This is a genomic window from Pedosphaera parvula Ellin514 (genome assembly GCF_000172555.1).
GTDB lineage: Bacteria > Verrucomicrobiota > Verrucomicrobiia > Limisphaerales > Pedosphaeraceae > Pedosphaera.
The window spans coordinates 1-56,491 of the sequence record NZ_ABOX02000004.1; the positions used below are offsets into that span (position 1 = coordinate 1).

57 protein-coding genes and 1 pseudogene (1 of these 58 cut by a window edge) are annotated in these 56,491 nt (G+C 51.7%); 33 read left to right on the top strand and 25 right to left on the bottom strand.

All coding sequences use genetic code 11. The annotated features are described in order from the left end of the window. Nucleotides 1-315: 315 nt before the first annotated feature. The gene (locus tag CFLAV_RS03725) at nt 316-1,386 is read right to left on the bottom strand and encodes an alcohol dehydrogenase catalytic domain-containing protein (RefSeq protein WP_007413284.1); all 1,071 of its coding nucleotides are present in this window, start codon (nt 1,384-1,386) and stop codon (nt 316-318) included. A 159-nt stretch (nt 1,387-1,545) separates the two neighbouring features. Here CFLAV_RS03725 and CFLAV_RS31775 point away from each other — a divergent pair, with 159 nt between their 5' ends. After that, a complete protein-coding gene (locus CFLAV_RS31775) occupies nt 1,546-3,615 on the top strand; it encodes a tetratricopeptide repeat protein (protein ID WP_007413285.1) in 2,070 nt (689 codons plus the stop codon). Nucleotides 3,616-3,636: 21 nt separating this feature from the next. Here the strand turns inward: CFLAV_RS31775 and CFLAV_RS03735 are convergent, their stop codons facing one another. Next, nucleotides 3,637-4,356: an RluA family pseudouridine synthase gene (locus CFLAV_RS03735; RefSeq protein ID WP_040546864.1), complete on the bottom strand. Its 720-nt coding sequence runs from the start codon at nt 4,354-4,356 to the stop codon at nt 3,637-3,639. 136 nt (nt 4,357-4,492) lie between these two features. Between CFLAV_RS03735 and CFLAV_RS03740 the strand changes: the two genes are divergently transcribed. Both CFLAV_RS03740 and CFLAV_RS03745 read left to right on the top strand, forming a co-directional pair. Continuing rightward, nucleotides 4,493-5,131: a DUF6580 family putative transport protein gene (locus tag CFLAV_RS03740; protein WP_007413287.1), complete on the top strand. Its 639-nt coding sequence runs from the start codon at nt 4,493-4,495 to the stop codon at nt 5,129-5,131. A gap of 7 nt (nt 5,132-5,138) precedes the next feature. Further along, nucleotides 5,139-5,600 (top strand): metallophosphoesterase family protein, encoded by a 462-nt coding sequence (locus CFLAV_RS03745; RefSeq protein ID WP_007413288.1) that lies wholly within the window; start codon nt 5,139-5,141, stop codon nt 5,598-5,600. Between the two features lie 197 nt (nt 5,601-5,797). Here CFLAV_RS03745 and CFLAV_RS03750 read toward each other — a convergent pair whose 3' ends face one another. From CFLAV_RS03750 to CFLAV_RS03790, 7 genes are all read right to left on the bottom strand, one after another. Then, entirely contained in the window at nt 5,798-6,415 is a 618-nt protein-coding gene (locus CFLAV_RS03750) for a hypothetical protein (RefSeq protein WP_150107261.1), read from the bottom strand. Between the two features lie 24 nt (nt 6,416-6,439). Further along, a complete protein-coding gene (locus tag CFLAV_RS03755) occupies nt 6,440-7,027 on the bottom strand; it encodes a hypothetical protein (RefSeq protein ID WP_007413290.1) in 588 nt (195 codons plus the stop codon). Nucleotides 7,028-7,241: 214 nt separating this feature from the next. Further along, a complete protein-coding gene (locus CFLAV_RS03760; RefSeq protein WP_007413292.1) occupies nt 7,242-7,838 on the bottom strand; it encodes a hypothetical protein in 597 nt (198 codons plus the stop codon). Nucleotides 7,839-7,919: 81 nt separating this feature from the next. Beyond that, a complete protein-coding gene (locus CFLAV_RS03765; RefSeq protein WP_007413293.1) occupies nt 7,920-9,182 on the bottom strand; it encodes a spinster family MFS transporter in 1,263 nt (420 codons plus the stop codon). Beyond that, nucleotides 9,179-9,883, bottom strand: coding sequence for a prolipoprotein diacylglyceryl transferase (locus CFLAV_RS03770; protein ID WP_007413294.1), 705 nt, complete (start codon nt 9,881-9,883; stop codon nt 9,179-9,181). Before CFLAV_RS03770 ends, CFLAV_RS03765 begins: the two co-directional genes overlap by 4 nt. Beyond that, nucleotides 9,883-11,328, bottom strand: coding sequence for a radical SAM protein (locus CFLAV_RS03775; protein WP_007413295.1), 1,446 nt, complete (start codon nt 11,326-11,328; stop codon nt 9,883-9,885). Before CFLAV_RS03775 ends, CFLAV_RS03770 begins: the two co-directional genes overlap by 1 nt. An 832-nt stretch (nt 11,329-12,160) precedes the next feature. Next, a complete protein-coding gene (locus CFLAV_RS03790) occupies nt 12,161-12,466 on the bottom strand; it encodes a hypothetical protein (RefSeq protein ID WP_007413298.1) in 306 nt (101 codons plus the stop codon). A 610-nt stretch (nt 12,467-13,076) separates the two neighbouring features. Between CFLAV_RS03790 and CFLAV_RS03800 the strand changes: the two genes are divergently transcribed. The 6 genes from CFLAV_RS03800 to CFLAV_RS03830 all read left to right on the top strand — a co-directional run bounded on the left by CFLAV_RS03800 (nt 13,077) and on the right by CFLAV_RS03830 (nt 19,217). Beyond that, complete coding sequence (locus CFLAV_RS03800) at nt 13,077-13,955, top strand: LysR family transcriptional regulator (protein ID WP_007413300.1); 879 nt, start codon at nt 13,077-13,079, stop codon at nt 13,953-13,955. An 80-nt stretch (nt 13,956-14,035) separates the two neighbouring features. After that, nucleotides 14,036-15,106 (top strand): pilus assembly protein PilM, encoded by a 1,071-nt coding sequence (gene pilM / locus CFLAV_RS03805; protein ID WP_007413301.1) that lies wholly within the window; start codon nt 14,036-14,038, stop codon nt 15,104-15,106. 5 nt (nt 15,107-15,111) lie between these two features. Next, nucleotides 15,112-15,777 (top strand): hypothetical protein, encoded by a 666-nt coding sequence (locus tag CFLAV_RS03810; RefSeq protein ID WP_007413302.1) that lies wholly within the window; start codon nt 15,112-15,114, stop codon nt 15,775-15,777. Between the two features lies 1 nt (nt 15,778). Continuing rightward, nucleotides 15,779-16,351 carry a hypothetical protein gene (locus CFLAV_RS03815; protein WP_007413303.1) on the top strand — a complete coding sequence of 191 codons (573 nt, stop codon included), beginning with the start codon at nt 15,779-15,781 and terminating at the stop codon, nt 16,349-16,351. A 21-nt stretch (nt 16,352-16,372) separates the two neighbouring features. Beyond that, the gene (locus tag CFLAV_RS03820; RefSeq protein ID WP_007413304.1) at nt 16,373-16,861 is read left to right on the top strand and encodes a hypothetical protein; all 489 of its coding nucleotides are present in this window, start codon (nt 16,373-16,375) and stop codon (nt 16,859-16,861) included. A gap of 517 nt (nt 16,862-17,378) precedes the next feature. Beyond that, nucleotides 17,379-19,217: a type II secretion system protein GspD gene (locus CFLAV_RS03830; protein WP_007413306.1), complete on the top strand. Its 1,839-nt coding sequence runs from the start codon at nt 17,379-17,381 to the stop codon at nt 19,215-19,217. 105 nt (nt 19,218-19,322) lie between these two features. On the opposite strand, the gene CFLAV_RS03835 is transcribed toward CFLAV_RS03830, so the two are convergent. Then, entirely contained in the window at nt 19,323-19,625 is a 303-nt protein-coding gene (locus CFLAV_RS03835) for a DUF971 domain-containing protein (protein WP_007413307.1), read from the bottom strand. A gap of 222 nt (nt 19,626-19,847) precedes the next feature. Here CFLAV_RS03835 and CFLAV_RS03840 point away from each other — a divergent pair, with 222 nt between their 5' ends. Together CFLAV_RS03840 and CFLAV_RS03845 are read left to right on the top strand one after the other, a co-directional pair. Further along, nucleotides 19,848-21,227: an Nramp family divalent metal transporter gene (locus tag CFLAV_RS03840; protein WP_040546949.1), complete on the top strand. Its 1,380-nt coding sequence runs from the start codon at nt 19,848-19,850 to the stop codon at nt 21,225-21,227. A gap of 9 nt (nt 21,228-21,236) precedes the next feature. Then, complete coding sequence (locus tag CFLAV_RS03845) at nt 21,237-21,671, top strand: universal stress protein (protein WP_007413309.1); 435 nt, start codon at nt 21,237-21,239, stop codon at nt 21,669-21,671. A 35-nt stretch (nt 21,672-21,706) separates the two neighbouring features. Here the strand turns inward: CFLAV_RS03845 and CFLAV_RS03850 are convergent, their stop codons facing one another. From CFLAV_RS03850 to CFLAV_RS03870, 5 genes are all read right to left on the bottom strand, one after another. Continuing rightward, nucleotides 21,707-22,858 carry an aminotransferase class V-fold PLP-dependent enzyme gene (locus CFLAV_RS03850; protein WP_007413310.1) on the bottom strand — a complete coding sequence of 384 codons (1,152 nt, stop codon included), beginning with the start codon at nt 22,856-22,858 and terminating at the stop codon, nt 21,707-21,709. Nucleotides 22,859-22,928: 70 nt separating this feature from the next. Continuing rightward, nucleotides 22,929-23,933, bottom strand: coding sequence for a type II secretion system F family protein (locus CFLAV_RS03855; protein ID WP_007413311.1), 1,005 nt, complete (start codon nt 23,931-23,933; stop codon nt 22,929-22,931). 22 nt (nt 23,934-23,955) lie between these two features. Continuing rightward, nucleotides 23,956-24,288: a thioredoxin gene (gene trxA / locus CFLAV_RS03860; RefSeq protein WP_007413312.1), complete on the bottom strand. Its 333-nt coding sequence runs from the start codon at nt 24,286-24,288 to the stop codon at nt 23,956-23,958. A gap of 47 nt (nt 24,289-24,335) precedes the next feature. Continuing rightward, nucleotides 24,336-24,746, bottom strand: coding sequence for a hypothetical protein (locus CFLAV_RS35925; protein WP_007413313.1), 411 nt, complete (start codon nt 24,744-24,746; stop codon nt 24,336-24,338). Between the two features lie 78 nt (nt 24,747-24,824). Beyond that, nucleotides 24,825-27,071, bottom strand: coding sequence for a hybrid sensor histidine kinase/response regulator (locus CFLAV_RS03870; RefSeq protein ID WP_007413314.1), 2,247 nt, complete (start codon nt 27,069-27,071; stop codon nt 24,825-24,827). A 170-nt stretch (nt 27,072-27,241) separates the two neighbouring features. Between CFLAV_RS03870 and CFLAV_RS03875 the strand changes: the two genes are divergently transcribed. After that, entirely contained in the window at nt 27,242-28,018 is a 777-nt protein-coding gene (locus CFLAV_RS03875) for a formylglycine-generating enzyme family protein (protein WP_007413315.1), read from the top strand. 356 nt (nt 28,019-28,374) lie between these two features. Here CFLAV_RS03875 and CFLAV_RS03880 read toward each other — a convergent pair whose 3' ends face one another. Continuing rightward, nucleotides 28,375-29,160 (bottom strand): hypothetical protein, encoded by a 786-nt coding sequence (locus CFLAV_RS03880; protein WP_007413317.1) that lies wholly within the window; start codon nt 29,158-29,160, stop codon nt 28,375-28,377. Nucleotides 29,161-29,392: 232 nt separating this feature from the next. Between CFLAV_RS03880 and CFLAV_RS03885 the strand changes: the two genes are divergently transcribed. The 3 genes from CFLAV_RS03885 (at nt 29,393) to CFLAV_RS03895 (ending at nt 31,171) form a co-directional block, all read left to right on the top strand. Continuing rightward, the gene (locus CFLAV_RS03885; RefSeq protein ID WP_007413318.1) at nt 29,393-29,653 is read left to right on the top strand and encodes a hypothetical protein; all 261 of its coding nucleotides are present in this window, start codon (nt 29,393-29,395) and stop codon (nt 29,651-29,653) included. A gap of 7 nt (nt 29,654-29,660) precedes the next feature. Next, on the top strand, nt 29,661-30,440 hold the full coding sequence (locus CFLAV_RS03890) for a prepilin-type N-terminal cleavage/methylation domain-containing protein (RefSeq protein ID WP_007413319.1): 780 nt from the start codon (nt 29,661-29,663) through the stop codon (nt 30,438-30,440). A 143-nt stretch (nt 30,441-30,583) separates the two neighbouring features. Beyond that, complete coding sequence (locus CFLAV_RS03895; protein ID WP_007413320.1) at nt 30,584-31,171, top strand: hypothetical protein; 588 nt, start codon at nt 30,584-30,586, stop codon at nt 31,169-31,171. A 124-nt stretch (nt 31,172-31,295) separates the two neighbouring features. Here CFLAV_RS03895 and accC read toward each other — a convergent pair whose 3' ends face one another. The 5 genes from accC to CFLAV_RS31780 all read right to left on the bottom strand — a co-directional run bounded on the left by accC (nt 31,296) and on the right by CFLAV_RS31780 (nt 36,301). Continuing rightward, complete coding sequence (accC, locus tag CFLAV_RS03900; RefSeq protein WP_007413321.1) at nt 31,296-32,678, bottom strand: acetyl-CoA carboxylase biotin carboxylase subunit; 1,383 nt, start codon at nt 32,676-32,678, stop codon at nt 31,296-31,298. 60 nt (nt 32,679-32,738) lie between these two features. Next, entirely contained in the window at nt 32,739-33,206 is a 468-nt protein-coding gene (gene accB, locus CFLAV_RS03905; protein WP_040546878.1) for an acetyl-CoA carboxylase biotin carboxyl carrier protein, read from the bottom strand. A gap of 212 nt (nt 33,207-33,418) precedes the next feature. Next, nucleotides 33,419-33,853, bottom strand: coding sequence for a type II 3-dehydroquinate dehydratase (aroQ, locus tag CFLAV_RS03910; protein ID WP_007413323.1), 435 nt, complete (start codon nt 33,851-33,853; stop codon nt 33,419-33,421). 15 nt (nt 33,854-33,868) lie between these two features. Next, nucleotides 33,869-35,227 carry an O-antigen ligase family protein gene (locus CFLAV_RS03915; RefSeq protein ID WP_007413324.1) on the bottom strand — a complete coding sequence of 453 codons (1,359 nt, stop codon included), beginning with the start codon at nt 35,225-35,227 and terminating at the stop codon, nt 33,869-33,871. 39 nt (nt 35,228-35,266) lie between these two features. Further along, nucleotides 35,267-36,301, bottom strand: a complete 1,035-nt coding sequence (locus CFLAV_RS31780) for a DNA polymerase III subunit (protein WP_007413325.1) — start codon at nt 36,299-36,301, stop codon at nt 35,267-35,269. 185 nt (nt 36,302-36,486) lie between these two features. Between CFLAV_RS31780 and ada the strand changes: the two genes are divergently transcribed. Together ada and CFLAV_RS03930 are read left to right on the top strand one after the other, a co-directional pair. Then, entirely contained in the window at nt 36,487-37,608 is a 1,122-nt protein-coding gene (gene ada, locus CFLAV_RS03925) for a bifunctional DNA-binding transcriptional regulator/O6-methylguanine-DNA methyltransferase Ada (protein WP_150107262.1), read from the top strand. Between the two features lie 126 nt (nt 37,609-37,734). Then, on the top strand, nt 37,735-38,619 hold the full coding sequence (locus CFLAV_RS03930) for a DNA-3-methyladenine glycosylase family protein (protein ID WP_007413328.1): 885 nt from the start codon (nt 37,735-37,737) through the stop codon (nt 38,617-38,619). Between the two features lie 302 nt (nt 38,620-38,921). On the opposite strand, the gene CFLAV_RS03935 is transcribed toward CFLAV_RS03930, so the two are convergent. Beyond that, nucleotides 38,922-39,101 carry a hypothetical protein gene (locus CFLAV_RS03935; RefSeq protein ID WP_007413329.1) on the bottom strand — a complete coding sequence of 60 codons (180 nt, stop codon included), beginning with the start codon at nt 39,099-39,101 and terminating at the stop codon, nt 38,922-38,924. A gap of 308 nt (nt 39,102-39,409) precedes the next feature. Here CFLAV_RS03935 and CFLAV_RS31785 point away from each other — a divergent pair, with 308 nt between their 5' ends. From CFLAV_RS31785 to CFLAV_RS33900, 10 genes and pseudogenes are all read left to right on the top strand, one after another. Then, nucleotides 39,410-39,877 carry a cupin domain-containing protein gene (locus tag CFLAV_RS31785; RefSeq protein ID WP_007413331.1) on the top strand — a complete coding sequence of 156 codons (468 nt, stop codon included), beginning with the start codon at nt 39,410-39,412 and terminating at the stop codon, nt 39,875-39,877. A gap of 88 nt (nt 39,878-39,965) precedes the next feature. Beyond that, nucleotides 39,966-40,337: a hypothetical protein gene (locus CFLAV_RS31790; RefSeq protein WP_007413332.1), complete on the top strand. Its 372-nt coding sequence runs from the start codon at nt 39,966-39,968 to the stop codon at nt 40,335-40,337. Next, a complete protein-coding gene (locus CFLAV_RS03950) occupies nt 40,334-41,251 on the top strand; it encodes an NADP-dependent oxidoreductase (protein WP_007413333.1) in 918 nt (305 codons plus the stop codon). Before CFLAV_RS31790 ends, CFLAV_RS03950 begins: the two co-directional genes overlap by 4 nt. A gap of 60 nt (nt 41,252-41,311) precedes the next feature. Beyond that, the gene (locus tag CFLAV_RS03955; protein ID WP_007413335.1) at nt 41,312-42,205 is read left to right on the top strand and encodes an alpha/beta fold hydrolase; all 894 of its coding nucleotides are present in this window, start codon (nt 41,312-41,314) and stop codon (nt 42,203-42,205) included. A 262-nt stretch (nt 42,206-42,467) separates the two neighbouring features. Beyond that, nucleotides 42,468-42,893 carry a cupin domain-containing protein gene (locus tag CFLAV_RS03960; RefSeq protein ID WP_040546960.1) on the top strand — a complete coding sequence of 142 codons (426 nt, stop codon included), beginning with the start codon at nt 42,468-42,470 and terminating at the stop codon, nt 42,891-42,893. 39 nt (nt 42,894-42,932) lie between these two features. Then, nucleotides 42,933-43,460: a DoxX family protein gene (locus CFLAV_RS03965; RefSeq protein ID WP_040546880.1), complete on the top strand. Its 528-nt coding sequence runs from the start codon at nt 42,933-42,935 to the stop codon at nt 43,458-43,460. Further along, nucleotides 43,461-44,063 (top strand): molybdopterin-dependent oxidoreductase, encoded by a 603-nt coding sequence (locus tag CFLAV_RS03970; protein WP_007413338.1) that lies wholly within the window; start codon nt 43,461-43,463, stop codon nt 44,061-44,063. Then, entirely contained in the window at nt 44,063-44,794 is a 732-nt protein-coding gene (locus CFLAV_RS03975; RefSeq protein ID WP_007413339.1) for a ferredoxin reductase, read from the top strand. Before CFLAV_RS03970 ends, CFLAV_RS03975 begins: the two co-directional genes overlap by 1 nt. Beyond that, nucleotides 44,791-45,090, top strand: a complete 300-nt coding sequence (locus CFLAV_RS37545) for a DUF6510 family protein (protein WP_007413340.1) — start codon at nt 44,791-44,793, stop codon at nt 45,088-45,090. Before CFLAV_RS03975 ends, CFLAV_RS37545 begins: the two co-directional genes overlap by 4 nt. Nucleotides 45,091-45,144: 54 nt before the next feature. After that, nucleotides 45,145-45,291, top strand: a pseudogene (locus CFLAV_RS33900) (transposase); the annotation flags it as partial. Between the two features lie 102 nt (nt 45,292-45,393). Here the strand turns inward: CFLAV_RS33900 and CFLAV_RS31795 are convergent. Next, the gene (locus CFLAV_RS31795; RefSeq protein WP_007413342.1) at nt 45,394-46,200 is read right to left on the bottom strand and encodes a holo-ACP synthase; all 807 of its coding nucleotides are present in this window, start codon (nt 46,198-46,200) and stop codon (nt 45,394-45,396) included. 525 nt (nt 46,201-46,725) lie between these two features. Next, nucleotides 46,726-46,986, bottom strand: a complete 261-nt coding sequence (locus CFLAV_RS03990; RefSeq protein ID WP_007413344.1) for a hypothetical protein — start codon at nt 46,984-46,986, stop codon at nt 46,726-46,728. 106 nt (nt 46,987-47,092) lie between these two features. Between CFLAV_RS03990 and CFLAV_RS03995 the strand changes: the two genes are divergently transcribed. Next, nucleotides 47,093-47,458 carry a hypothetical protein gene (locus tag CFLAV_RS03995; protein ID WP_007413345.1) on the top strand — a complete coding sequence of 122 codons (366 nt, stop codon included), beginning with the start codon at nt 47,093-47,095 and terminating at the stop codon, nt 47,456-47,458. A gap of 446 nt (nt 47,459-47,904) precedes the next feature. On the opposite strand, the gene CFLAV_RS04005 is transcribed toward CFLAV_RS03995, so the two are convergent. Continuing rightward, nucleotides 47,905-51,114 (bottom strand): CsgG/HfaB family protein, encoded by a 3,210-nt coding sequence (locus CFLAV_RS04005; RefSeq protein ID WP_007413346.1) that lies wholly within the window; start codon nt 51,112-51,114, stop codon nt 47,905-47,907. A 160-nt stretch (nt 51,115-51,274) separates the two neighbouring features. Between CFLAV_RS04005 and CFLAV_RS04010 the strand changes: the two genes are divergently transcribed. From CFLAV_RS04010 to CFLAV_RS04030, 5 genes are all read left to right on the top strand, one after another. Continuing rightward, nucleotides 51,275-52,231 (top strand): ankyrin repeat domain-containing protein, encoded by a 957-nt coding sequence (locus CFLAV_RS04010; protein ID WP_007413347.1) that lies wholly within the window; start codon nt 51,275-51,277, stop codon nt 52,229-52,231. 295 nt (nt 52,232-52,526) lie between these two features. Next, entirely contained in the window at nt 52,527-53,012 is a 486-nt protein-coding gene (locus CFLAV_RS04015; RefSeq protein WP_007413348.1) for a universal stress protein, read from the top strand. A 173-nt stretch (nt 53,013-53,185) separates the two neighbouring features. Next, nucleotides 53,186-53,863 (top strand): response regulator, encoded by a 678-nt coding sequence (locus CFLAV_RS04020; protein WP_007413349.1) that lies wholly within the window; start codon nt 53,186-53,188, stop codon nt 53,861-53,863. 161 nt (nt 53,864-54,024) lie between these two features. After that, a complete protein-coding gene (locus tag CFLAV_RS04025) occupies nt 54,025-54,507 on the top strand; it encodes a (2Fe-2S)-binding protein (protein WP_007413350.1) in 483 nt (160 codons plus the stop codon). Continuing rightward, a protein-coding gene (locus CFLAV_RS04030; protein WP_007413351.1) for a xanthine dehydrogenase family protein molybdopterin-binding subunit crosses the window boundary here: on the top strand, nt 54,500-56,491 show its 5' portion. It continues 162 nt past the right edge of the window; only the first 1,992 of its 2,154 coding nucleotides appear in the window; its start codon is at nt 54,500-54,502; the stop codon falls past the right edge of the window. Before CFLAV_RS04025 ends, CFLAV_RS04030 begins: the two co-directional genes overlap by 8 nt.

Sequence of the window (56,491 nt, forward strand, 5' to 3'; positions counted from 1 at the left end):
TGTAGCCCTGCCCGATGGGGACGTTGATATAACCAACAACGTTTAATGAATAAACGTTCGATTGTGCTGTCGCGGAGATAGCACCGACCGCGAGCAACGCAGCCGTAAGTAATGTTGTTTTTGTTCTCATTTTTTTGTTATGTTGTTCCGTGTGTAGCGGCACTATCTCTAAACGGGAAGCAAGTGTCAATAATTTTGTAAAAAATTTTGAACATTTATAAGAGGTCGTTTTTGGCACACGCAATTCCCAATCCTTTTTCATCCCTCAGCTTTCTTCATTCTTGTTGCGATCAGCATGATGATAAAGTTAGTGATCTAAGATGGCTGCACCACAACGACTTTCATGGAATCCGGTTTCGGATTGACGGCCAATTCTACAGCCTCCGCCGTTTTCTCCAAAGGATAGGTGTGCGTAATCAGTCTTCTCACGTCCAGTTTTCGAGAGAAAACCAACCGTGCAACCTCCTTTTGCAGTAGAAAATCTGATGAATAGCTGCCAATCAGGTCTTTCTCATCGACGCAAATCGCCGAAAGATCCATTCCTAACTGCTCCCCCCTCCTCGTGTGGGCAAAAAGCAACACTTGACCACCTCCCCGCAATTGCGCTTGAGCCTGAAGCACTGCTTGATTGGAAGGCACTGCAATCACAGCAGCATCCAAGCCTTTTCCCCGCGTCAGCTTACGAACCTGATCCTCATAATCACGGGCATCAGCTTTGAACGCCCAGCTTGCACCCCATTCCCTAGCCAACTGCAACCGTGATTCCAGCAAATCGCTCGCGACTACTTTAACTCCGCGCAAGGCCAGCAAGCGAGTGAACATGAGGCCAATGGGTCCCTGTCCGGCAACCAGGACAATATCACCTTTGAGCAGATTCAACCGTTTTACAGCCTTCAAGACCGTATTAACTGGCTCCTGCATTGCCCCCTCGACAAACGAATTGCGTTTGGGAATTTTTACCACGCCTGGTAGCACAAATGATTTTACCTGCACGTATTCGGCATATCCGCCGCCAGCGGGTTCAAATCCTGCAGTAATTCCAGTGCGCTTGTACTGTTCGCATTGTGCAAATGCGTGATGCCTGCAAGCATGGCATTTCAGACAGGGCACATGGTGATGCAAGGCCACCCGATCACCGACTCTAAATCCCTTTACCTTTGATCCGACCTTTACAACCACCCCAGCGGTTTCATGTCCAAAAACGCGTGGAGGTGGCACGGTGCCGTAATGAATTTTCTTAATGTCAGTCGGACACACGCCGCAGGCAGCCACTTTTACCAATAAATCTCCAGCACCAATGTGTGGAACCGGTAAAGATTCCAATTGCAAGTTTTTTACGCCTCGGTAGACAACTGCACGCATCGTTTTCGGAATTTCAACAGACATGAGTGGAAAGCTATTAAAGAAACAGGCTCGTCGGAAAGGCTGAAAATCCAGGTACCATCAATTTCTTTTTTGAAACTGGCAGATCCCTGCCAATAACCCCCCCTTGATTACCCCCAATTAGCATTGTCACCAGCTCAAATTTTCCACAAAAATATTACTATGCGTGTAGAGCGTTGGTGTTGCCTGTTGCTTGCCTTGGTCACTCTGGCCGTATATTCGCCGGTGATCCGAAACGACTTTATCAATTACGATGATCCGGATTACGTCACTCTGAACTACAACGTTCAAGGCGGACTGAATGCGACTAGTATTGCCTGGGCATTTACAACGGGCCATTCAACGAACTGGCACCCGCTGACCTGGTTGTCTCATATGTTGGATTGCCAGTTCTATGGGCTCAATCCTATTGGCCATCACCTCACAAACCTGCTGCTCCACCTTTGCAATACGATTCTGCTCTTCCTGGTGATGCGACTTTTTACGGGTGAACTTTGGCCCAGCGCTCTCGTTGCCGCCTTATTCGCCTGGCATCCTTTGCATGTCGAATCTGTAGCCTGGGTTTCAGAGCGAAAGGATGTTTTAAGCACGTTTTTTTGGCTGCTAACCCTGTTGGCTTACTGGTGGTACGCACGCTTTCCAACGATAAAACGTTACCTTGTGGTCCTGGCTTGTTTTCTTTTAGGCCTCTTGTCCAAACCAATGGTGGTAACCCTGCCATTTGTGCTCATGCTGATGGATTACTGGCCACTCAACCGCATCGCGGAGTTTCCTCCGAACCTTAAGCTCGCTGGAACCAGGCCGATCACGCCAGTGTCCTGGAAACAATTGGTGACCGAAAAAACGCCACTCCTTTTATTATCCACGGCCTCGAGCGTGGTAACCTTTTTGGTTCAGCGCGCGGGAGGAGCTGTAGCCCCTCTGGAAAATGTGACTTTAACCGCACGGGTGGAGAATGCCCTGGTTTCATACCTCCGGTACCTCGGAAAAATGTTCTTTCCACACAATCTGGCCGTTCCTTACCCAATGCCGGAAGAGTGGCCTGCACCTCTGGTGATTTTCGCGATTCTGGCATTATCTTTTCTGACGTTCCTGGCCTTAAAATGGCTTCGCCGTGCGCCCTATTTTTTCATGGGCTATTTCTTTTTCCTGGGCACTCTGGTTCCGGTGATCGGTTTAATTCAGGTTGGCAGGCAATCCATGGCCGACAGATACTCCTACATCCCTTTGATCGGGATATTTATTATTATCGCATGGGGGATACGCGAACTCATGGAGCGCTGGCCCAAATATCGTTTGTTGGCAGTCGGCAGCATTTGCTTGTTGGTCGGATCATGTTTGCCCCTCACGTATCTGCAGGCACGTTTCTGGAAAAGCTCCATTGCTCTTTTCTCTCATACTCTCGAAGCAAGCCCTGACGCGCAGGAAGCCCGGCTCTTGCTGGGGAAAGCTTTTTGCACAGCCGGTCAACCGGAAAAGGCAATGGAACAGTTCAGTCAGATTTTACGGAGCAACCCCAACTCCGCTGACGCGCTTTTTGCCATCGGTGTGTTGCGGACGGCGGAACACAAGTTGGACGAAGCGGTGGATTATTTGACCCAGGCGGTCAGGCTTTCTCCCGAAATGCCCAACTTCCACAGTCAATTGGGGGAAGTTCTCCTGGCCCGGGGAAATCTTGGAGAAGCCATGGCGCAGTTCGACCAAACCTTGCAGCTGGCGCCGCGAGATGCCATTGCTCACCGACAAAAGGGTTGTACCTTGGCCAGACTGGGTAAACTCGAGAACGCCATGGCTGAATTCGGGGAAGCTTCGCAACTGGCCCCACAGGATGCCGAATGCTTTTACGACCTCGCTCTGGCCTTGGCCCTCCAAAAAAACCATGGTGCCGCAATTGCACAATATCGCACAGCAATCCGGCTGAAGCCTGATTACGCCGTTGCGTTAAACGATCTTGCCTGGCTTCTGGCCACGGCTCCCGAATCAGAACTCCGCAATGGTAATGAAGCTGTTCCCCTGGCAGAGCGAGCCAGGAAGCTTTGCGGAGAAAAGGAACCGCAATATTTAGGGACTTTGGATGCAGCTTACGCTGAGGCAGGACGGTTCAAGGAAGCCATCACCCTCGCCGAAAAGGTCAGGCACATGGCCCTGGCGAGCGGTTCCAAGGATTTGGTTGAGGCAGCCGATAAAAGACTCGATGCTTATCGGCAGGGGAAACCCTATCACCAACCGTAGCACCTTGCCACGACAACTGTGTTAATCCTCACCGTAAAAAGCCGTAAACCACTTTTCAGCTGCCGAACAAAACTCGATCTTTAGCCCGCGCCACTCGTAACGTACAGCGCGTGCATGCAGCGCGTGATGTGGCAGAATCAGTTTTTTCCACTGTTCCTCTGTCAGGCGATCCTGCACCAGCGCCATATATAGATCTTCATCCCCGCCATACATCTTGTCTCCCACAATCGGATGGTCAATGTGGGCCAGGTGAATTCGAATCTGATGCTTGCGTCCGGTATGAGGCAGAACGCGTAACAGAGTAAAATCACCCTCTTCTCGGCTGAACCTTTTCTTTACCGTAAAGTCGGTCTGGGAAGCCGCTCCGCCTTCCACTACAGTATCTTTAATGGCGATGATGCTCGAAGTGTCTTTCCCAAGAGCAGCCTGAATGGTCCCCTGCTCTTCCCGAACGTGGCCATGAACTATGGCGAGATACTCTTTTTGAACCTCGCGCCCTTCCCAAATTCTTCTCAAACCGCGGGCGGTGGTATCATCCTTGGCCACAATCACGATGCCGCTGGTTTCCCGATCGAGCCGGTTTACGAGATGAGGATGAGATTCCGGGCCCAAATGCAGGCGAACGCGGCTGATGAGACTGGAATATTCGTCACCTTTGGTGGGATGGCAGACCAGACCGGCTGGCTTGTTAATCACCAGCAGTTCGGCATCTTCGTGCACGACATCAAATAACTTTTCCATTTTGTTCAAATCGCGGGCGCAAACAGCTTTTACCCTGAATAATGCAGGTGGCTGGCAGCGCATCGTATATCATCGTATATAAGTATATGGAATGACATGGCTTGTCATTATTTCCCGTTGTCGTATCCTGATTTGAGTGAAGTTGAACGGTTCAAAATTCGATTTAAAACTGCTGTTGCCCATTATCCTGATGGTGCTGTTCGCCGTGACGCGCATTCCTGGCTTAATGCCGTGGAATTTTAGCGCTGCCTATGCGTTGATGTTTTGCGCTGGAGTTTTCTTCCCACGCAAGTTGGTTTGGTGGTTGCCCTTCGCTACGATGTTGGTTACTGACATTCTGCTAAACTCCTTGTATTATAAGCTGCCTGCCAGCCAGTGGTTTAGCCCGCAAATGTTGGCTGTTTACGGCATTTACGTGGTTCTGGTTTGGATGGGCAGAAAGTTCGGTCCCAAAGCCTCTTTCATGTCGTTACTAGGTGGCGGCATCCTGGGAGCATTGCTCTTTTACGTCATCACCAATTCCATTTCCTGGCTGGATAACCCGGAATACAAAAAAACTTTAACCGGTTGGCTCGTGGCCTTGACCAAAGGAACTTCAGGTTGGCCGCAAACGTGGGAATTTTTCCGAAACACACTCATGAGCGGTGGCTTGTTTACCGGCCTGTTCGCAGGAGCAATGAAACTGCTCGAAGCTTTGGAACCGGCGGAGGAAGAAGAAAAGGAAAAAGCGGAAGAGGAAGCACCGGAGGCCAAACCCGAGGAAGCCAAGGCCTGATTATTTCGTGAAAATCGGAATCATCTCAGACACTCACAATTTCTTTGATCCCAAGATTCCGAAAATCTTCAAGGGTGTGGACCACATCCTGCATGCCGGCGACATCGGCCAACCGCAAATAATCCATCAACTGGAGAGCATCGCACCGGTGACGGCTGTCCTGGGCAACACCGATGTCGGCTTGCACTACCGGCAAACTGAAGTTGTCAAACTTGGCGGTCGAAAATTCCTGGTGCATCACATCGTGGATGCGCAACGGCCTTCGGAAGTATTACAGCGGCGCCTCTCACGTGAGAATCCAGACGTAGTGGTTTTTGGCCATACGCACAAGCCATTCAATGAACTGATTGGCCATACGCTTTACTTCAACCCCGGATCGGCTGGGAAGAAACGGTTCAGCCTGCCGCGCACTCTGGCAATCCTGCATTGCGATGCGAAGGGCATTCGTCCGGAGTATTTCGATTTGTGATTACTCGGAACTATTCAGTTGGGAAACCACGAATGGACACAAACCCACACGAATTATAGAAAAACACTCCAAATGGCCTAGTGGAAAAGACTCACTATTTGGCGCTCCCCCATCGCAGACAGTCCAACCCCACTTCAATCCGAATCTTTATTAGTGTTTATTCGTGTCAATTAGTGGTTGAACTGCCTTTCTCCGGATTACTTCCTGTCGGATGAGCGAGATTTTGCTTTTGTTGAATTGTTCAAATCCCTCTCTGCATCGGTTTGGGAATCTCGCCCGCTCAATTTCTCTTCCGCGCCATTTTTCAAGCCTTCAAACAGGATCGCTCCCGTAGTCAGTGCCAGCTTCCGCCGAACATTTATCTCGGAATAACTGGGTAGTTCGTAGGACCCGGCCGAGATGCCATTTGTAAGAATCATCACGCAGCTATTGTCAGAAGATACCCGGGCCCAAATGGTTTCCTTTCGAAGCCGGTCGATATCGGTGAATTCGCCGTAATCGGACGGAATTGGTTGCATTCCTTCACTTATCTTCGGCGAAACGAACGCTGGCTTGCCATACCCATCGACACGATCGCCATCCTGCAAAACAAAAAAGGCGCGCCTGACCAACTTTCCTCCATGATCCTCTTCGTAGGTTATTAAGATGTTGGCCAATTGATTCTTCTGAAACACCTGCACATCGCCATATCTCGACGGGGAATAGAAATGATCCAAATCCTCGTCGGCCCACAATTGCCCAACAGTCTGGGTGGTGCAACCACTCGACAAAGCCAGGAAGGCTGCCGCCATCAATGATAGTGTTAAGCTTTTCATCAGCTCATACCCTCTCGATAACCATCAGTGATTAGCATGACCTTCCAACCATAGCAACAGCGCGAGTCCCGCTGCAATGGCAGCGACCATTCCAGTATCCCCTGTCACAGCCAATGGCGTTAACAAGATCTGCGTCTGCCTGCCATGGCCATCTTCGTAAAACGGCATCGTGAACTTTCCCTGATTCTGGTTGGTTAAGATCAATTGTAAACTTTGTTGATTGGTGGAAAAAATCACGGCGGAACTGATGGTGTTGGTTGCAAACAGATTGGTCTCCCAAAAGATTGGCACTGAATCCAAACCCGCAGCACTTTTGAGCGAAACAAAATGCGGCTTCTTTCTGGCCTCCAACAAACGCTGGTTCTCCAACACGTAGAAAGCCCGGCGCTTGATATTATCGCTGCTCTCCTTCTGTTCGTCGTAGGTGATGAGCACATCCTTCTGATCGGCCTTCAGGAATGCCTTGGCACCCGGATCATTTGCAGGTTGGTGATAATTGGTGAGAAAATCATCACTCCACAGACGCCCCGTAAAGGTGCATTCCTGCAACGACCCACATCCGGGAAGGAACGGCAACAGCAAGGCAAACAAATAGCATTTAACTCTTTTCATTTAGCGATAGTCCTTTCGATTTGCGTGATTGGACTACGAGGCTAAACACCAAATTCGCCTTGGGTGAATTGATAAAACTGAAGCTGTCATCGATTAAATCGATGATGTCGGCACTTAGGGGCAATTGGCCCAAAGTTGTTCGACAGTCCGGGTGGTGCAGCCACATAATGAAACCAGCACTGCGGTGACAAAAGAATCGGTTTTAGACTCTCAGTCATGGTTGCCATGAATTCGTGTCACCATTGTGGACCGCCAACATTATCAGGCCAAATCCAATAACAGTATAAAGCCCAGTATCTCCTGCCACGGCAAACGGGGTGAGAAGAATCTGCGTCCCCCTGCTGTGTTCGTCAGCGTAAACAGGCATGTGGAAGTGCCCGAGATTTTGATTGGTAAGCACCAATTGGAAATCCCACTGGTTGGTCGAAATGATCAAGGCTGAACTGTAGGTGTTGGTTTCAACTGTATTTGCCTCCCACAAGATTGGCACAGGTTCCCGGCCCACTGCATTTTTCAACGGCACAAAATGCGGCTTTCCTCCTGTCGCAAGCAAATGCTGGTTTTCCAACACAAAAAAAGCCCGGCGTTTGACCTTATCCTTCCTGTCCTGCCTTTCATCGTAGGTGATGAGAACATCCTTCTGATCTGCTTTTATAAATGCTGTTGTGGCTTCACCGTTGGTGGGCACATGATTGTTCAGGAGGAATTCATCAGACCACAATGCCCCTGTCAGCGTGATATCCTTCAGCGATCCGCATCCGGTCAGAAGGGATAGGCACAAGGTGAGTACAAACGCATTGGCGATTTTCATTTCGTAGTGGTCCTTTCTGTCTACACCATTAGACTACCGGTCAAAAAGGAAAATTCACGAAAAAAAATATTGTATCAACCATCAGACCGTTGGCGCCGCAGTATTCGCAACACCACCTGCAGGAATCTTCTCTCGTTTCGTGACCACCAATAACCAAACGGAGAACATGCCGCTCACCACCAAAGCCGCCGGCAGGACAAGGACAGCAGCTTGCAAGCTGTGCAAATGGTCCGCCAGGCGACCGACGATTTCGGGCGACCACATGTCACCGAATAGATGAATCATGAAGATGGAAAGTGCCATGGCGCTGGAACGCAAATTGGCCGGCACGGTTTCCAAAATGAGCGTATTGATCGGGCCGGTGGGCAGGAAGAGCAGGAACATCGCCGCCGCCAACAATCCCATGCAAACAGTGGTATCCTTCGCCTGCAGAGCAAAAAAGGAGACTGGTGCCGCCAAAAGAATGGAGATGCTCAATAACCATGCATACCCTGCAGGGTCACGCTTGTGCCATGCAGTAGCAACAAAGCCTCCCACCATCGTCCCCACTAATCCCGCGACAACAATCACTGCGCCGAAGAAGCGATCGGCATTCGCGGTGGTAAGGCCATGAATTTTTTCCAGAAAGGTCGGTCCCCAGAAACTAAATGCACCCAGCGCAAAGGTGTATGCCACATAACCCCAGATAACTAACATGTATTTTGGATTCCTAAAGAGACCCAGGAAATCGCGCAAGGAAGGCTTGGTGGCAGCTGCCGCTGTTTGGGCATCGGAGCCGCCACGTTTCGGTTCTGCGAAGGGAAGTAGAATTAATGCCAATAACAATCCTGGCGCGCCCGCCCAGATAAATGCATGACGCCATCCAAAATGCGTGGCCATCTCCCCACCAAACAAATAGCCCAATGCATAGCCCAAAGGCATGGCTACGTAGAAGATGGTAAGGGCATTATTACGGCGTTTGGCGTCGTAACTGTCCGAGATCAGTCCCGGACTGATGGTCGCATAACTCGCCTCCCCTACTCCCACCAGAACTCGATATGCCAGCAGCATACTGAAGGTGCTGGCAAAACCGGTTAATACGGTCCCCAGACTCCAGACAAAAATACCAAGCGCAATCAGCCATTTTCGCGAAGCCCGGTCCCCGAAATATCCAAAGAAGGGGGAAGTAACGAAGTAACCGATCATGAAATAAGTAAATGCCCGACCGGAATCCCCGTAGCCAACATTGAATTCTGCGGCCAGAGGCGTGCGCACCGCGTTCAGAATGGCGCGGTCGATGTAGTTAAACAGATTCAGCCCGGTCAGGATGGCCAGCAGCCAGGCGGGACTTAGACGCTTATTCATGAGGAGACGACCGCAGGCACAGGTTGATGTTGACGTCGGATAAATCCCATCATGCCGAGCGCAAAGACTGCGAGCGCAGCGATTTGGTAGCCACTCATTGGCCCTAGAATGTGTGGTTCTTCGCGCACAAACTCATGCATGAATCTGAAGATGCCGTATGCCATCAGGTAAATATGAAAATGCTGTCCGTTCAGCTTCTGCCGACGACGCAGCAGAAAGAAGGTAACGATTGCGGCAAAATTGAAAAGAATTTCCATCGGCACCGAAGGCCAACGGTCCACCCCATGAGCATCTTTAAGCGTACACCACGACGCCTTGCAGGCAACTCCGGTGCAACAGCCGTGAAAAAAGCAACCTATGCGGCCGAGAATAATTCCGATGGGCGCTATGAAGGCAAACCAGTCGCCAGTTGCAGAATGGTATCCAACGAGCTTCTTGGCAATCTCGACGCTCAAATAGCCACCGAGCAAAGCTCCCAAAATGGTCTTCCCAGTCGCCAGTTGCAGCCACATGTCGGGCGCGCCGAAGTGAAGCCAGCCTTCGGCCAGGACATAAACAATCTTCGCACCCAGAAAGGCACCCACCAGAGCAGACACATAAATGAGCAATAGTCGATCATCACGCTTGGCCAGGCGTGACCAAAAACAGATGCTCACGATAATACCCGCCAGCATCAGCCAACCGTATGGGGAGGAGCGCATTATTGTGGAGCTGGCTTAGTGTCAGAAAATCCCGAGTAATAACGACAAAACGAATCCAGCTTGCCATCAGGCCGAATCACATGTGTGCAACAACGATCGATGCGGTCTTCATCCCAAGTAAATGCGTCCATGAAAGGTTTGATGAACAACCTGAAGGTATTGGATTCATCGAGTTCGAACTTTTTCAAGAGCTCTCCCAACGGTTCCGATTCGCAGCCGCATTGCATCAGGTCCTCAAGTTTGTAGCGAACCTTGTCGTGAAGAAATCCCTGGACTTGAGTAAAATCAATAAAGTTGCTGATGGAGTGCGTCGCGCCATTTACCTTTAACAGATAGCCAATGGTGGCGCAATTAGGATCGCCGCAAGGCAATGGAGTAAAGTCTTCGAACCGGAGCTTGCCGCTCGATTGCCCCACGGCTGCGAGAATGATGTCGGCGGTGTTCAAATGTGGCTGCGATATTGCGGTCGCTCCTTTTGGCAATCTGCCGCTCGTAAACATCGGTTGGAAACTGATCCCGCGGATATGCTTATACTTGAGACCAAACTCAACGGCTTCCCAGAGATGGGAGAGGTTGTCAGGCGTCACCGTCATAGCGAGCGTGATGGGCAGATTCATTGCCCCGCATCGTTCAATGGCCCGCACTCGCATGCCACGCAGGTCGCCTCCGCGTAGTTGCTCCTGCCCTTCCAACTGCATGCCGTCGAACTGCAGATACAGTTGCATGCCGCCGTAATGGAATGTTTTTCCGAGACGCTCCGCAAAAACCTCATCGGTCGCCAGGCGGACACCATTGGTATTGAGCAGCAGGTAATCAATGTTGGGATTAGCCTGAGCCCACTCCACCAACTCAAAGAACTGCGGATGCAACGTTGGTTCGCCACCCGAGAGTTGTAGAATTTCAATGCCACCCTTACGATCAATCACGCCCTGAATGCGGGACTTTAATTGTTCCAGCGGCACGGCGTCCACTTTGGCAGCGATGCCAACGGGCGAATCGGCGTAGCAGGTGGGACAGGCGAGATTGCACGAGTTGACGATTTCAATCAGGGCAAGACAGGTGGAAAGTTTCTCGAACGGGGCATCTCCTCTGCCTGCGGCATTGCGGCCAAGCGTACCAGCGACTGAGTAATCGGCAGCGGAAAAGGCCATGCTTTTCAAAAGCTCGGAGTTCGCCGGAACCGAAGATGCAGAGGAACAATTACCTCCCGCACAGCAGGCATTCTCCGGCTTGCCCTGAGCCAGCCAATAAAACCGTGCGTCCGAGGCGATGCAGACCGAGGCCTCGCCGTGGTCGGGGCAGGTGCGCTTGAGAAAAACTTTCTGCGGAGAACCGGCAACACGCCAGACTTCTGCAGGGCAGGAAGCATGGCACTTGGGACAACGGCTCGTGGTGCGTTTTAGTAATTCTTCGGCTTGTATTTTTGGAATTGAAGCAAGGTTCATAATAATACTTGAACTCACCACCTAACGTTGCGAGCACAACCTGCAAAAATAATTATAAAATTGAGAACCGCCATGATGACGACCAAGACCACCGAGCCCAGATAGCGTGCCACCCCGTCTTTCCATAAGCGACATGCAAGCCAAACACCGCAAAAAATGGACGCGGGAGCTCCTACGATAAGTCCAATAAAACCGACGGTCCCAGCGGAGTCGCGGAATTTCTCTGAAATTTCTCCCAGAGAAAAACTAACGAGGGATAGAAAACAAGGAGCCAAAAGTAAAATCCAAAAAACCTTCTGCAAAGGCAAAAACCTAGGGCTGATTCTTCCTCCAGACACTGGAGGGGGCAGCAAGTTTTCAGAAATGCCCGCACCGCACTGGTGGCAAAATGAAGTTCCCTCCTTGATGGCCTGAGTGAGATCACCCTGGCACCGAGGGCAAATCGGTTCGTTACTTGGCATCGCATTCATATTTGTAATCCGATCACACCCTTAAGCCAAAAAGGTTCACGAATGCTATGAACAAAAGGCATAGATTTGTGCCCACCAAAGCGAGGAAAAAGATAATTCCAGTAATAATGCGAGCCGCAGAATTTCGAGACGATTTGCAGGCCAGCCACCAGGCACAAAATGGAGAAGTGCTTAGGATAAGCAAGCAATTCAAGCCACTTACCGCAAAAGCCACATTGTAGGCATGACGAGGAACAAGCAGACAGATCAAGAAAGTCAGGTGAACTGGCGCGAGCAACAATACCCAAAAGATTCGGGCCATTACCTGTTTGGGAATTCCCTCATTATTCCGGCCTCCAAGTTGTGGGTTGCTCATAGTGTGATTATCGCAAATCAATATTGCCAGCGCATCCCGCAACGATGGCGAACAAGTTTAAAAAGCCTATCAACGCAATGAAACACAACGCGGTCAGGACCCGAGTGCCAGATCCTTGAAAAAAGCGACGGGCCAGCCAAATACCGCAATAGATGGCAGCTCCCACCCCCAAAGGGAGAGCCAGCATTCCAATGGTGCTACCTGTATTCTTGGAAGATTGTCCAACCCAGAAACTGGCCAGTCCCATGGCAGCAGGCAGGAACAGGAGAATCCAGAAAAGTATTGGTGAAGATTTGGAAGGATTCGTATTCATAATAAATTCCGTCAGTGCCCTCCTGACAGCACCAGACACCCGGCAAACAGTACCGCTCCACCTACTAAAATCACAGCTATCGAAATAAGGAAGGCAATTAAAATCATGTCCAGGAGGGTGCGTCGCGCGGTCTTACGCTCCAATCCAGTCGAAGGAGGTTCGATAAAACCGTCCTGAAATTGAAAACCGCACTCAGGACATTTGCCCCAACCTTGCTGGTGGCTGAACATCACATCCTTTTTGCATTTCGGGCATGCGGCCCTGGACTCATTCATAACTGATGATGACCCGAATATTTAGCCACAACCTTCCCCGACTGTCACTGGAGAAGTCTTCCAATCATTATGTTCATCCGATTGCTCGAAAAACTTTCGCCGCACCGCATTTAGCGCGAGCCTCCCCAGGTTATCGCACTGTGCATTGATGCGGCGGGCGAAAGAATTTAAGGCCACCTCCCTGGCATTTGGCCGTTCCCTTTACTCATTTTCTGTGGTGAACGGGTAAATTTTGAGTAATCTTCAGAGTTTCTTTTCACGGAAGCGAGGCTATCTCGCCTTGCCTACGGAGCGTTAATCGATAAAACTTCCCAGGTTATCGATTAAATCGATGTATGAACATTCATCACCTGGAGCTTTTCTATTACGTGGCGCGATTTGGAGGAATTAGCGAAGCCGTGCGCAATATTCCTTACGGCATTCAGCAGCCGGCGGTCAGCGGCCAGATTGCCCAACTGGAAGAGTTCCTGGGAGCCACGCTCTTTCATCGGCGGCCCTTTAGCCTGACACCTCCGGGCGAGAAGCTTTATAACTTCATCAAACCATTCTTTTCCGGCCTGGATGCCCTGAGCACCGAGTTGCAGGGCGGCACGACGCATCAGGTCCGGATCGGTTCGTCGGACGTGGTTTTGCGCGACCATCTTCCCGAGCTGCTTCAAACCCTTAAGAAGAAATTTCCACAAGTGAAAGTAGCGTTGCGCGAGGGCTATCAACCCGAGTTGGAAGCCATGCTGCAGAAACAGGACATCGATCTTGCCATAACTTTGATGGAGAAGAAAGCCCCGGCCGGTCTTCAAACGCAGGCGCTTTTGGAACTCCCATTGATCCTAATGGTGGATAAGGAAAGCCCAATCGCCTCGGCTGAGGAGTTATGGAAACGGGATCGCATCCAGGAGCCATTGATCTGTCTGCCTGAGAGCGAGGCTATTTGTAAAAACTTTCAGCAAGGGTTGAGCCGGCTGGGCGTGGATTGGTTCCCCAGTATCGAGGTGAGCTCGGTGGACCTCATCCAAACTTATGTAACCAGCGGGTTCGGCATCGGGCTCACGGTGTCTATTCCCAAGACAAAGCTGTCTCCAAAAGTCCGTACAATTCCCCTCCCCAACTTTGCACCGGTCATCATGGGCGCCCTTTGGCGCGGAAAATTATCCCCTCCAGTACAGCTGATATTAGAAGAACTACAAAGGCGTGCACGGGTTTTGAGTTCTGTGTAGTGGCGCGGAGGCGGTCCGGCCCCAGAAGTGGCAAAGGAGTTGCTTAAAGGCAGTCGTAAAGTTAGTTCAAAAACTATTTTATGGCGCTGCCATTCTTAAACGGCCAATCAAAAAAGAAACGGGACCAGATCATAGCCATCGATCTGGGCAGCCGCACCACCAAGGCCATTCACCTGCAACGCAAAGGAGAAGGATTTGCCCTGCAGCATTATGTGGTGATGGATGCACCTATTTACGAAAAAAGCCTCTCCATCGAACTGCTCTCGGAACATCTAAAAGCTGTGGTCCAGGCTTTGGATGCCAAGACCAAGATAGTGACTTTAGCGATCGGAGTGAATGATTCCATCGTGCGACATGCTGAACTGCCACCCATGCCGGTGGAAGACATGCGCATGATTTTGAGAAACAATACGAAGAATTACCTGCAGCAGGACCTGCCGGGACACGTCTTCGATTGTCATGTAGTGGTCGCCAGGAACGGAGCTGCTCTCGAAAGCGCGCGAGCCGTCGGAATGCAAAGGGCAAAGGTCCTGGTCGGCGGTGCCAAACAACAGCTTATCAGTGATTTATTGCAATCCATCAAAGATGCTGGTTTGACGGCAGATCAGGTAATTCCGGGATTGCTCGGTCCGGTAAATGCGCTGGAACTGGCGATGCCTGAAGCCTTTGCGAAAGAACCAGTTGCTCTGGTGGACATCGGTTTCAAGAGCACTACGATTTCCTTGCTTAACAATGGTCAATTAATCCTGAGCCGTGTGGTGGCCATCGGCGGCGACCGCATGACACAGGGTTTGGCTGAAGCCATGAGCATCAGCTACGCTGAAGCTGAAGGGATAAAAGTCGGCATGCCGGCGGAAGTTCAATCAAGTTTGGAACCAATTTTGATTCCTCTTGGACGCGAGCTGCGAGCTTCGGTGGACTTCTTCGAACATCAGCAGGATAAATCGGTCAGTCAGATTTATATTTCCGGCGGATCGGCGCGCTCTGAATTCATCATTAAGAGCCTGGAAGCTGAACTGATGGTCCACTGCAAAGCCTGGAATCCGGTTGCTTCGCTGCAAAATGAACTCCCCGCTTTGCAATCCGCAGAAATTGACCAGGTGGCCCCCCAATTAGCTGTAGCCGTTGGCGCTGCTGCTGTTGCATTTTAACTCCTATGCCTATACGCATCAACTTGCTTGCCGAAGCGCAAGCCACAGAAGATCTCCGGCGCAAAGATCCGGTAAAACGGACGATTTGGGCTGGGATCATGGCAGTGTGCCTGGTGCTGGTATTCAGCAGTTCCCTCCAGGTCAAGGTCATGACCCAAAATGCCAAGCTTAACACTTTGGAAGCCAGGCTGGGTACGAGGACGAACGAATACCAGCAAATCTTAAGGGACAGGAAGAAACTGGGCGAAACAACCGAAAAGCTGACGGCGTTGCAAATCATGGCCACAAACCGTTTTCTCTATGCCACGCTTTTGGATTCCCTGCAACATACCGTGGTGGATGGAATTCACATCACACGGATCCGGGTGGATCAAAATTATGAAGTAACCCCCCCGGTCAAAGGCGACAGCAACAAACCAGGGAAACCTGGCAAGTCCACGGAAAGGGTTTTCCTTACATTGGATGCCAGGGATTCAAGCGCCAATCCCGGAGGCGACCAGGTCAATCGTTTCAAAGAAGCAATTTCTCAATATTCTTACTTTAAGGAAAATCATCTGACCACGAACGAAATCCGTCTGAAGAATCTGGCAACTCCCCAGCTCGACGCAGAATCGGGAAAACCCTTTGTTCAGTTCACGTTTGAATGCCGGTACCCTGAAAGAATTCATTGATATGAAGAAAATTTCCAAGGAAAAGCGTACCCACATGGTCTTAGTCGCGATGGTCGTGGCCGGGATCATTGCAGGATTGTGGTTTGGCCTGATCAGTTACCAGAACACCAAGCTGAACGAAGTCTCAAAAAAGATTGGGGAGTTGGATCAGCAAATGCAAACCGTTTTAAAGACGGTTGCCGACGCCAAAAAATTGAATTCCGATCTGAATGGGTGTTCACAAAAGTTGGATCTTATTGAAACCACCATGGCCTCAGGAGATTTGTTTTCCTGGATTGTAAGCTCTTTGAAACAGTTTAATGTCCCATCCTATAGAGTGGAGGTGCCTCAATTTGGAGCTCCTGCAGTCGCGGACGTGACCATGTTTCCCTCTTTTCCCTATAAGCAAGCAACTGTGGGGATAGGCGGAACTGCCTTTTATTATGACTTCGGGAAATTTCTTGCAGATCTGGAGAATCATTTCCCCCATATGCGCGTCCAAAACCTCACGTTGGAACCATCGCCGGGAAATAATCCTGATGAGAAGGAAAGACTCGCTTTCCGAATGGAAATAGTCACACTCGTAAAACCCTAAGCCTCCTGATTAACCACTTTTATGACCATTCCGCGAAGTATCATCATTAGTTTAATTTCTGGCATGACCGCTGGCATGATGATCTTTTCACCAAGTTCCCACGCCGCTCCCACAGAACCGGCTTCCGGTGGGTCGGTCGGCGGGGAAACTAACTCTGTCGCAGCCGATGCGGTCATTCCGCAATCGGTGTTCGACCTCACCGCGAAAAATATCAGGGATCCATTTTATCCAGACACGTTGCGGCGGCCGATCCCCGCCCTCGTGACAACGAACGCTCTGCCGGTGGTTGCGCTCTCCAGCCTGGTCTTGAAAGCATTGTCTGGTAGTGCTGGTCAGCGCCTGGCTCTCATCAATAATCGGACACTTGAAGTGGGAGAATCTGCGGAAGTCACCACCGCAAACGGGAGCAAGATCAAAGTCCATTGCATTGATATCAAAGAGTCATCAGTTTTCATAAAGGTAGAGAGCCAGCCTGAACCCATCGAGCTCCACCTGCGCAAGGATTTTTAGCTGATTCATCTTTGCTAATGCATTTGATGCAATGCGATGCCCTTCTTAAGGCATCGCATTTTTCATTACATCGTCTGGCTCTCATCAGCAATCGGACAGTTGAAGTGGGAGAATCTGCGGAAGTCACCACCGCAAACGGGAGCAAGGCCAAGGTCCATTGCATTGATATCAAAGAGTCATCAGTTTTCATAAAGGTAGAGAGCCAGCCTGAACCCATCGAGCTCCACCTGCACAAGGATTTCCATCTGGTTAATCTCTGCTAATGCGTGTGATGCATGCGATGTCCTTCTTGAGAAATCGCATTTTTCATTAGAATTACTTACTTTCCGATGCCCCTCCCCCACCATTCAAACGATGTCTTAATGATAGACAAGCCTTCTTTGCTAATGGGCAATTTGCTCAGTATTACCTCTAATTTCGGGCGGGAAACCGCTTGGCACCTTTGCTGCTAAAACAAAACCTGCAGTAATTAACTGTCAATTGTCGATACACGGTCGAAAACACAAAGCAAATCAAAATGAAATCCAAAGCCACATTACTCAGCCTGGTAGGACTTATCGTCGCCAGTGCAGCCCTGGCACAGCCGACTGACACGAATCAAGCGCCCGCCAGCGTGCCGCCGGAAAGTTCCTCAACGGCCACCAACCTTTCCTCCAGCGCGGCAACACCGGCATCTGCGGACACCAACTCAACAGCCGCCAACCTTTCCTCCAGCGCGGCAACACCGGCATCTGCGGACACCAACTCAACAGCCGCCGCGGCCAACACCAACGCCACGGTATCGGCCGACAAAACCACGGGGACCCCGACCGCCCCTGCAACGCCTCCAGCTTCGGCCAGTCCCGCTACTGGCGCCACCATTGCCACGACAAACGGATCGGCTGAAAAACGTGATCCTAATGCCGTCATTCCCCTGATTGTCATGGACGAAGTTCCGTTGACGGATGCGATCAAGAATCTCGCACGTCAGGCCGGACTCAATTACATGCTCGATCCCAAAATCAATTACGGAGTGGCCGGTCCCGATGGCAAATTGAATCCCCAACCGATGGTTTCCTTGCGCTGGGAGAATCTCACTGCCGACCAGGCTTTGAACGCAGTATTAGGGAATTACAATTTAACAATCGTCGATGATCCGAGGACGAAGATCGCCAGAATTACAGTCAAAGACCCAGCTGCTCCTGAACCACTGGTCACGCGCGTTATCCAACTCAAATATGCGAACGTAACCAATATAGTTTTGAACGTCACTGGAGTGCTGCAAGACAAGCGCAGTAGAGTAGCCGCGGATGTGCGCACCAGCCAGTTGGTCGTCCTGGCGACGGACAGGGAGCTCACCGCAGTCGATGAATTAGTCGCCAAATTGGATACTGCCACCAAGCAGGTATTAATTGAGGCCCGATTGGTTGAGACTTCCAAGAATCCCACCACCGCGAAAGGTGTTGACTGGACGGGCACAGCTGCAGCACAGAATGTTCGCTTTGGTAATAACTCGATACTTGCAGCACCTTTTACCCGAGGCACACCTCCAACACCTGCAAATCCATTTGGGACACCTGACCAGCAAGCAGTTCCAAGCACCATACTTGACCCCACGCAGCCGATGATTGCTGCGAATACACATAATGGATTTCTTCCAAATACCTTCTTCCTGAATGCTGACGGAGCCAGTGCGGTTCTTTCCTTCTTGAATACAGATAACGATGCCCAAGTATTGTCCACTCCCCGGGCGGTGACTTTGGATAATGAGACGGCCACTCTGTCAGTAACGCGCGCTCAGCCCATTTTCAAAACCACTGCGGGCACTCAGGGCTCCCCGGGCGGATCTGAAGTTACCTATACAAACGTTGGAACAATCCTAAAGGTTACTCCACGTATCTCGGCCAACAAAATGATCAGCCTAAGAGTCATTCCTGAAGTTTCCAGCGTGGCAGGCACGGACAGGAAAATCGTTTCGGGCCAGATCAACGAAGCTGATATATTTGATGTTCGTCACATCGACACACAAGTGCTGATTCCCAGCGGCAATACGCTGGTGATGGGCGGACTGGTGAGCGACGACAGAACCAAGTCTTACATCAAAGTGCCACTCCTGGGCGATATTCCCTACCTTGGCGCGGCTTTCCGCCATGAATCCAAGACCCAGAACAAGAAGAACCTGATTATCTTCGTCACACCTACCATTGTGGAGACTGAGGACTTCCAACCCACACAAACCGACTTCCTCAAGCATAAGCTGCCGGATGAAAATAGCACTGACTTCGGTGCCTGGGACAGCGGCAAACCTCAAGACTGGAGCAATCTGTTCGGCAAGAAAAAGACTGCAACTGATAGCGACGACGCCAGCTCTAAATAGTCTCAGCTAAATTATCGCACCACCGTTCTTCCAGTAAGAACGGTGGTTTTGCTTTGTACGGGTGACTGTTTTACCATCAGGTCACCGCCCTGCCCTGCTAAAGAATTAATCTGCCTGCGACACTTTCCGAAGGTAATCGAAAGTATAAAGGCCGGTGGCATGACCATCAGCCCAAACTGGTTGAATTGCGTAGCTCCCTACGTTTGCAATCCGCAGCAACTGAAAGGCACGGGCGTTCAGGGGCTGATCTGGAGCTTTATAGACGTTTCCCATCACGTCCATTTCGCCCTTGCACCCGGCACAAGGACAATGACGACGCAGCTTTTCCAAAGAGATGAAAGATTCAGTCCCATCCTCCCATTTAATCGCGAGTTCATTGCCAATCGGTTGTATATCCAGCGGTCGCATGACTCAAAGTTAACTTTGAACAGCCATATGCGTCCACCCCTTAACACTGAGATGGGACATGACCAATAATATAGCCTAGTCTAACTTTTTTTATTGACTCAAAGTTTTCATCAATTAGCTTATCACAATGCGATGGAACACGAAGTTTTCACGGTGCCACAGAAAGGAGTATCTTTTTAACTTTACGTTGCGTCCGTAATTGCCATGGCTTCCCGGCTCAAAATGAAAGCAAATAACCAGGCAGCTTCCGAGGGAACGGAAGATGGCTGGCGTTTGCCGAATCAGACTCCCAGTCTGGAGGAGGCACATCGTACGATAGCCATTCCCAAAGAGCTTGGGTTCTGGCGAAAGCTGTTGGCTTTTTCTGGACCAGGTTATTTGGTAGCCGTCGGCTACATGGATCCGGGCAACTGGGCTACAGATTTGGCTGGAGGATCAAAGTTTGGGTACTCCCTGCTTAGCATCATACTTTTATCCAATTTGATGGCGATCCTCCTCCAATCGCTCAGCGCCAAACTAGGCATTGTAACGGGTCGCGACCTGGCGCAGGCATGCCGTGATCATTATTCCAAGCCAGTGGTTCTGACGCTCTGGCTGCTTTGCGAAATTGCCATTGCTGCATGTGATCTGGCTGAGGTCATCGGATCAGCAATCGCGCTCAATCTTTTATTTGGGATACCGATCCTTTGGGGCGTGTGCATCACGGCACTGGACGTCATTGCCGTCATGTATTTGCAAAACAAAGGCTTTCGCTACATCGAGGCCCTCGTAATAGTGCTTATCCTCTCCATTGGAGGGTGTTTTCTGATCGAAATCATCCTTTCCCGTCCTGATGTAACAGCAGTTTTGGGAGGGTTTATTCCGAAACTCGAGGTGATCAGGAACAAGGAGATGCTTTATATTGCGATTGGAATATTAGGTGCAACCGTGATGCCGCATAACCTTTATCTGCACTCCTCCATCGTTCAGACGCGAAAATATGAGCAGAACACCGAGGGAAGGGCTGAAGCAATAAAATTTGCGACTTTGGACTCTTCGCTGGCACTGATGTTCGCGCTGTTTATCAACGCAGCCATTCTAATCGTTGCCGCAGCTGCATTCCACAGTCATGGACAAAACGAAGTGGCGGAAATCCAGGATGCTTACAAGTTGCTGAGTCCAACACTGGGTGCGACATTGGCGAGCACCGTTTTCGCCGTTGCGTTGCTGGCATCCGGCCAGAACTCAACTTTAACCGGAACCCTGGCCGGACAAATTGTAATGGAAGGATTCCTCAACCTTCGGCTGCGTCCATGGGTGAGAAGACTTTTGACCCGTTTATTAGCTATTATTCCGGCGGTGATCTGCACGGCACTCTATGGTGAAAGCGGGACGGCCAGGCTACTGATTTTTAGCCAGGTGGTTTTGAGTCTCCAGCTCTCGTTCGCGGTGATTCCATTGGTTATTTTCACCTCCGATCGGAAGAAAATGGGTAAATTTGTAAATCCCACCTGGCTCAAGGTGTTGGCATGGCTAACCACGGGTATCATTGTGGTATTGAATTTGAAGTATCTGCTGGATTGGTCCGGACTTACGCAGCTCATCGCACGACTGTTCCATTGAAGGACATTCATGTACGGGAAAATTTTAGTAGCCCTGGAGAATGGCCAGGCAGACGAAAGTTTGCTGCCGCATGTAACAGAGCTGGCGAAGCAGTTTAATTCGCATCTACTTTTAGTGCATGTTGCGGACGGGTGGGTGGCGCGCAACTATGATCGACTCCAACTGGCCGACTCGGAGGAGATTATAGTCGATCGAAACTACCTGGAACAAACGGCTGAAAAACTGCGTGCCTCCGGTTTACAAGTTACAGCGCATTTGGCGATGGGAGATCCTCCCACGGAAATATTAAAAACGGCAGAGCGTGAAAGATGCGACTTGATCGCCATGACGACTCATGGTCATCGCCTGCTGGCCGACATTTTTCTCGGGAGCACGATCCACGAAGTCCGGCACAAAACCACAATTCCCATCCTGCTGGTAAGAGCCGGAACGAAGCGGGCTTGAATTGCCCGCCCCCGCTCAGGAACCACCTGGCAGTCTCAGAGCAATTCCAACAATCGATGCAACTCTGCATCGGTGTTATAGAAATGAGGTGACAGGCGAATGTAACGCTGGCCGGCTCGGTCGGCCCTCAGCGAGGTTACAATGTTTGCCGTCTCGAGCTTCTGATGCAAGGCGGGCAGGTCTGTTCCGGGTCGATGAAACGTGACAATCCCACTGGCATTAACCGTTCCAGCATTTGCCTGGAGGACTTTATAACCTTTGGCTTCCAATGCAGGAACCAGCCAGGCACGTTTGCGCAAGAGTTCGGCGGCAATATTTTCAACGCCGATTTCAAGGATTAGTTCCATGGCTGCATGCAATCCAACGAGGCCAAAGAAGTTGTGCGAGCCTACTTCAAAGCGCTGGGCATTTTGGCGATAAACAATCTGCTCCTGAGCCACGTAATTGGGGCAACGAACATTGTTCCAGCCGTAAACATGTGGATCCAACTTTTCCTGCAACGATTGACGCACATACATCAATCCGGCAGCGCACGGTCCGAGAAGCCACTTGTGCGCATCGGCGGCGAGGAAATCGACATGTTCGACCGTGGTGGGAAACGCGCCGAGAGTTTGGATTGCATCCAGGCAGAATAGAATGCCGCGATCATGCAGAGCTTTGCCGATGGCCTGATAATCGATGCGATAGCCCGCAACAAAATGGCAGGAGGCCAGGGCGACCAAACGCGTCTGTTCGTCGACCTGCCCAAGAACATCAATGGGCCGAATGACACCGAGTTCGCGAACATTAATCAGCCTGACTTGAACCCCTTTGTTCGCCAGAGCCATCCAGGGATAGACGTTCGATGGATAATCATCGAAATAGACCAGTATATTATCGTGCCTTTTAAACTTGAGGCCGCCAGCGATAAAGCTGAGTGCGAGTGAAGTAGGACCAACGAAAGCAACTTCTTCCGGCCTGGAATTCATTAACCGAGATGCCAACTGCCGGCCAGTTTCCACAATCTGAGGGTAAACAAACGTTTCCTGATCGCCCAAGGTGCATTGTTGAGCGTATTTGGCAACCGCTTCGGCGACGCGTCTCGGCAAGGGACAATCCCCGGCATGCGCCAGAAATATTTTCTCGCGGGCCACGGGAAACTCGTGCTGACGCAGCTCTTCGTTTGAAAGCAGTTCGGATAAAGTCATGGAATTAAATTAAGAAAACAGTCGGAATGTGCAAGGTGCCAGTTAATCCGCAAAAAGGTCGGGGGCCGCGTTAGAATCCACCGGCTTGTTGGATTTGGTTGATGTATCCCTGGTAGAACGTGATGACTTTGTAGCCGACAAAAAGCGCGATTGCCATATAAAGACCTCGCGGGACCCAACTCGCCAGAAAACTCATCCGCGCCCTGCCCTGCTCTTCGTAATACCGGTAGATACGGCGCAAGGACTCATCCAGTTGACCGCTGATTTCTCCGCTCGTATAAAGCTGGGTAAAAACGTCGGGGAACTGGTTGGGAACCAGACGAATTGCTTCGGCGGGAGTTTGTCCACCCAGAATCCGCGCTCTCCACGCCATCACGGTACGAACCAGACCAGGTGAACCGCTGGCAGCAGCAGCCATTTCCCATGCCGGAACAATGTTTACTCCAGCATTAATAAGTGCCTCAAGAGCGGCGGCCAGACGCGCCAGCGCCAGGGAATGCCGGGCTGTGCTAAAAACCGGAACCACCTTGAGCACACGTTCAAGGCTGGCGCGCCACTTTTCATTACGTTCAGCCTGAAATGCATAAAGCAGGCCGAAAATGATTGCATAAAGAGGAACTATCACACCCGCGGTTTTAATCAGGAAGAGAGCGCCGCTGCCGTTTTTAAAATAATCGATCAAGGGAAACAAGAAAACGGCCATGTGCAGAACCAGTGCTGGATAAGCAAGGTCGGAGAGCATTTGCTTTTGAAGCCTGGCGGTGTCGGCATAGTAATCGCCGAGCATCTTAAAAACTGAATCCAGGCGACCACTGTTCTCGGCGGCCTCGATCAAATAAACATCAAAGGATGGCAGCCATGACCCAGTGGCACGCATGGCATCCGTAAAGGTCGAGCCATGGTTTAAGTGCTCCAGCACGCGCTCAATGTGCTTGCGAAATGCAGTTGAAGGGGGATTGCGCTGGATAAGTTGCAGCGCTGAGATCAATCCGATACCTGAAGCAACGAGCTGAGCAATCTGATGGTAAAGCTCAGCGCGCTTTCTAATGGAGGAGGGAGTGTTGATGGCAGCCATACTCCCTCTCAGCGGTCACAGGTCAAGCAGTGACACGGTCAAAGCTGGCCTTGAGATCGCGTTTGCTGCGCAACCCGACCATCTGCTCAGCCACTTGTCCCTTGTGGAACAATAGCAACGTTGGTATCGCCCGGACTCCGTACTGAGTGGCGAGCGATTGATGGTCATCAATGTTGACTTTCGCAATGATTGCCCGGCCGGCATATTCATCAGCCAGTTCATCAAGAATCGGGCCGATCATTTTGCAGGGACCACACCATTCTGCCCAGAAGTCCACCAAAACAGGTGCGGTGGCCTGAAGAACTTGTTGTTCAAAATTTTCTATGGTCAGAACTACAATATTGGGAGATGCCATTTTTTGGTACGTCTTCTAAATGTTAATTTATGATGGGCGATACCGGCTTAGGTAAAGAGGCTCATGCAATAGACCGTGCTGCCTACGGCAACGAGGCCGGCTACTGCAGCGGCAATGGCGAGCACCACATCGATGGTGCTGAGCGCAGGTTTCGGTGGTGCCACCGGGGCGCGCTGAACCGGACGCTGGGCGGGTGCAGCAGCCACAGGAGCGGCGGCAATGCGAGGTGCAGCGGCAGGTGCTGCCGGAGCAGCAGTCGGAGCCGTGGTAAAAGCCGGAGCGCCAGGAACTGCAGAAGGACCGCCCGGAGGCAAAGTCGGCAGTTTAATCGTTGGAGCTGCAGAAGGCTTTGGCGGCAGGTTAATGCGAACCGTTTCCTTTTTAGGTTGAACCTTGGCCCCTTCGGGCGGTTGAGGAGGAACCGCGCCGCCGGGCAAACTTGGATTTTGATCTGCCATAGTATGTCTTTAGGCCAAATTAAAGTTGTGCCGTCCGACTGTCAAACTCTTATTCCACCTTAAATGCCAGTTCCCGCATTAATTTGGGAGGGCGACTTCCTCGCGATTTTTCTCAATCACTTCGGCAACCGCGCGGCTCACGTTGCTAAGATTGAAGGGTTTGGCCAGGTGAGGATTGCCAGTGGACTCGAGGAAAGCCTTGGTTTCGGTGTTTACCACGTCGCCAGTAACGAAAATAATTCGGCGTGCCAGCTCTGGTTTGATATGCACCGCCATGGTGTAAAACTGCTGGCCGTTGATTCCTGGCATACGAAAATCTGAAACCACGAGGTCAAAATCCTGTGTTTCAATCAATTCCAACGCATCCGTGGCAACATGGCAGGTGGTAATCGTATAGCCGAGCAGATCAAGCATTTCGCTGAGCATTTCCGCCAGGGATTTTTCATCGTCCAAAACCAGGATGTTGCCTTTGCACGACTTGAGAATCGCGTTTGCCCGGGTGAACATCGCCGTGTCGCCCGAAGATACCCGCTCACGAGGATTGGGTTGTGAGGCGGTGAACTCCAAAACAAACCCGGCACCACCCAATGATGCGGCCTGATAGAAGATGCGGCCTTGATGCTCGGTCATGATGCTGTGTGCGATGGATAACCCCAATCCAGTGCCGGTGCCAACTTCCTTGGTGGTAAAGAAAGGCTCAAAAATTTTTGTGGCCAGATGCAAAGGAACACCGGGACCACTATCTTCCACCGCAATTTGCACTTTCTCCCCCACCCTCCGGGTTTGGAGCTTTAGCCTGGCGGGACCAGATATATCAGCCATGGCCTGTACGGCGTTGTTCAGGAGGTTCACGAGCAGTTGCTGGATTTGATCCGGATCGGCCAATACGGGAGGAAGCTCGGGATCCAACTCGAGTATCATTTCAGTTTTTGCCATCGAGGCGTCCAGTTTCCAAAAATCGACCAACCGGCTGATGAGCTCATTGAAAACGATCAGTTCCCGGTGAGCCGGTTGTTCCCGCGCGAAGGAGAGAAAGTTGGTGACCAACTTTGCGGCGCGATTACTTTCATGAGCGGCTTTTTCAAGATCAGCGCGGGTTTGAGGATTCACCTCATGGTGGGCGAGGACGAGTTCAAGATACCCTTTGACGACCGCCAGCGGATTATTCAACTCATGCGCCACACCTGAGATCATCTGGCCCAAGGCGGAAAGCTTTTCCGCCTGGCGCAATTGCTGTTCCAGGCGGGCGCGTTCGGTTAATTCGATAAGAAAGAATTGATAAGCGGGAGTGCCGTCCAAACTGATTTGACTGACATTTACCTCCAACGAAACAATGCCACCATTCTTGCGCACCAGGTTCAGAGGCCGCTGGCGGCAAAGGAACTGAAACCATTCCCCGCTGTTTTGGGGAATGGCTGAACTGGAGTCCTTCACATGGCAAAATGTGATCAAGTAATGCTGGTCGGCTTCGTTCCGTTGGATGCCCAGCAATCTTTCGCCAGCCTGGTTAATCTCCAAAATTCGAAAATCATCAACGCTGGTGATCACAATGGCCTCGCCTGCCTGGTCAAAGAGCTTCTGGTAACGTTCTTCCGTGGAAATAACCCTGGATGCGAGGGCATCACGCTCTTCCATCCGGGTTTGGGCCTGGCTCACAATGATCTGGAGCGTATGCCTGGCTTCTTCCAGAACGAGGATGATCATGCTTACCGCCAGGGTTAGCTGGAGAACGGCAGAACTAAAGAGGGCAAGGCTGGTCCAATTCTCCGCTCTTTCGAGAAAGGGATAAGCAGCCATATAAAACCCCCAGAGGAAAAAGCCGATGGTGAGGAGAGTCGCTCCGACATAAGGCTGTTTGCGACGATATTTAAAAAAACTGTAGGCCGTGAAGAAGCTGGCGATGGCGATCAGCCAGAGGATGGGTATTTGCATCTCCAAAGGCCTTTTTAAATGATAAGCCCCGATATAGCTCCAAACCAGGAGAAAGACCATGAACCACGCAAGACTGGATTGTCTCACCGGATGTCCCAGAAAGGCGAGGCTGCCCCAAAGAAGAAAGACTGCCGATATGCCGATGCTCCATTGCTGAAGCATAAGCTGGATGGGCTCTCCGGCGGCTTGAAAGCCGAAGCTCAGACTCATCCACAAGGCGTAGAACAACCAGGCCACCGTCCAGATGCTGAAGTAGCGTCGCTTGGTGTAGCGGTTCAGATAATAGAACAATGCGACTAAAACCCAGACACTCAGTAAAGAAACCAAGACGCCCGCCTTCAGGTATTCGCGCGTAAAATGCAGATCCGGGCCAATCTTAGTGAACCAATACATGCATGTTCTTTTTGCTCAAGCTCATTAGCTGGTTGAATGCCAAGTTCATCGTAAAGCCTTGCTTTTGGCAAACTGCAGGCATCCGGGCCTGATTTCGCCGGGTCATGTTGGAGCTAACGTGGCAGCAGGAGGATGGGACGAATTGGCCCATTATATGCTAACGTTATGATATGAGATTTAAGGTTGCAGCGATTTGTGGGTTGATTGTTTTGTCCGGCTGGGTGGCCAGGTCGGCCGATGGGCAGCAGCAGGTTAAGACGAACCAGCTGAAGTTGAGCAAGGTGGTGACGAACAATACGGTGCTGGTGAAGACAAATCTGGCCATTGGGGCGGTGACGATTCCTGTCCCGGTGTTGGTTACCAATGCGACTCCGCAAATGCCGGGGGATCCTTACACGAATAGTGTGGGGATGGAGTTTGTTAAGCTGGGCGGTGGCTCCTGGGCTGGCCGATATGAAGTGACGCAGAGGGAATATCAGTTGGTGATGGGTAGCGCTCCGAGCCATTTTTCAGGAGCGAGATTGCCGGTGGATAGTGTGACGTATGATGATGCGGTGGAGTTTTGCCAGAAGCTTACGGAACAGGAATTGAAGGAGAAAAAGTTGCCGGAGGGTTTTAGTTACACCTTGCCGACGGAAGGGCAATGGGAGGGATTGGTGGCGGATGCGAGCCTGGCCCAGGCGGTGACGAGCGCGAATGGGTCGCGGTCAAGCACGAGTCCGGTGGGGAGTTTGGCGCCGAACAGCCTGGGTTTATATGACGTTCGAGGAAATGTGATGGAGTTTTGCCTGGGGTCGGCGATGCCTTATCGCGTGCTGCGCGGTGGTTCGTGGCAGGATTGGATTAGTGTCAATCTGCGGCTTGATTTCAGATATTACGCCCGACCGGATGAACGCAAGGATACTTTTGGCTTTCGCTGTTTGCTGGTCCAGTCGGGGAAGAAGTAGTAGCTGCTGAATCAGAAATGAAATGATGCGTTTGTGTTTGGATTGGCATGGGCCTGCTCTCCGGCAGCGGTAATTGACCCAAAAGAAAAATAATTGGGACCGATACCTTTTTATCTCTTGACCCAATGTCCTAATGCGTGCCCCCTTTAGGACCGCCCGCGCCATCCTCAAACGCATGGAACAATTATCGCGCCGCATTCTCTTTGCAACCATCCCCGGAGTCACTCACCGCAAGAACCTGAGTGCCAAAATTTTGGGTCTTAAGTAAGTGCCATTCTGGTGTGACCCCTTGATATCATCTTTGAAAATGATTTGTTGCGCGTTGGTATCATATTTCCAGGTTCACAGAGGTGATTTCAAATTTTCACTGCTCTTCGCTCTTCCAACTGCTTCTTTAACTGTTTTAGCTCACTTGTTAACTCATTGACCTTCTCCAAGTCTCGCGTGAAGTTCTCCATAAACTGTCCGTCGGTGGAGCGGACAGATTGGGTTTTTGGATCATAGGTCCATTTCCCCCAGTTTTGTTCGAGCAGATTTAAATAACCTAAAATAGCCTGTTCACGCAGAAGCTGTACTTTCCTATATTTGAGTGACTCGGGCTTGTCTATTTCAGCCGACCGAATGAAATCTTGCAGATATTCCTTCCTTACGTCGGGAGAAAGGTTGGCACGAGACAATTCCTCTGCAAGGCGGGCAGCAGCGCTTGTCCAGAAAGCTATAAGTTCTTGGCTTGCCGCAATACATGCCAGCGTCGCCTTCTTCCGCGCTTCCAAATCTGCCTTTTCCTTAACCAAAACCATACTCAACACTGGTGGATTTGTTAGCGCTGCGTAAGCCGTGCTGTATGCATTCGAAAACAGCCAGGTTTCGTTAGCAAGTTTCTGCTCCAGAGTTTCCGCTTTTGCATACTGGACGGACCATTGATGCCGGTAGACAAGTCCATAAGAAATCGCCCCTAAAAGCATCACATTCATCATCATACCGCTCAATGAGCGCCAAAAAAGACCTTTCGAGCCATGTTGTTTCATTTCTTTTATGGCTACGACTCCGAAACAAATCCCACAAAGCCAGAGGGAAGCAGTCGCTAGAAGAACCGCTGTTTTCCAAGATTCGCTGAGACGGAGAGGTTCGAACAGTGTCATACAGCTAATTACAGTCAGCAGTCCCGCGAACGGCGACCAGAAGCAAATTTTTGCCGCAGTCTTTGCAAACCGGAGCTTTCTGCAGGAAAAATCTGGGGATGTTTTTGACGTGTCATCACTGCCAGATGTCCTTTGATTCATTCTTATATTTCAACTGAGTCCGCAGAAAATCGCAACCATTTGCTCCTCGACTCACCAAAGCCACATTTGTAGATTTTCCGTCAAAGAAGCTATGAACCACCATCAGAATGCAACGCCTCCGATGCCCCAGAGCCCTCCGCCTGTTCCGACCGGTTACTGGTGCTCACGTTGCCGTGGCAAACTCAAACGCGACGCCAACCGTGGTGCCGGCATGCTCTTTGGACTCATTGGAGCTCTGATTGCCTCAGCTTTCAGCCCGCTTAAATGCCAAACCTGCGGCCCCATTCCCACTAACGAAAAAGGGGGCACCGAAGTAATGACACTGATCGCAATTCTTCCCAATCTCAAATAAAGCCAAAATGATCGAAAACAAGTGTAATTACGTTGGACCGCCCCCTTTACGACTAGCGGTGACTTTGGCATTCACTTTAATAGAATTGCTAGTCGTTATTGCCGTCATCGCGATCCTGGCTGCCTTGCTGCTGCCAGCACTGAACCGGGCAAAAAATGGGGCCAACAGGGCGCAGTGCGCCAGCAACCAGCATCAGATCGGCTTGGGCTGGCAGATGTATGTCAGCGATAATAATGATTCGTACCCCTGGATTCGAGGTTGGGCGTCAGCCGGAGGCCAACAGGGCGCCTATCCCGCCCTTGCTCCAGGTGTCGCCGCCGCTTTCGGCGTCACCACCGACTATACCAACCGGGTTTTGAATAAATATGTTCCCGCAGCCTCGGTCTGGCGGTGTCCTTCCGACAAGGGCGAAGCCATCTACCAGGTAAATAACTGTTTCGTCGCTTATGGCAATAGTTACTGCGTACAACACGACGTGGACGGCTGGAGCGTACAACACATTACTGCGGAAATAGACCCGAATTATGCCCACGGCGCCACGCCCATCAAAGGCAGCGACATTGCGGCCAGTCCGCTCAATAAAATCATTCAGGGCGATTGGGTTTGGGAATATCCCGGTAATAACATCACCAACGATCCAAGCACATGGTGGCACAACTATAAGGGCCAGCGGCGTTTCAACATTCTCTTTGGCGATGGGCATGTTGCATTCTTCGCTTTCCCACCTGCCATCAGCGCCAACCTGGCCGACTACCCGGCGCCCGCCGCCACCAACCTCTATTGGTAATCAAAAAGGGGGCAAACCAAAGTAATGACACTCATTGCAATCCTTCCCAACCTCAAATAAAACCAAAACTATCTAAAATAAGTGTCATTACTTGGGCCGACTCCTTTAAGGTGTTGGACTGCAGTAAAGAATCTACCAAATAAATGAAAACGAGCGGATTGAAAAAAAGCATAGCCCTAATTTGTTTTGCGATGCTCAGTTGGGTGATTTCTGGCTATTCGCAAAACTTGTCTTTGAGTCCGAATGGTATGCAATCGACCGAGAATGTCGTGAGCAACAATCTGAGACAAATCATGTTTGATCTTCGTGACACAATGGGTGACAGCGATCATTTTCCACATAGTTTTTCTGGGATAACAGTTCCTGTGGATACCAATCTCTTTGTATGTCCGGGGACTGGAAGCCGAGCTGGTTCTCTCGCTTCGATTGAAGAAAGGACCGATTATATTTATGCAGGTAATAATACCGAACAAGTTCCTAGGGCCGCCTTGATCATTTCTCCGCCCGAAAACTACGATGGTAAGTATGGTTATGTTGTTTGCACTGGTGGAGAATTCTTCCACTTACCTCCAGATCAGGTGCGCAAACTAGTTGAGGAACCGTGGCTCTTGGCTACAAACACGCCAGCAGAAATTATCGACTACATGAAACAGCGCGTTAATGTTGTCGTGCCGAAGAGGTTTAAAGCATCTTATCCTAAGGCTTACAGTCCGAAGAAGTTGAACCATTGAATTCTTCACAACAAGGGGGGCCAACCAAAGTAATGACTCTAATCGGCGGACGGGATGGAACGGGCGCTTCGCAGCAGTACGCAGAGTTACGGCGAATTCCGCAACTCTGGCAACGGAGGTTGGCTTAGGCTTTTTCTTCGATGAGTTCGCGCCGGGCGCCGCTGAGGAGTTGCTCGATGAAATTGGTGGAGTAGACGCCGCGTCGGAAGTTGGGGTCCTGCAATATGGCCTGCTGGAAGGAGATGGTGGTCTTGACGCCGGTGATCATGTATTCGCCGAGGGCGCGGCTCATCTTGTCCATGGCTTCGCGACGGTCTTTGCCGTAGGTGATGAGTTTGCCGATCATGGAGTCATACGTGGGCGGAATGGTGTAGCCGGCGTAGGCATGGCTATCGACGCGGACTCCCCTGCCCCCGGGTGAGTAATACATTTCGATGCGGCCGGGGCACGGGCGGAATTCGTCAAAGGGATCTTCGGCGTTGATGCGGCATTCGATGGCGTGGCCTTTGAATTGGATGTCGCTCTGGGAATGGCGGAGGGGTTCGCCCATGGCGATCATGATCTGGTAGCGGACGAGGTCGATGCCGGTGACTTCCTCGGTGATGGGGTGTTCGACCTGGATGCGCTTGTTCATTTCCAGGAAGTAGTAGTTGCCATTGTTGTCGACGATGAATTCAACGGTGCCGGCGTTGGTGTAATGGGCGAGTTCGGCGATCTTGACGGCGGCTTTGCCCATTTTGTCGCGGAGCTTGCGGAATTTGCCTTCGATGAGGGGCGACGGGGTTTCTTCGACTACTTTTTGGTTGCGGCGTTGGATGGAGCAATCGCGTTCGCCGAGATGAATGATGTGGCCCTTGTTGTCGCCGAGGATTTGAAATTCGATGTGGTGAGGATTCTCGATGAATTTCTCGATGTAAACGCCGGAGTTGCCGAAGGCTTTTTCAGCTTCGGTGCGGGCGGTGTGGTAGCCTTTGACGAGGGAGATGTCGTTGTGAGCCACGCGCATGCCACGGCCACCGCCACCGGCAACAGCTTTGATCATGACGGGGTAACCGATGCGCTTGGCGACGACGAGGGCTTCTTGTTCGTTTTCGACGATGCCTTCGGAACCAGGCGGGATGGGGACACCGGCTTTTTTGGCAAGGGAGCGACTGACAGCTTTGTCTTCCATCGCATTCATCGCCCGCGAACTGGGTCCGATGAAGCGGATGTTACAGCTTTCGCAAACGTCAGCAAAATGGGCGTTCTCGGAGAGGAAGCCGTATCCTGGATGGATGGCATCGACATCGGCTATTTCAGCGGCGCTGATAAGGCGATCGATGCGGAGGTAACTCTCGTTGCTGGGGGCCTTGCCTATGCAGATGGCTTCATCGGCGAGTTGGACGTGCATGGAGTTGGCATCCTGGTCGGAATAAACGGCGACGGTGCGGATGTTCAACTCTTTGCAAGCGCGAATAATTCGGACGGCAATTTCTCCGCGGTTGGCTACCAAGACTTTTTCAAACATGGGTAAAGCTATTCTGAATTATCGCGTTGCGTGTGCAATCAAGCGCTCGGAGATAATGACTTATAGAGGACGAATTTTAAACAGTGGTTGCCCAAATTCGACGGGTTTGGCGTTTTCGACCATGATCTGGGTGATAACTCCACGAGCTTCGGCTTTGATTTCGTTCATCACCTTCATGGCTTCAATGATGCAAACCACGGTATCAGGACTAACCTCGGTGCCAACTTCCACGTAATTGGCTGCTTCGGGGGATGGAGCCCGGTAGAAAGTGCCGATCATGGGCGATTTGATCTCAGTCTCGGAAGAAGTGCCAATTGGGGCTTGCGGCAAGGAAGAGCTGCCCGCTCCTGGGAGAGAAACTTGAGGTGCATAGCCGATTGCCGAAACATCTTCGTATTGGGGAGTGGCGACTACCCCATTTCCACCCCGTTTGAGTTTAATCTTAAATTCCTGACGCTCCAGTTCAAACTCCGAGATGGAGTTTTTTTTCATCAAATCAATGATGGCTTTTATGTCTTTTAAGTCCACAAACCCGCTTTCGTTTAGGTTTTGATCCGCCTGCTTCCCCGCATCGGATCAATTTTTCCAAGCAGCGACTATTACGAGTCCTGCATAGTTCGTTATTCAGTGGGTGGCACAGTAGACAGGGGGAGAAAAGGCGTCAAGTCGTAAAATCTGCCCCTTAATTGCACTTGGATTTCAAGAGAATTAGGCGTTTAAAGGTCATTTTCTGAATGGATTTAGACCGCTTTAACGATAATAGCGGCTTCCAACCCTAGAACGTAGGAGTTTGCGCCAAATCCAGCTATAACACCACGGCAAACCGGCGCTATGAGCGATGTATGCCGGAACTCCTCGCGCGCATGAACGTTCGATAAATGAATTTCAATGGTAGAAATCCCAACCGCACTGATTGCATCCCGTAACGCAATGCTGGTGTGGGTGTAGGCAGCAGCATTTAGGACGATGGCATCGAACTTCCCTTTGGCCTCTTGAATCCAGGTGACCAACTCCCCTTCCAAATTGGATTGGCGAAATTCAATCTCCACTTTCTGCTTGGCGGCACGGTCCCGAACCATCGCCTCTATGTCCGCCAACGTAGTCCGTCCATAAACCTCAGGCTCTCTTTGTCCGAGCAGGTTCAGATTTGGACCATTTAGAAAAAGTATTTTCATTTCTGAGAGGAAAACCTATCCAGTCGAATGTTGCCTGTCGATGCGATTCGGCACCTGCCCCAGCAGCCATCCCATGAACCCAAACGCAATCCAGGACAGGGCTGGAATATAAAGCCCAAATTCAACAGTGCTTTGCAATGCCCAACCTAACAAGCCCAGCCAAACACCCAACTTGAGCCAATGGCCACGGATATCTGTTCTCGAATAAATAAAATAGATCGAATAGCTTAGAAAAGCGGCATACAGCAGGAAACCTAATACACCGGAATCCGATGCCTGTTGCAGGTAATCGTTATGAGTTAGACGCGACATCTCGGACTCGGGTTTCTTGATCTTCTCATAAGCCTTTGCAAATGTCCCGGGCCCCGTCCCGAACACAGGATGCACCTTTGTCGTCTCAACCGCTGCGCGCCAATAATCTCCTCGTGCAACCACGCTCGTAGCCCCCTTTTTGAAGAAGCCTTGGTATTTCAATGCAAAGCCTGCCACCCCCAAAACCATGAAGGTCCCTACAATCGCCAATCTGACTCGCTGTTTCATCGGCATGAAAAAGCTACCCACCAACAGAGTCACAAGCATCAACAGCCACCCGCCCTTCGATCCCGACCAATACAAACATCCCAATGCCGCCACGCCATACAGGGCCATCAAAAAAACCCTCGCACCGCTTGTTAAACGCTCTCGCAGCGACCATATAAACGCCAACGTTGGCGGCAGCACCAGCAGGATCACTCCAGCCAGGGCATTCGGATAGAACAAGGTGGCAAAAATTCGATTGCTTGAAACCTTCTTCAATAACTCCGGCGGCACTGTCTTCAAGGTTGGATATATATAGAGGTAGAAGTAGCGTCTTGTTTCCTCCAACCCTCCAAAATGCTGTTGAAATCCCACGATCAACACCCACGTGAACCCTGCTAACAGCCCACCCCAAAACCATCCGATTGCTCGAACACGACTCAGCGAGAACAAGCCCAAATAAAAGCACACCACGCAAGTCGTAAAATGGGCAAGTGTCGCCCGTGTCAGTGCCTTATCCACCGTACTCGTGCCGGCTATGAATTCCCAAACCAGCCACGCCAGCGGCAATGCCACCAGGAACTTCGGTGCATTTGTCTCCCTTTTCGCCACCATCAATCCCAGCACCGTCACCCCGGCCAGCAACCAATAACCCCAAATTGCCGGCCACGGGTTTAAAATCATCTCCAAAAAATTCGCCGGCGGATCAACGAGCTTTTCCATTATCACTGGATTGCCAAACTTCACCAACGCCAACCCCAACAACAATCCAAACAATCCTGCGAAGACATTTGGCAACGGGCCACTCTCCACCTTGGGCGCAGATTCCACCTTCCTGTTTTTTTGTTCCACGCTCATGGATTACTCACTGAGGTTTGAAGTTTACTCCATTCCTCCTCACAACTGCAGTTCCAGCAACCCAACTTCCAACGCCAGTGCCTCCTGCACATTCGACCCCAACAATCGCTGCATCCGTTCCAGCACCTGTAAATTCTTAATTGCCTGCTCTGACGAAATCCGCTTCGCCACCTGTGCAGCCGTCGGCAATTCCGGGAAACTCAGCAGTTCTGCGCCCTCCAACGGCATCGTCCGCAGCCAGACATCCCTCAACCACCACTGTAGCAAACCCAGCACATCCGCACGCTGCAACCGGTATTCCGCCTCGATGGCTGCCGACAACTCCTCTTCCCACCTGTCCCGCAACTTCGGATCTAAATCATCATAACGCTCCAGCGGGGACCGTGCGGTCAGCGCCTTCTCAATCTCTTCCTTCAACTCCCCCAGCGTCTTCAGCAACACCCCGAGCAATCGATACCTCCCCAACAAGCTCTTCTGCTCTTCCGCAGCCAATTCACTGAAAGCCCTCAACCACTCCATCTGCGCTGCCGCCAAAGCCTTGTTTCCTTCGCCCGCAAAATTCAACCGCAGGCAGCGCGACAGAATCGTTTCCAAAATCTTCTGCGGCTCCGTCGTCAATAAAACCAAAATCGACTTCGCTGGCGGCTCCTCGAGCGTCTTCAAAAATGCATTCGCCGCCTGCACATTCAGTCGATCCGCCGCCACTATCACCGCCACCTTATACTCCGCCTCATTCGGCTTCAGGTTGATCTCCTGCATCAAATCCCGCATCTGATCGATCGTCACCACCCGCGACTTCGACTCCGGCCGTACCCAATGCACATCCGCATGATTCTCCGCATCGATCTTTCGGCAGTTCACGCACTTGTCGCAGCAATCCACCGCCGGACCGCCCGGCACCAACCGCACCGGCTCCTGGCAATTCAGCGTCTTCGCCAACGTCCGTGCCAACGCCTCCAATTCCCCCAGGGAATGACCGCTGAACAGGTAACCGTGCGCCAGCCGTCCCCGCTCCAAACTCCGCTGGAGCAAGGTCACCGGCTGCTTCTGCTCTGGAAAATCTTTAAACGACATCGCAATTCTTAAACTTTTATAAGCTCTCACCCTGCTCCAAGTCACTAACTAATCGCTAACCTTAATCCATGTTTATGCTTGCCCAGGATCGAAAAACCGCATTTTTCAAACTAAAAGCTCTCGAATTTGAAAGCAACCAGCGGAGTGCGCACACCAGCCATCCATTTTATCCTGACCTTGTGAATATGTTACAATTACCTCAAATTAATAAAGTGCATCGTAAAGATCCACTCACTCTCAATCGCTACGACACCGACGATCTACGCTGGCTTGCAGTGCAACAACGCAACCCCAACGCTGACGGGCACTTCGTCTATTCGGTCGCAACCACCGGCGTCTATTGCCGGCCTGCTTGTCCTTCACGGCTCGCCTTACGCGAAAACATCGCCTTCCATGATACCTGCACCGATGCCGAGCGCGCGGGTTTTCGCCCCTGCAAACGCTGCCAACCGACTGGTGCTTCACTCGCGAAGCGGCACGCCGATGCCGCAGCCAAGGCTTGTCGCATCATCGAAACTTCCGATCCCCTTCCCTCCCTCGATGAACTTGCCAATGCCGTCGGTCTGAGCCGCTATCACTTTCATCGAATCTTCAAAAAGACTGTTGGGGTAACGCCGCGGCAGTATTTCGCCGCGCATCGAAACGAACGCGTCCGCTCCGAATTGCGTTCGCAACCTTCCGTTACCCAGGCCATCTACGGCGCAGGCTTCAACTCCAGCAGCCGGTTTTACGAGCGCTCAACCGAGACTTTGGGCATGACGCCCGGCGAGTATCAAAAGGGTGGCAACGGCACTGTCATCCGCTACGGCTTCGCAGCTTGTCCCCTCGGACTCGCATTGATCGCAGGCACCGCACGCGGTATTTGTTCAGTAAGTTTCGGCATTAATCGAGCCCTCCTTGAAGAGGATCTGCGGAAAAACTTTCCCAAAGCCTCCTTCGAGAAAGCCGACCGCAGTTTCGATACCTGGGTCAAGGCCATCGTCGACCACATCAAAGACCCGGCCTCCCGCGTCGATCTGCCCCTCGACATCCGGGGTACCGCCTTTCAACAACGGGTCTGGCAGGCCTTGCGAGAAATTCCGGTCGGACAAACTGCCAGCTATACCGAAGTCGCCGCCCGGATCGGCCAACCCTCAGCGGTCCGCGCTGTTGCCCGCGCCTGCGCAACCAATCGCATCGCCGCGATCATCCCCTGCCACCGCGTAATCGGAACCAACGGCAGTCTCACCGGCTACCGCTGGGGCGTTGAACGCAAACGCCAGCTTCTCAAACAAGAACACGCAGTCACCAAAAACCAAAAAAAGTGAAGGCAACAGCCACGTAGACCAACCCAGCCACAACATGCACCAAACTTCCATGAAACAGAATGCATCCTTGCTTTTCCTTTTTCTGATTTTCGTGCCCCTTGTGCCTTTTTGTGGCCATCCCGAATCATGTCCTTCTCACTAAAACTGCCCTCAAACTATTCCAGCCGCGAGGTCATGGCCTTTCAAGCACGCGACCCGGAAGGACTCGCCGAACGCCTGGAACCAAACCGCATCCGCAAAGCATTCGTGTTCGAAGCCATCCCGCTTGTCCTCGATATTTCTCTGGCAAAGAACATGGCCAACTGCCGCATCGAAGCCGATCGCCCCCTCCCACACGCAACACGCACCACGCTACAACAGATCGCCCGCAACCTCCTCGCACTCCGCATCGATCCAGAACCTTTCGAGGCCATGGCCAAGGAGGACAACCTCCTCGCTTCGTTGGTTCAAAAGCAAACCGGCCTGCGCATTCCGCACACAACCACCCCGTTCGAAGCTCTGGCTTGGGCCATCATAGGCCAGCAAATCAATCTTTCCTTCGCCATAACACTGCGACGTTCCTTCATCCAACTCGCCGGAACGAAGCATTCCAGCGGACTCTGGTGCCACCCAGATGCCTCCGCTGTCGCACGACTCAATCCCGACCATCTGGGACAACTCAAATTCTCACGCGCCAAAGCTGAAACTCTGGTTCGCATGGCCCAACTCGTCGATTCCGGCAAACTGCCACTGGACGAATGGCAAAACCACTCTCCCGAAGAAATCCAAGCCGCCCTGCTCGCCATCAAAGGCATCGGCCCATGGACAGTCAACTACACCCTCCTCCGTGGTTTCGCCTTCGCCGACTGCTCCCTCCACGGCGATGCCGCTATTCGGAATGCCCTCAATCGCCTCAGCGGTTCAGCTACCAAACCAACTATCAAGGAGATAGAAACGCTTCTCCAACGCTACCGCCCACATCGCTCCATGACCGCCGCCCACCTCTGGAAAAGCCTCCATGTCGCCGCCTGAAACCTCGACTCGACTCTCAACTTCCATCGCACACGCGATCAACGATTCAATCCCACCGCCAGGCTTGTAGGTGGGGCGAGCTGCCCGTCCGGAAGCACCTCCATGAGCGCCGCACTGACATGGCCCAGAATTTTAATCCACCTTTTGCCTCAACACGCGTACGCACTCCACGACTCAACACCTCGTGCCCGCAATCCATTATCGGTGGAAAAGGCTGAGGCTATCAATCGTGCGGAAACAACAAGTGATCTATTAGCTGGAACGTCTGCGCCAACCGAGCCGGGCCAGGACAGCAAAACCGACTAGCTGTAATCCTCATCGTAATAGAATTGTGTGAATGCCGGCGGAAAAGTTTCCTCCGCCGTGTCCTGCGCCTTGGCGACACTCAAAAAGCCAATCACGGACGCGCTGGCAGCAACTGTCTGGTGGAGAAATTTGATAAATGTATCCTCCTGCCCGGTTGAATCCGGTTGCGAGCACATTCAGCGCCCACGACAAACGGAAGCCAGGTATTCACCCTATTGTCATGAATCTGGTCTTGTGGATGATTCAGGATGGGAGGTTAGAACAGATTCCATGCAAACTTCGTTGCAAAGGATGAAAAATGAATGATCCAAAATTATGCGGTGGAAGGATTCTTCGGAGCGCCGACCCGCTCAATCTCGAGATGCCGTTTGAAAAGCTCGAGAGCTTCATCACCGGAACAGTCCGCTGCAAGTCAAGTCGGGACACTAGCTGACTTTGCCTGATTAGATTCGAGGATAACAGTTCAATAAAAAGGAAAAATCGTATGCAAACATCTACAGTAGAGAAATCGCACCAGGAGCCAGTTGTTGTTCCACCCGGCTCCGGTGAGCAATTAAACATCGCTGGCAGTAAAACCCTTCACAAAATTAAGAGCAGTGCCACAAACGGTGTTTTTTCTGTTATGGAGTTCGTTACACCTCCGGGAAAAGGTGTAGCGCTTCATGTTCATGAACGCGAGGATGAGCTTGTTTATCTGCTGGAAGGGGAACTTGAAGTCACGCTTGGAGACCAAAAGATGAAAGCGGTTCCAGGTGTCATGGCATTGTTGCCAAGAGGAATTCCTCATGGTTTTACAAACATTGGGAACAAGCCCAGCAGGCTTTTGGACACTATATTACCGGGCCAGTTTGATAATTATTTTGTGGAACTGGCGGCTCTATATGCAGCTGGAGAGCCATCAGAAGAGCAAATTGATGCACTCTCCAGAAAGTACAGGATTAGATATCTATAAGGTAATTAAGTGAATTGGTAAGCCGGGATTCCGGGCCGCTGGCGACCGTGCAATCGCAATCCGCCGCCAGCGAGCGCGAATGTGAGGAATGACAACATCCTTGCATCCGGCTTACAAACGATTGAAGGGAGTCAGTCAATTGAAGAGATACAAAATCATTCTCCTTGTGATTGCCGTTTTGCTCGCAGCGGCCTGGTACGCGTTCCGTCCGGAACGTCTGTTCATAAAGCAACGGGTCCACGAAGAACTACCGACTACGCAGGCGGTGAATTCGCCGGCGAAACCGCTCGCCTCGGGCAAATTCCATTTAGGAGCGCACCCGACAAGTGGAACTGCCGCAGTCTATCAGTTAGCCGGAGCCGCACTTGTCGAAAGCGCGGAGCGAAATTTCGGTAGTCTGGATAAACTCGACATCGGCAGCCGTTGGCCGAGCTTCACAACACAGGGAGGCGGACGATGAAGGCGATCGTGGTGACGGACCAGGCTGCGGGAACGGCCGGGATGAAGCTGGTGGAGCGGCCCGAGCCGCAGGCGGCGATAAACGACGTCGTTGTTCAGATTCATGCGTCGGGATTCACCGGGAATGAGCTGACGTGGCCCTCGACCTGGACCGATCGCGCCGGCCGTGACCGGACTCCTTCAACCCCCGGACACGAGCTGGCCGGAGTGGTCACCGCTCTCGGCTATGGCACGACGGGGCTGTCGATTGGACAGCGGGTGTTCGGCCTCACGGACTGGTATCGCGACGGCACGCTGGCGGAGTATATGGCCATCGAGGCACGCAGCCTCACACCGCTGCCGGGCGACGTTGACTTCACCGTGGGCGCGGCCCTCGTGATGGCGGGCCTGACTGCGTGGCAGGGGCTGTTCGAGCACGGTCGCATTCAGGCGGGGCAGAGCGTCCTGGTGCACGGTGCGGCCGGCGTGGTCGGTTCGATGGCGACCCAGCTCGCACGTGAGGCCGGCGCGTACGTCATCGGCACCGGGCGCGCTGCCGGCCGTCAGACGGCGCTCGACTTCGGCGCGCAGGAGTTCGTCGCCCTCGATAAGGGCGCCCTGGAAGACGTCGGCAAAGTCGATCTGGTTTTCGATGTCCTCGGCGGCGACATCGCGAAGCGGTCTGCGGGCGTGATTCGCGCCGGAGGAACGCTGGTGACCGTCACCGGCCCGACCGAGGCGCGGCCCTCTGGCGGCCTGACTATCGACTTCGTCGTCGTACCCGATCGCGCCCAATTGAGTGAGCTCGTCCAGCGGGTCCGGGATGGTCGGCTGCGGACGAACATCGGCAAAGTGGCTGCCCTCGACGATGCGGTTGCCGCCCTCAACCCGACCGAGCGGATCAAGGGAAAGACGATCATCCGCGTTCATTCGTGAGGACTCGGGGAATGCCTAACGCCCACGAAGGTGCAATTCACGCGCCGAAGGAGAGTTTATATGTCGAACACGATTACACCGACCGTTTTCTATCGCACGCTTAACGTGGAGGGGCTGGAAATCTTCTATCGCGAAGCCGGTCCCCGGGATGCTCCCACCGTTCTGCTCTTGCACGGCTTTCCGTCGTCTTCTCATATGTTCCGCAATCTGATTCCCATGCTTGCCGATAAATATCATGTCGTTGCCCCAGACTTTCCTGGATATGGCGAAAGCTCATCACCGTCGGTCAACGATTTCGACTATTCCTTCGAACGGTTAGCGACTGTGACCGAAAAGTTCACCGAAAAGCTGAATCTTTCTTCATATGCGCTATACCTCTCGGACATAGGTTCATCGGCTGGCTTCCATTTAGCTGTCATGCATCCCGAACGAGTGACCGCCATGATCGTCCAAAACGGAGACGCCTATGTTGAAGCCATAAATAAGGAGTTCTTAAAAAAGGGATTATCTGACTATTGGGAAGATCGGAGCGAAAAGAATGCTCAAGTTCTACTCGACTGGCTTCTGACGATTGAAGGAACCAAGTGGCATTATCTGCATGGTGTCAGAGATCCGTCGAAGATCAGCCCTGACAATTGGGTGATCGACCAGGCTTATCAGGACCGACCGGGGAACAAGGAAATCCAACTTTCAATCCTCTACAAAGCCAAAAGGAATCTGGATGCCTATCCCGTTTGGCAGGAGTATTTCCGTAAACAACAGCCCCCCACGCTGATCACTTGGGGCAAAAACGATGGAATCTTTACGGTGAAGGGTGCTGAACTTTTTAAAAGAGATATTCCCAGCGCAGAGCTCCATCTTCTCGACACGGGCCATTTTGCGTTGGAAGAAGAAGTGGATCGCATTGGGTCGTTGATGCATGAGTTTCTCGACCGAACAATAAACAAGAAATAAGTATTGAAAGCGCGTTGCCAGGAGATCTCTTTTGATTTTGGATCCTCTCCATCGGATATGCAATGGAAGGACCCGGAATTGAAAGTTAGACGTTTGACGAAGTCGGACCTTAGGTGTGTCCACCGAAAAGAACAGACCTTTTCCGTCCAACGCGTAACCTCCTCTTCTCTTCGATCTAAAGGGTTGGAGGCGCTGGGATTTCACATCAGAAGTAAGCCGGTTATCGCAGCACATCACGGAAAGGACAGAAGCGATGCATAACATGAAGAAGTTGTTGTTTCCATTGTTGCTGTGTCCGTTGTTGCTTTTTCCACTGCTCGCATCCAGTAGCGCAGATACCCACGTGGCAAAAGAGACACCTCTATTCAGGAGAGAGCTTCCGGATGTGCCTGGGAAAGAAGGCCTAATTGAAACAGTCGTTCTCGCTCCGGGCGAGGTCGTTCCGACGCATCGACATAAAGCAGATGTCTTTGCGTACGTGCTACAGGGAAGTGTCGTTACGCAATTGAAAGGCGGTAAAGCACAGACAGTTCACGCCGGCGAAGCCTTTTACGAATCGCCCACAGACGTACACATCGTGACTCGCAACGCGAGTACGACGCAACCCGCGACGCTTCTCGTTTTCTTTGTGAAAAAGACAGGTGCTCCGCCAACTGTGGCTGAGGAGAAAGCCAATGCCATTCGCTAAGTGCGTGAAATGGAATCGAACCCAAACCGAGAGGCAACCATGAACCCACGATGGACTGGACTGGCGAAGTTCAGCTCGGTATATCTACGGCTCGCTCTGGGGATCTCGTTCCTTTCGGCCGTCGCAGGCCGGTTTGGCGTTTGGGGCGTTTATGGACAGCCCCATGTGTCCTGGGGCGACGCCTACGGCCGATTCGTGAGTTATACAGCCAAGCTCAACTGGTTTTTGCCAGCGGCGATGATCCCAGCGTTAGCGCTTGTCGCCACGGCCGCTGAAACTCTCTTCGGCATTCTCCTTGTTCTCGGTTTGAAAACTCGCATCACTGCTTTGCTAAGCGGAGTTCTTCTGACCATCTTTGCACTGACGATGGCGATGGCTTTGGGAATAAAGGCGCCTTTGGATTACTCGGTTTTTTCCGCAGCCGGGGGAGCGCTGCTCCTGGGAATTTGTACAGATTTCCCGTTCAGCTTGGACGAATTGGTTCGGCGGAATAGGCAGCACAGTGATCTCCAGAAGGGCGAATTAGCGAAGGAATCAGACACCTTGACCAAGAAAGGAGAAGTGTAAATGGGTATCATCTCACGAGGCTTTTCCGGTCGACGCAGCGCGGCAGATGTAAAGCTGCCGCCAGGGCAGTACCTCACTACCGACTTCCCCGTTTTGTCCGCAGGACCTACGCCACACGTGTCACTCGATCGTTGGGAATTTGTGATCGACGACGGTACGAATGTTCTGCGGAGATGGGACTGGAAGTCGTTTCGTGACTTGCCCACCGAGACCTTTACGGTTGATCTGCACTGCGTCACGCGATGGTCGAAACTCGGAACAACCTGGGAGGGCGTTTCCCTCGACACCATGCTTGAAGACGTGAAGACAGATGCTTCTCACGCAATGGCGCGTTCATACGGTGACTACACAACCAACCTGCCGTTGAGCGACCTCAGGAACAAGCAGGCGTGGATCGCGTTCCGCTTTGACAACAAAGATCTTGCACCGGAACACGGCGGACCTGCACGGCTTCTTGTCCCCCATCTGTATTTGTGGAAGAGCGCAAAGTGGGTGCGGGGTCTTACGCTGATGCACCAGGACAAACCTGGCTTTTGGGAAAGTCTAGGCTACCATTTTTATGGGGACCCGTGGCGGGAGCAGCGTTATTGGGGGGACGAGTGATGTGGCATATCGGAACAGTGGTTGCTCTACACGATGAAACGGCGACGGCGCGGACGATCACGCTCGACGTTTCAGATTGGCCAGGTCACGTCGCGGGCCAGCACGTTGACGTGCGTTTGACGGCCTCGGATGGATACTCTGCCGTTAGATCATACTCGATCGCCTCTGCAGCGAACTCCGAAAGGCGCATTGAACTAACCGTCGAACGACTGCCTGACGGCGAAGTCTCACCTTATCTCACGCAAGAAATCGCAGTCGGCGATCGTCTGGAGTTGCGAGGTCCGATCGGCGGCTGGTTCGTGTGGCGCTCCCAACAGACTGAACCGATCCAGCTAATAGCAGGGGGTTCGGGCATTGTTCCGCTCATGGCTATGATTCGCTCGCGCGCGCTGGCGGGCAGCATCGCGCCGTTTCGATTGTTGTATTCCGTCCGCGAACCGGAAGCGGTCTTTTACCGCCAGGAACTCCAGGCGCTATCTGATCACAACGGTTCCGTGAACCTTACGTACGCCCACACACGAATTGCGCCGAAGAATTGGCCGCGACCGCCCAGCCGCATCGACGCCGCTCTGATCGCGAATACCACCTGGCCGTCAAACCTTGTCCCGACTTGCTACGTTTGCGGCCCCACATCGTTCGTTGAAAGTGTTACTGGCTTCCTTAGCTCCTCTGGCAACAGCCCTGACAAGATCAGGACGGAGCGCTTTGGACCCACGGGAGATCGAAAATGAATTCACATAACTACGACTATCTTGACGGTAACGCTGCCGCAGGTGAGTTGAGCAACATATTTACCATGGATGTTACAGCTGCACGGGGACAGTGTGCGCACTGCGGCGCAATGAAGCGCTTTGCCGAGGCGCATTTATACATGGAAGGTCCCGGCCTCGTGGCGCGGTGCTCCGTTTGTCAGCACGTACTTCTTCGTCTTGTAAATGCTCGCGAGCGCGTGTTCCTTGATCTGCGTGGCATGACATGTTTGATTCTCGACACATCAGGGCTCCCGAAAGAACCGCCCCCTTTGTGACCCTTTTTGGCATACCCCTACCCGCTTGAAGGCGATTTGTTTGAGAAATCGATCATCGGTTCCTGCTCCCAGTCTGATGACGTCATCAAATACATCTCTAACCAATCCGAACATCACCGCAAAATGACCTTCCAGGAAGAATACCGAAAATTCCTGGAACGTTATCAGGTCCCCTACGACGAACGTTATGTCTGGGATTAATTCATCTTTCTCAATTCTGCTCTCCATCGACAAATGCAACAGTGAGTTGACGCGCTCCTCCAGGCATTTGCCCGACTTGTGCAGATACCATTGCCTTTGAAATCAAAATAAACGTAAGACCAGGCTGATCATCAGGCTAAGCGCTGCAACGATCAAACCGCCCCACACCAATCCCGGACCGGCGCCCCTTCTCAATACTGGTTCGTCTTCCCCCGGCATCATGTTCGGCATAGCTGTGGCGCCTGACTGGGCTGCGTTATTAACACAGACGCAGACGGCGACTGCATTCGGACCCGCATGGCTGATGCTCAAAGCAAGTGGATGCGCTCCATGGTTCCATCCCTCGACGCTTAAACGGGGCCGCCCCACATCATCGTGCATCACTTCGATCTGCCTGGGATGAAAGGCCGTCAGCATTTCACAACATTTGATCACCGCCTCCTTCGCCGCCCAGACACCGCAAAAGGATAGTTTCGGTTCAGGCCTCCTCAGGCAATACGCAATCTCCGCATCCGTGAAATGTTCCAAATAGAATGGCTCGGACCACGGATCACCGCTCCAGGGCATGTTATCGATCTGTTCGATATCGATTCCGATCAAAGCTCGCTCAGACATTCCTTTTTCCACGCCCCCATTCGTATCTGGCCTTGTCTCCTTTCGCAAAGCAGGCATGGGCAGACTCTGCTGGACGCTCGCATCTTGTCTAATCAGTTCTGCGTAACTGTTCGCGGTGTGCGCTGTCGTCAAATCAATCCCCGCCATGCGCTTCAGCGCGGCATGAAAGGTGTCGCGCGCCGCCGAGCCCTGCAAACGCTCGCGCGGAAATATAAACTCTTCCGTGACCGCCGCCTCCTCCACCTGGAAATATCGCGCGACCACCGAACGGATTTTATCTAAATCATGGTTCATGTAAGCCCCTGAAGATAAAGTGAACAGACATACCCTTCCGGTTCGATTAAGGAAACCAGCATCACCTCAAACTTGCGCAATTGTTTCACCGCCTGTTGTGAGGTTGCAAAAAGTTTGTCCTCTTCCCAAATCGAGGATTCCCCATACTGAATGCCAAAGCCATGAAACGTTCTGCAACGCTGTCCGCTCGAGTCTCAGATGTTACTAAACTCTGGGCATAACCGTTAAGTTCCAAAACCAACAGCAGTGTGAAAAGTGATCTCTAGGAATGGGTACAGCAGCCGGGAACTTCCAAACCTCCTCCCGTGTTGCTTGCGCCAAAACTAGGACTTATTTGAAGAACCGCATACGGGGTAATAACCCCATGCGCGAACATTCCTTCTTGAGCACCGTCCTCTCGATGTCTGAATTCCTCCATCCTTAAGTTTCAGCGGATGATACCACTCGTTATGAAGCCCAAATGTTCTATCTCCGCACGATGTGCATCCATGTTTTTAATGGTGACGACGCGCTTGGCAACCGCGTTCATCGCGAAAGTCCGGAACTCACCGATTTTTTTCCATGGCCCTCCAATCCGCCGCCATGGATACCGACCAGCGTGTCTCCACCAACGCCGTCATCGCCCTCGCCATACTGCGACACGAAACCAACACACCCTTCCCACAACCAATCTTTGACCGCCGACAAAATGGCTTCCCCGGATTCTCCGGCTCTTCCCCCCTCGGTAAAGCTTGCCACAACCCTTTCAGGCCTCGAATCCTTGGCTTTTCGTCGCCCAATCATCATACGACATTATTTGGTGGCAGCTGTTGGAGCGGGCCGATTAAAACCGGGATCTCCCTTACTTCTCTGTAACCTCCACCTCCCCCCCAACGTCTCTAACCATGCGTTTATGGGTGCGCGTTTGTTATTTGCTGTACTTGTTTTACTTGCGGTTTACGTCGGGTGTCATCATCGCCCTGGTCTTCCTGCCATAAAGGATGCCGGTGCACTGCGCATTGACTGCCTCGATCTCTACTACATGGATGGCTCCGACAACATACCAGCCAATAAGTGGCCTCGGGCGATCGACTCGCTGTATCCAATCAGTGTCCTGCGCCAGCCTGACCACATCGAAATATTGATCAAGCGGAAATTGGGAGTGGAGGCCAGAGGTTATTGGATATGTCGGGATCCAGATGCGAAACCTGAATCATCCGTTTATAAACTTTCCAAAACCAGGGACAGTGGCGTCTATCAATTCGACCTTTTTAAATAAGACCGAGTCGTTCTCCAGTCAAAACAGTCCATTTCAACCCTGCTCATCAACTTGGAGTTTGATTCGCTTGCCAATTGCCAGCGGCCATTAATCCAACAACAAAAAAGCCAACCCCACTCGGGGCTGGCCTCAGCTCCAGTCACACAGTGGGAGCTCTCGTATGTTCAATGCTTGTGACGCCCGAGGACAAGTTTAGGTTACACAGCCCCAAAAGAATTTCTTTCAGCCAACCCACAGTCATATTTTCTTCTCCAATACCTCAACAAAGGCATTGCTTTAAAACAGAATTCCGCTGTGAAGCAGTCTCTTTCTGCCTGGAACATGGCTCGCTTCAGAATCTTACCATCTGCCGGGCTAAAGGGTTCCTGCCCTTCCACAGCCTTTTGCATTCTGACTGCGTTTACAGTCTCAGCTTCTGATCGGAATGCTCAATCCTGCCTCCGAATCTAAGGTCCTTCCTTTGGCAGACGATATAATTGATTGTCCAGCCCAACCCATAGATCTTCACCGACAATTTGAAGGCATTGAAAATGGTGAGAACTATAACTATCAAAGTTCGGAAAACTGACATCCAACTCGCATAACTTTTCCACCCTTTTTGTGTTTGCATTCACAAGTGCCAAGTATCCCAACCCGCCCACCCACACATGATCACCATCCATGGCCAGGGAATAAACCCATTTATTCGGCAAGGCTAGGGACCCCATTTTATGGGCTAGGAACTTGTGGATCTGCACGTGGGCGGATTGGTTGGCATTTATGTTATGGATGACCAATCCCCCGTCATATCCGCGTCCTCCAAAAACGGCAAAGTTTGTATTCGCCGCCACGCAGAAAATATCTTGAAGACCGTAGTTGCTTGGGCTGCTCCACTTCTTTTCCGCAATGGAAAAATGCCGCAATCCGGTATATTCTGCGATCCATAGGTCATTGCTTGTAGTTTGCTGGATCCCCAATACAGGCTTTCTCGGAGGTTCATTACCGGGCGCAGAAGACTCGCCATATCTGGAAGCAACCGTGCTTTTCGCAAGCTCAGGAGTAAAACCAACAAACTTTCCTGTATGTAAGTCAATAAATCCCATGCCACCGAGAATATCCTTGCCATAACCAACCCACACCCCCCCCTGATCGGCGCTGCCAAGCGAAGTGATATTGAGCAGAGGCAAACCATCTGCTTCATCATAAATTTTGTAATTTCCAGTTCGCTTATCCACCTGCACCAACCCATTGCCTCGTGTCCCCCACCAAACCCTCTCTTTATCAACCGTCACGCAGCTAATATTGCGCTCAAAGCTTACAGGCCAGTTAACCTCCTTTAACTGTTTGTCCCCTAAATCATATACAAATGGCACCACACCATCCGCCAGCCATATTTTATTTCCATCACATGCGAAAACAATTGAACGTCCAATCGTCAACTCCGGAGCGCCCAGATTGAATGCTTTGGGCGGTTCCTCCGGCTTTTCTCGCAACTTCTCTGTCCAAAAAGATTTGGTTCCCGGCTGCAATCCGAGATGTTGGCGACAAACTCCCACCGCATCGTCGGTGAATATTCTCGTGCCTTTTTTCCCCCATGGACCTTCCATGGGCATTTCCGCATAGACCACGTGACCTTGTAAGCTCTCGTAAATCCCCAGCGCCTCCTTCCATTTCCCTTGCTCGCTTTCGCAGTAAGCCTCCAAAAACAGTATGTCGGAAGGAGTTTGAGAGAGGTCATCCACCCCAGCCTTGCCTTGCCTGATCTGGCGTGCGATTTCCCCCAGTTCATATACTTTATGCATCACTGCCAATTCCAATAACTTCGGCAAAAACCCACGTTTAAAGGTGGACATTTGCGGGACTTTCTCAGGTTGATCGCGGCAAAACACAAGCGATTCTTTCAATCGGTCCCATACGGGCTGGGGAACAGGCTGGGGAACGGCTTGTGAACCATAGGTTCGCCATTCTGTGTAGCAAATCCAAATATAAGGAGCAAGCCCCGGATGCTGTTCAGAAACTTTTGGTAGAAACTTTTCAAGATAATTCTCTCCCGTCACGACATCGCCATCATTCAACCTGCCAAACAAAACAAACGTATTCTCGGCAACCGCCGGGATCTCTATAAATTGTCCTTTTTGCGCTAACCTCTCAGCAGATTCACATTGGGCCAAAAACAGCTTGGAATAAAGCTCAAGCCCTTCCTCGGTAGATAAACGTCGCTCTCGATGCAATCGCTCCACTGGATCAGGAAGCAATCCATGAATCCGTGCTCGCTCCACAGGATCTTCCGTGTCTCGAGCCAACGCCAACATCAGCTCCAATGCGTGCCGGTCATCCTCCTTAAAGTAACTCTTAACTAATTCTTCGCGCGCTAGTCTTACTAGGTGTGCATCAGGTGATCCGGCAATCACTTCACACAAATAATCACGCCCTGCCGTTTTTTTATTGATATCCGGCGCCAGCAGACAAACCGCTAGGTAAAGTTTCGCTTCCGCATTGTCAGGATCGAGCAAAATTGTGGACTCGAAAGCTGCTATCGCGTCGGAAATGTTCCTGAGCCGTTTGGCCTCGCCATCACCGCCCCCTGGATAACCGCCAAGGGGATAAATGGAATTAAAGGCTTGTGGCAAACGCGATCTCTCCTTTCCCCGTTCCAATTGCGCCTGGGCCTCCTCCTTTCGTGCCGGGCGCGCCTCCCGTTGATGCAGCCCTTTTAAATCATCGTTTATCAACCCAGTTACTTTCTGCTCCAATCCCGGTCCGGGAGGCTCTTTTAGTAAGTGGATCTCCTGCCCTCCACCCACCTCCTGGAATCTCAGCACCAGATTGATTTTTGCCTGCTCATCCTGATAGGATTGATAACAGCCATCCACCAGCACAAATGCCGGTTGCGCAATCGATCCATTCGCTACGGTTTCCGTCAATCCACCCATGCTCATACGCAGCTCGTTGAGCAATGGATTGACCATGCTTCTCTCCACGATCGCCACACGCGTCCCCTGATATGTCTTCTCAAGCGCAGCTCTGAGACTTTTTCTGAAATCGGGATATTTGTTATTAATGCTCAGATCCTCAAAACCTCCGATTCCGATGAAAATGCGCTGGTCAATAGTTGAAATTCGCTTTGCCGAATTGATGGTGAATTGAGTCAATGAATCTGCCGCTGACATCAGATTCGTCCTGCTTAATGGCACTGCAGTCAGATCACGCACCACACCGGTTTTCGCATCGATGATTTTCGCAATCAGGAAGTTGGTCCCTTTTTCTCCGGAAATGGAACCGATTACCAGCCAATCTGCCCTGAGCAATCTCCCGGCCTTAACGGTATCGGCCTGCTTTGAAAGCTGCGTCAGTGACATCTCCATTTCCTTTCTCACCAGTTCAATCGCCGGCCGTTCGACTAACTCAAATCCCTTCTCCTGGGACAATTTCGCTGCCAACAAATCTCCCAACTGTAAGTCTTGATGCTGCAGGTCCTGGGCATCACTGAAATTTGAAAATCCCCCGATAGCCAATCGCAAGACTGTTTTCTGACTTCCTGGAATTGTTCCGGGCTCCGGCTCCGCCGCACGAATCTGGCTCGCCGGGTTTGGCCAATGCATTGTCAGGATAAACACGAGGCACAGGGCCAGACGACCAGTGTTTCTTCGCGCTCCATTAAATCCGAAATGAGACATAAAATGCTTAAAACTGGGACAACCCTTGTAGATACAATCCCGCAGCTTACCTCACAGCAGGTTGCTGGCCAGTGAGTGCACACGAGAAACTGAAGTGTTCCAGGGGTTTTGAATTTAGCCTAGGTCTGTTGGTCACGCACTTGCTACGACAGCCCTTGCAATGAGAAAGCTTTTTGCCAAAAACCTGATGAACCGGCTCTCGTTTTATCTATCGGGAACTGCCCTGTTCTTTTCGCTGTTCCTGGCCCAGCCTTCGCTTGGAACCGAAGACCTTGATGCCTCCCTGCTAAAGGCGACTGAGAATGGTGATATAGCCGTTGTAAAGAAAGTATTGGCTCACGGGGCTAAATTGGAAACTCGTAATTCGGAAGGCTGGACCCCTCTTATCATTGCGGCCAAGTCAGCAAACCTGGAACTGGTAAAACTTCTTGTAGGAAAGGGCGCAGAAGTAAATACAAAATCGACACATAAAACTGGCAGTACTGTCCTCGCGTTCGCCAGTGACACGGACGATCCTGCACTGCTCAAATTCCTCCTTGAGCACGGCGCCAACATCAATGCTCGAGGCAGCAATGGGAACACCGCGCTTTATTACAGTATTTCGGCCGGCAAACGCAAATCCGCCGATTTTTTGATCTCGAAGGGAGCCGATGTGAATCAGTTGGCCTATACCAATGAAAGAGGGCAGACATTTACCCCACTGATTTCTGCGGCCTGCACAGGAAATTTGGAAATGGCTGAACTGTTGATTAAAAATGGGGCCAAGACTGAAAAAAGGGATAATTTCGGTTTCACTGCTTTGATGGAAGCGGCGAAGCGTGGTTTTCCCCAAAGCATTCAGTTTTTAATATCGAAGGGAGCCAACGTGAATGCGCGCGGGCCTTCTGGTCACACTGCGCTGATTTTTGCTGCCTATAACGGAGAGATGAAAACTGTTAAAATCCTTCTCGAAGCAGGAGCCGACCCCTTGGCAAGTGCAACCGACAACGACGAACATCCCGACGGTGGACCTCGTTATGACGCAGCAGATATGGCAGGACAACAAGGGTACCCTGAAATCGCAAATATCATTCGGGAAGCGCAAAAGAAAGCTAGTTCAGCCAAAGTTGGGAGCTAATCGCGACCTTGGAAGTTAGGGTACGATTCGCGAAGGTCAGTCGTGCCTCCTTTCCAGGTAATTTATCTACTTCTCAGAGCCCTGACCATGGCAACCGAAAGACTTCAGCCTTTGTTAACTGTCTATCCATCAAATTCAGCACCCACCCCCCTCCTCCGTCGCCTATCCAGAAGCGTAAGGAAGCAGGTATTATCCCCAGTTCACACAGCCTGATAAGTCAATACCTTAATCCATATGAAGTTTCGGAGTGATTCTGCAGTTCAAATACTCATTCACCCCCAACTTGATCAGGATCATGGAGACGAAACAGCCTCTGACATCATCCTTGGCACTGAATCGAATCCTGGTGCCGGTTGACTTCTCGGGATTTTCTTCGAAGGCCGTACGCTACGCTGTGCGCTTCGCGGAACAATTCGGTGCGACACTATACCTGCTCTATGTGCTGGAACGGTCTTCATTCATTACTGGCACGGATGGAGTGGTAATCACTCTCCCGGAAGGGCAGATGATGAATACCACGAAAACCAAACTGGCTGCATTTGCCGCAGAGGAAATAAAGGAACCTGTTCCTGTACACACGGAAGTGCGTATCGGCAGGCCGTATGAAGAAGTCATTAATCTCGCCAGGGAAATGCAGGTTGACCTCATCATCATCGCCACGCATGGCTATACCGGTCTTAAACATGTGTTCCTGGGCAGCACAGCCGAACTGGTCGTTCGCCATGCTCCCTGCCCGGTGCTGGTGGTTCGGGAAAAGGAACATGAGTTCATAGCGGAATAACCCGGCGAGATTTCACTGGCTGCTGGAATGTCCGTTCCATGCTTTGCTCCATGTGTTGAAGGAACGCGCCTGGTTTTGCAGTGTGTCGAAATTATATGGGGTGTTTAACCACTATGGGATGCCTCATTATTTGTTATAGATAAGGACAGCTTTAATTAACCTTATAAACCTATATGTCCAAGATCAAAGTTTTGCTGGTAGATGACCATACCGTCGTACGTCAGGGCCTCCGTGCCCTGTTACTGAGTGAAAGCAGCATGGAAATAGTGGGGGAAGCCTCCACGGGCCGGGAAGCCATTCAATTGGCGAAAAAACTCTCTCCAGACGTAATTGTGATGGATATTGCCATGCCTCTGCTGAATGGCCTCGAAGCCACCCGCCAAATTGTCCGAAACGAACCAAACTCCAAGGTTCTTGTGCTTTCCTCCTACAGTGACGATGATTATGTGCAAAAATTGACCGAAGCTGGTGCAGCTGGTTATCTTATCAAGCAAACTGCAGCCAACGATCTCGTGCATGCGATCCACGACATTCATGCTGGCAATGCCTATTTCAGCCCCACCATCGCCAAACGCCTTCGCGACCGCGCTCGTGAAGGATTTGCCAATGGTAATAACAGCAACGTAAAAACCAGCAATCTCACCGAGCGCGAAGCTGAGGTGCTCCAACTAATTGCTGAAGGGCAAGCCAACAAACAAATCGCCTCTGAACTGGGCATCAGCATTAAGACCGTGGAAAAACACCGCCAGCAGGTCATGAACAAGCTCAACATTCACGATGTTGCCGGTCTCACCCGCTACGCCATCTCCAAAGGTGTCATCGAGACCACTGCGGTAACTGCTTTGGTCTGAGTCGCAATCCACTCTCAAAAGTAAATCGTCCTTCTCCGATGGTCTCCCCCCTCGGCGAAGGATTTTTTTTGAGATCCCGTTGGCTTTACTTTCTATTGAAATCAGGCAAAAGTCTTGTAACCATGCGGTCGCTCCGGCGTCATCACTGCTGAAATCTCGTTATGCCCAGGATCACTGAACTACATGTGAACGGCAAACAGGTGCATCTCGATGCCGATTCGCAGCGCACCTTGCTGAGTGTCCTCCGCGACGACCTTGATCTGACTGGTACCAAGTATGGCTGTGGCGAAGGTCAATGCGGCGCCTGCACCGTGCTGATCGATGGCACTCCCACCCGGTCCTGCCTTACCTCCATCGGCAACCTTGGCCAGAAAAAGATCACCACCATCGAAAACCTCGCCCCAAATGGCACTTTGCATCCACTCCAACAAGCCTTCCTGGATGCCGGCGCATTACAGTGTGGCTACTGCACCTCGGGAATGGTTCTTACCGGTTATGCCCTTCTGCAAAAAAACCCTCGTCCTTCGCACGATGAAATCGTCCGTGCGATGAATGGCAACATCTGTCGCTGCGGTGCCTATCGACGAATCATCGCCGCGATCAAGCAAGGTTCCAAGTCCCTGAAGGCGGTGGCGCATGAATAAGGCTGAACCCTCAGATCTCTTTTTGGAAACTGAGCGCTACGAACTTTCAGCCTCGCCGCTCTATCATTTTGAAACCAGCCGCCGGGAGTTCTTCAAGACCTTGGGCTGCGGTCTGGTAGTGCTCTTTCTCATCGATTCCGCCTTCGCCCAGGAATCGGGTGGCCGGCGCCGCAGTTCGCGTGGAGGCCAGCGGCCTGCGGAGATTAGCGCCTGGCTGCACATTGGCGAAGATGGCATGATCACCGTATTCACTGGCAAGGCAGAAATGGGTCAAAACATCCGTACCTCCCTCACCCAGGCGGTTGCCGAGGAACTTCGCGCACCTGTTTCCTCCATTCGCCTGGTCATGGCAGATACTCAGTTGACACCATACGACGCCGGCACCTTCGGCAGCCGCACAACACCGGATATGGCGAGTCAACTGCACAAGGTCTCTGCCGCCGCTCGCGAAGCCCTGCTTGAACTTGCCGCTGAACATTTCAAGACCGATCGCACCTCCCTCGTGATTGCCGATGGCAGGATCTCCCAAACTGGAACAGACAATTCCATCAACTTTGGCCAGCTCACCAAAGGCCAAAAGCTCGTTAAATCTGTCGACGACAAGTCTTCCATCACCGGCCCGGACAAGTGGAAGATTGCGGGAACCTCAGCACCAAAAGTAGACGGTCAGGATTTCGTCACCGGCAAACACCAGTATGCTTCTGATGTAAAACTCCCTGGCATGCTTCATGGCAAGGTCCTCCGGCCTTCCGCTTTCGAAGCCACACTGGATTCTCTCGACACCAAACCAGCCGAAGCAATGCCAGGTGTGACGGTCGTGCATGAGGGAAATTTCATTGGCGTTGTTGCACCGGATATACAACTCGCCAACCGCGCTCTGGCAGCCATCGAAGCGAAATGGACAGCCAAATCTCAACCTTCCAGCACCGAACTGTTCGATTACCTCAAGAAGAATGCCGTCTCTGGACGCGGCTCCTCAAATCAAAACGATGCCTCCATTCAAGAGGCTCTCTCAAAGGCTGATCACAAGTTCCAGCAGACTTATACCATTGCCTACATCGCGCATGCACCACTGGAACCCCGCGCAGCCGTCGCCGAATGGAAGGAGGACAAACTCACCGTCTGGACCGGCACGCAACGTCCTTTTGGTGTGCGTGGCGAACTCGCCGAGGCTTTCGGAATTGCGGAAGACCATATTCGCGTGATCGTGCCCGACACTGGCTCCGCTTATGGCGGCAAGCATACAGGGGAAGTAGCCGTTGAAGCTGCCCGCCTGTCCAAATCGGCCGGCAAACCGGTCAAACTCGTTTGGACACGTGAGGAGGAGTTCACCTGGGCTTATTTTCGTCCCGCCGGAATCATTGATATTTCCAGCGGTGTCCGCAACGATGGCACAATCACCGCCTGGGAATTCCACAATTACAATTCTGGTGGATCGGGCATCAGCACACCTTACGAAATCGAACATCAACAAACTGAGTTTCATTCCACGAAATCGCCTCTCCGTCAGGGGTCCTATCGCGGTCTTGCAGCCACAGCCAATCATTTCGCCCGCGAGATGCAGATGGACGAAATGGCCCATGCCATAAAAATGGACCCACTCGAATTTCGTCTAAAGAATTTAAAAGACTCGAGGATGCGAGCCGTACTCGAAGCCGCGGCGAAGACTTTCGGTTGGGCTGAATCGAAAGCAGCGTCCAACCATGGCTTCGGCATCGCAGTCGGCACCGAAAAAGGCTCCTATGTTGCCACCTGTGCAGAAGTCTCGGTGGACCGCAAATCGGGAAAAGTTCAGATAATCCGCGCAGTAACCGCTTTCGAATGCGGTGCCGTGGTCAATCCCGAGCATCTCAAAAACCAGATTGAAGGCGCGATGGTCATGGGTTTGGGTGGTGCGCTGTTTGAGGCCATTCAATTCGAAAACGGCAAAATCAAAAATCCACACTTCTCCAGCTATCGCGTCCCACGTTTCAGTGATGTGCCT

Excerpts from the sequence above, each read along its gene's own strand:
- CFLAV_RS04025 (WP_007413350.1), top strand. The coding sequence starts at position 54,025 with ATGCCCAGGATCACTGAACTACATGTGAACGGCAAACAGGTGCATCTC.
- CFLAV_RS31785 (WP_007413331.1), top strand. The coding sequence starts at position 39,410 with ATGCAAACATCTACAGTAGAGAAATCGCACCAGGAGCCAGTTGTTGTT.
- CFLAV_RS03965 (WP_040546880.1), top strand. The coding sequence starts at position 42,933 with ATGAACCCACGATGGACTGGACTGGCGAAGTTCAGCTCGGTATATCTA.
- CFLAV_RS03990 (WP_007413344.1), bottom strand. The coding sequence starts at position 46,986 with ATGATGATTGGGCGACGAAAAGCCAAGGATTCGAGGCCTGAAAGGGTT.
- CFLAV_RS03775 (WP_007413295.1), bottom strand. The coding sequence starts at position 11,328 with ATGAACCTTGCTTCAATTCCAAAAATACAAGCCGAAGAATTACTAAAA.
- aroQ (WP_007413323.1), bottom strand. The coding sequence starts at position 33,853 with ATGAAAATACTTTTTCTAAATGGTCCAAATCTGAACCTGCTCGGACAA.
- CFLAV_RS03880 (WP_007413317.1), bottom strand. The coding sequence starts at position 29,160 with ATGACACTGTTCGAACCTCTCCGTCTCAGCGAATCTTGGAAAACAGCG.
- CFLAV_RS03975 (WP_007413339.1), top strand. The coding sequence starts at position 44,063 with ATGTGGCATATCGGAACAGTGGTTGCTCTACACGATGAAACGGCGACG.
- CFLAV_RS03845 (WP_007413309.1), top strand. The coding sequence starts at position 21,237 with ATGTACGGGAAAATTTTAGTAGCCCTGGAGAATGGCCAGGCAGACGAA.
- CFLAV_RS03790 (WP_007413298.1), bottom strand. The coding sequence starts at position 12,466 with ATGAATACGAATCCTTCCAAATCTTCACCAATACTTTTCTGGATTCTC.
- trxA (WP_007413312.1), bottom strand. The coding sequence starts at position 24,288 with ATGGCATCTCCCAATATTGTAGTTCTGACCATAGAAAATTTTGAACAA.
- CFLAV_RS03970 (WP_007413338.1), top strand. The coding sequence starts at position 43,461 with ATGGGTATCATCTCACGAGGCTTTTCCGGTCGACGCAGCGCGGCAGAT.
- CFLAV_RS03755 (WP_007413290.1), bottom strand. The coding sequence starts at position 7,027 with ATGAAAAGAGTTAAATGCTATTTGTTTGCCTTGCTGTTGCCGTTCCTT.
- CFLAV_RS03870 (WP_007413314.1), bottom strand. The coding sequence starts at position 27,071 with ATGTATTGGTTCACTAAGATTGGCCCGGATCTGCATTTTACGCGCGAA.
- CFLAV_RS03810 (WP_007413302.1), top strand. The coding sequence starts at position 15,112 with ATGCCTATACGCATCAACTTGCTTGCCGAAGCGCAAGCCACAGAAGAT.
- CFLAV_RS03955 (WP_007413335.1), top strand. The coding sequence starts at position 41,312 with ATGTCGAACACGATTACACCGACCGTTTTCTATCGCACGCTTAACGTG.
- CFLAV_RS35925 (WP_007413313.1), bottom strand. The coding sequence starts at position 24,746 with ATGGCAGATCAAAATCCAAGTTTGCCCGGCGGCGCGGTTCCTCCTCAA.
- CFLAV_RS03885 (WP_007413318.1), top strand. The coding sequence starts at position 29,393 with ATGAACCACCATCAGAATGCAACGCCTCCGATGCCCCAGAGCCCTCCG.
- CFLAV_RS31795 (WP_007413342.1), bottom strand. The coding sequence starts at position 46,200 with ATGAACCATGATTTAGATAAAATCCGTTCGGTGGTCGCGCGATATTTC.
- CFLAV_RS03935 (WP_007413329.1), bottom strand. The coding sequence starts at position 39,101 with ATGTGCTCGCAACCGGATTCAACCGGGCAGGAGGATACATTTATCAAA.
- CFLAV_RS03875 (WP_007413315.1), top strand. The coding sequence starts at position 27,242 with ATGAGATTTAAGGTTGCAGCGATTTGTGGGTTGATTGTTTTGTCCGGC.
- ada (WP_150107262.1), top strand. The coding sequence starts at position 36,487 with ATGTTACAATTACCTCAAATTAATAAAGTGCATCGTAAAGATCCACTC.
- CFLAV_RS03890 (WP_007413319.1), top strand. The coding sequence starts at position 29,661 with ATGATCGAAAACAAGTGTAATTACGTTGGACCGCCCCCTTTACGACTA.
- CFLAV_RS03930 (WP_007413328.1), top strand. The coding sequence starts at position 37,735 with ATGTCCTTCTCACTAAAACTGCCCTCAAACTATTCCAGCCGCGAGGTC.
- CFLAV_RS03760 (WP_007413292.1), bottom strand. The coding sequence starts at position 7,838 with ATGAAAATCGCCAATGCGTTTGTACTCACCTTGTGCCTATCCCTTCTG.
- CFLAV_RS03800 (WP_007413300.1), top strand. The coding sequence starts at position 13,077 with ATGAACATTCATCACCTGGAGCTTTTCTATTACGTGGCGCGATTTGGA.
- CFLAV_RS03770 (WP_007413294.1), bottom strand. The coding sequence starts at position 9,883 with ATGCGCTCCTCCCCATACGGTTGGCTGATGCTGGCGGGTATTATCGTG.
- CFLAV_RS03750 (WP_150107261.1), bottom strand. The coding sequence starts at position 6,415 with ATGAAAAGCTTAACACTATCATTGATGGCGGCAGCCTTCCTGGCTTTG.
- CFLAV_RS03815 (WP_007413303.1), top strand. The coding sequence starts at position 15,779 with ATGAAGAAAATTTCCAAGGAAAAGCGTACCCACATGGTCTTAGTCGCG.
- CFLAV_RS03850 (WP_007413310.1), bottom strand. The coding sequence starts at position 22,858 with ATGACTTTATCCGAACTGCTTTCAAACGAAGAGCTGCGTCAGCACGAG.
- accC (WP_007413321.1), bottom strand. The coding sequence starts at position 32,678 with ATGTTTGAAAAAGTCTTGGTAGCCAACCGCGGAGAAATTGCCGTCCGA.
- pilM (WP_007413301.1), top strand. The coding sequence starts at position 14,036 with ATGGCGCTGCCATTCTTAAACGGCCAATCAAAAAAGAAACGGGACCAG.
- CFLAV_RS37545 (WP_007413340.1), top strand. The coding sequence starts at position 44,791 with ATGAATTCACATAACTACGACTATCTTGACGGTAACGCTGCCGCAGGT.
- CFLAV_RS03960 (WP_040546960.1), top strand. The coding sequence starts at position 42,468 with ATGAAGAAGTTGTTGTTTCCATTGTTGCTGTGTCCGTTGTTGCTTTTT.
- CFLAV_RS03840 (WP_040546949.1), top strand. The coding sequence starts at position 19,848 with ATGAAAGCAAATAACCAGGCAGCTTCCGAGGGAACGGAAGATGGCTGG.
- CFLAV_RS03830 (WP_007413306.1), top strand. The coding sequence starts at position 17,379 with ATGAAATCCAAAGCCACATTACTCAGCCTGGTAGGACTTATCGTCGCC.
- CFLAV_RS04010 (WP_007413347.1), top strand. The coding sequence starts at position 51,275 with ATGAGAAAGCTTTTTGCCAAAAACCTGATGAACCGGCTCTCGTTTTAT.
- CFLAV_RS03855 (WP_007413311.1), bottom strand. The coding sequence starts at position 23,933 with ATGGCTGCCATCAACACTCCCTCCTCCATTAGAAAGCGCGCTGAGCTT.
- CFLAV_RS03765 (WP_007413293.1), bottom strand. The coding sequence starts at position 9,182 with ATGAATAAGCGTCTAAGTCCCGCCTGGCTGCTGGCCATCCTGACCGGG.
- CFLAV_RS03735 (WP_040546864.1), bottom strand. The coding sequence starts at position 4,356 with ATGGAAAAGTTATTTGATGTCGTGCACGAAGATGCCGAACTGCTGGTG.
- CFLAV_RS31780 (WP_007413325.1), bottom strand. The coding sequence starts at position 36,301 with ATGTCGTTTAAAGATTTTCCAGAGCAGAAGCAGCCGGTGACCTTGCTC.
- CFLAV_RS31775 (WP_007413285.1), top strand. The coding sequence starts at position 1,546 with ATGCGTGTAGAGCGTTGGTGTTGCCTGTTGCTTGCCTTGGTCACTCTG.
- CFLAV_RS03895 (WP_007413320.1), top strand. The coding sequence starts at position 30,584 with ATGAAAACGAGCGGATTGAAAAAAAGCATAGCCCTAATTTGTTTTGCG.
- CFLAV_RS03915 (WP_007413324.1), bottom strand. The coding sequence starts at position 35,227 with ATGAGCGTGGAACAAAAAAACAGGAAGGTGGAATCTGCGCCCAAGGTG.
- CFLAV_RS03725 (WP_007413284.1), bottom strand. The coding sequence starts at position 1,386 with ATGTCTGTTGAAATTCCGAAAACGATGCGTGCAGTTGTCTACCGAGGC.
- CFLAV_RS03995 (WP_007413345.1), top strand. The coding sequence starts at position 47,093 with ATGGGTGCGCGTTTGTTATTTGCTGTACTTGTTTTACTTGCGGTTTAC.
- CFLAV_RS04005 (WP_007413346.1), bottom strand. The coding sequence starts at position 51,114 with ATGTCTCATTTCGGATTTAATGGAGCGCGAAGAAACACTGGTCGTCTG.
- CFLAV_RS03835 (WP_007413307.1), bottom strand. The coding sequence starts at position 19,625 with ATGCGACCGCTGGATATACAACCGATTGGCAATGAACTCGCGATTAAA.
- CFLAV_RS04015 (WP_007413348.1), top strand. The coding sequence starts at position 52,527 with ATGGAGACGAAACAGCCTCTGACATCATCCTTGGCACTGAATCGAATC.
- CFLAV_RS31790 (WP_007413332.1), top strand. The coding sequence starts at position 39,966 with ATGACAACATCCTTGCATCCGGCTTACAAACGATTGAAGGGAGTCAGT.
- CFLAV_RS03950 (WP_007413333.1), top strand. The coding sequence starts at position 40,334 with ATGAAGGCGATCGTGGTGACGGACCAGGCTGCGGGAACGGCCGGGATG.
- CFLAV_RS03820 (WP_007413304.1), top strand. The coding sequence starts at position 16,373 with ATGACCATTCCGCGAAGTATCATCATTAGTTTAATTTCTGGCATGACC.
- CFLAV_RS04020 (WP_007413349.1), top strand. The coding sequence starts at position 53,186 with ATGTCCAAGATCAAAGTTTTGCTGGTAGATGACCATACCGTCGTACGT.